The organism is Ruegeria sp. AP11 (genome assembly GCF_056535865.1).
On the sequence record NZ_JBQFJB010000001.1, the window covers coordinates 2,593,509 to 2,651,052 of the forward strand.

The 57,544-nt window shown below is 62.0% G+C and carries 50 protein-coding genes and 2 tRNA genes (2 of these 52 only partly in view); 33 read left to right on the plus strand and 19 right to left on the minus strand.

Annotated features, from left to right (window positions below; genetic code table 11):
• A protein-coding gene (locus tag ACR3E4_RS13025) for a DUF2147 domain-containing protein (RefSeq protein WP_480530060.1) crosses the window boundary here: on the plus strand, positions 1–43 show its 3' end. The gene continues 359 nt to the left of window position 1, outside the view; only the last 43 of its 402 coding nucleotides appear in the window; its start codon lies off the left edge, out of view; its stop codon occupies positions 41–43.
• A 3-nt stretch (positions 44–46) separates the two neighbouring features.
• Here the strand turns inward: ACR3E4_RS13025 and hisH are convergent, their stop codons facing one another.
• Positions 47–685 (minus strand): imidazole glycerol phosphate synthase subunit HisH, encoded by a 639-nt coding sequence (gene hisH / locus ACR3E4_RS13030; protein ID WP_480530058.1) that lies wholly within the window; start codon positions 683–685, stop codon positions 47–49.
• Positions 686–1,273 (minus strand): imidazoleglycerol-phosphate dehydratase HisB, encoded by a 588-nt coding sequence (hisB, locus tag ACR3E4_RS13035; RefSeq protein WP_480530056.1) that lies wholly within the window; start codon positions 1,271–1,273, stop codon positions 686–688.
• 154 nt (positions 1,274–1,427) lie between these two features.
• On the opposite strand from hisB, the gene ACR3E4_RS13040 reads away from it, so the two are divergent.
• Positions 1,428–1,667, plus strand: coding sequence for an Lrp/AsnC ligand binding domain-containing protein (locus ACR3E4_RS13040; protein ID WP_170615187.1), 240 nt, complete (start codon positions 1,428–1,430; stop codon positions 1,665–1,667).
• Here ACR3E4_RS13040 and ACR3E4_RS13045 read toward each other — a convergent pair.
• The 3 genes from ACR3E4_RS13045 to ACR3E4_RS13055 form a co-directional block, all read right to left on the minus strand.
• A complete protein-coding gene (locus ACR3E4_RS13045; RefSeq protein WP_480530054.1) occupies positions 1,664–2,524 on the minus strand; it encodes a GNAT family N-acetyltransferase in 861 nt (286 codons plus the stop codon). The genes ACR3E4_RS13040 and ACR3E4_RS13045 overlap by 4 nt on opposite strands.
• An 82-nt stretch (positions 2,525–2,606) precedes the next feature.
• Positions 2,607–2,681 (minus strand) — tRNA-Gly (locus tag ACR3E4_RS13050).
• Between the two features lie 34 nt (positions 2,682–2,715).
• Positions 2,716–2,790 (minus strand) — tRNA-Gly (locus tag ACR3E4_RS13055).
• A 148-nt stretch (positions 2,791–2,938) separates the two neighbouring features.
• Between ACR3E4_RS13055 and ACR3E4_RS13060 the strand changes: the two genes are divergently transcribed.
• A complete protein-coding gene (locus ACR3E4_RS13060; protein ID WP_480530052.1) occupies positions 2,939–3,091 on the plus strand; it encodes a hypothetical protein in 153 nt (50 codons plus the stop codon).
• 9 nt (positions 3,092–3,100) lie between these two features.
• Here the strand turns inward: ACR3E4_RS13060 and ACR3E4_RS13065 are convergent, their stop codons facing one another.
• The 3 genes from ACR3E4_RS13065 to ACR3E4_RS13075 form a co-directional block, all read right to left on the minus strand.
• Entirely contained in the window at positions 3,101–3,484 is a 384-nt protein-coding gene (locus ACR3E4_RS13065) for an MAPEG family protein (RefSeq protein WP_480530050.1), read from the minus strand.
• 71 nt (positions 3,485–3,555) lie between these two features.
• Positions 3,556–6,993: a pyruvate carboxylase gene (locus ACR3E4_RS13070; protein ID WP_480530048.1), complete on the minus strand. Its 3,438-nt coding sequence runs from the start codon at positions 6,991–6,993 to the stop codon at positions 3,556–3,558.
• A gap of 366 nt (positions 6,994–7,359) precedes the next feature.
• Positions 7,360–9,153 carry a sensor domain-containing diguanylate cyclase gene (locus tag ACR3E4_RS13075; RefSeq protein ID WP_480530046.1) on the minus strand — a complete coding sequence of 598 codons (1,794 nt, stop codon included), beginning with the start codon at positions 9,151–9,153 and terminating at the stop codon, positions 7,360–7,362.
• A 168-nt stretch (positions 9,154–9,321) separates the two neighbouring features.
• Between ACR3E4_RS13075 and ACR3E4_RS13080 the strand changes: the two genes are divergently transcribed.
• Positions 9,322–11,718, plus strand: coding sequence for an ATP-dependent helicase (locus ACR3E4_RS13080; RefSeq protein WP_480530044.1), 2,397 nt, complete (start codon positions 9,322–9,324; stop codon positions 11,716–11,718).
• A gap of 3 nt (positions 11,719–11,721) precedes the next feature.
• Here ACR3E4_RS13080 and ACR3E4_RS13085 read toward each other — a convergent pair whose 3' ends face one another.
• Together ACR3E4_RS13085 and ACR3E4_RS13090 are read right to left on the minus strand one after the other, a co-directional pair.
• Positions 11,722–12,012, minus strand: coding sequence for a DUF1330 domain-containing protein (locus ACR3E4_RS13085; RefSeq protein ID WP_480530042.1), 291 nt, complete (start codon positions 12,010–12,012; stop codon positions 11,722–11,724).
• Between the two features lie 375 nt (positions 12,013–12,387).
• Positions 12,388–12,606: a DUF1127 domain-containing protein gene (locus tag ACR3E4_RS13090; RefSeq protein ID WP_480530040.1), complete on the minus strand. Its 219-nt coding sequence runs from the start codon at positions 12,604–12,606 to the stop codon at positions 12,388–12,390.
• 893 nt (positions 12,607–13,499) lie between these two features.
• Between ACR3E4_RS13090 and mraZ the strand changes: the two genes are divergently transcribed.
• From mraZ to ACR3E4_RS13135, 9 genes are all read left to right on the plus strand, one after another.
• Positions 13,500–14,003 carry a division/cell wall cluster transcriptional repressor MraZ gene (gene mraZ, locus ACR3E4_RS13095; RefSeq protein ID WP_170476981.1) on the plus strand — a complete coding sequence of 168 codons (504 nt, stop codon included), beginning with the start codon at positions 13,500–13,502 and terminating at the stop codon, positions 14,001–14,003.
• Between the two features lie 4 nt (positions 14,004–14,007).
• Complete coding sequence (gene rsmH, locus ACR3E4_RS13100) at positions 14,008–15,000, plus strand: 16S rRNA (cytosine(1402)-N(4))-methyltransferase RsmH (RefSeq protein WP_480530037.1); 993 nt, start codon at positions 14,008–14,010, stop codon at positions 14,998–15,000.
• On the plus strand, positions 14,997–15,365 hold the full coding sequence (gene ftsL, locus ACR3E4_RS13105; protein ID WP_480530035.1) for a cell division protein FtsL: 369 nt from the start codon (positions 14,997–14,999) through the stop codon (positions 15,363–15,365). Before rsmH ends, ftsL begins: the two co-directional genes overlap by 4 nt.
• Entirely contained in the window at positions 15,362–17,149 is a 1,788-nt protein-coding gene (locus ACR3E4_RS13110; protein ID WP_480530033.1) for a peptidoglycan D,D-transpeptidase FtsI family protein, read from the plus strand. The genes ftsL and ACR3E4_RS13110 overlap by 4 nt, the downstream gene beginning before the upstream one ends.
• A 22-nt stretch (positions 17,150–17,171) precedes the next feature.
• On the plus strand, positions 17,172–18,653 hold the full coding sequence (locus ACR3E4_RS13115; RefSeq protein ID WP_480530031.1) for a UDP-N-acetylmuramoyl-L-alanyl-D-glutamate--2,6-diaminopimelate ligase: 1,482 nt from the start codon (positions 17,172–17,174) through the stop codon (positions 18,651–18,653).
• Positions 18,650–20,044: a UDP-N-acetylmuramoyl-tripeptide--D-alanyl-D-alanine ligase gene (locus ACR3E4_RS13120; protein WP_480530589.1), complete on the plus strand. Its 1,395-nt coding sequence runs from the start codon at positions 18,650–18,652 to the stop codon at positions 20,042–20,044. The genes ACR3E4_RS13115 and ACR3E4_RS13120 overlap by 4 nt, the downstream gene beginning before the upstream one ends.
• A gap of 34 nt (positions 20,045–20,078) precedes the next feature.
• Complete coding sequence (gene mraY, locus ACR3E4_RS13125; RefSeq protein ID WP_480530029.1) at positions 20,079–21,161, plus strand: phospho-N-acetylmuramoyl-pentapeptide-transferase; 1,083 nt, start codon at positions 20,079–20,081, stop codon at positions 21,159–21,161.
• 148 nt (positions 21,162–21,309) lie between these two features.
• Positions 21,310–22,704, plus strand: a complete 1,395-nt coding sequence (gene murD / locus ACR3E4_RS13130) for a UDP-N-acetylmuramoyl-L-alanine--D-glutamate ligase (protein WP_480530026.1) — start codon at positions 21,310–21,312, stop codon at positions 22,702–22,704.
• A gap of 111 nt (positions 22,705–22,815) precedes the next feature.
• Positions 22,816–23,190, plus strand: coding sequence for a glycine zipper family protein (locus ACR3E4_RS13135; protein WP_480530024.1), 375 nt, complete (start codon positions 22,816–22,818; stop codon positions 23,188–23,190).
• On the opposite strand, the gene ACR3E4_RS13140 is transcribed toward ACR3E4_RS13135, so the two are convergent.
• Positions 23,187–24,365 carry a BaiN/RdsA family NAD(P)/FAD-dependent oxidoreductase gene (locus ACR3E4_RS13140; RefSeq protein WP_480530022.1) on the minus strand — a complete coding sequence of 393 codons (1,179 nt, stop codon included), beginning with the start codon at positions 24,363–24,365 and terminating at the stop codon, positions 23,187–23,189. The two genes, ACR3E4_RS13135 and ACR3E4_RS13140, sit on opposite strands and share 4 nt — an antisense overlap.
• Before the next feature lie 228 nt (positions 24,366–24,593).
• Between ACR3E4_RS13140 and ACR3E4_RS13145 the strand changes: the two genes are divergently transcribed.
• The 17 genes from ACR3E4_RS13145 (at position 24,594) to ACR3E4_RS13225 (ending at position 42,642) form a co-directional block, all read left to right on the plus strand.
• Positions 24,594–25,640: a Hint domain-containing protein gene (locus ACR3E4_RS13145; RefSeq protein WP_480530020.1), complete on the plus strand. Its 1,047-nt coding sequence runs from the start codon at positions 24,594–24,596 to the stop codon at positions 25,638–25,640.
• Positions 25,641–25,914: 274 nt separating this feature from the next.
• Entirely contained in the window at positions 25,915–27,078 is a 1,164-nt protein-coding gene (gene ftsW, locus ACR3E4_RS13150) for a putative lipid II flippase FtsW (protein WP_480530018.1), read from the plus strand.
• Positions 27,078–28,175: a UDP-N-acetylglucosamine--N-acetylmuramyl-(pentapeptide) pyrophosphoryl-undecaprenol N-acetylglucosamine transferase gene (locus ACR3E4_RS13155; protein ID WP_480530016.1), complete on the plus strand. Its 1,098-nt coding sequence runs from the start codon at positions 27,078–27,080 to the stop codon at positions 28,173–28,175. Before ftsW ends, ACR3E4_RS13155 begins: the two co-directional genes overlap by 1 nt.
• Positions 28,172–29,578 carry a UDP-N-acetylmuramate--L-alanine ligase gene (murC, locus tag ACR3E4_RS13160; RefSeq protein WP_480530014.1) on the plus strand — a complete coding sequence of 469 codons (1,407 nt, stop codon included), beginning with the start codon at positions 28,172–28,174 and terminating at the stop codon, positions 29,576–29,578. Before ACR3E4_RS13155 ends, murC begins: the two co-directional genes overlap by 4 nt.
• A gap of 4 nt (positions 29,579–29,582) precedes the next feature.
• Positions 29,583–29,831, plus strand: coding sequence for a DUF2484 family protein (locus ACR3E4_RS13165; RefSeq protein ID WP_480530012.1), 249 nt, complete (start codon positions 29,583–29,585; stop codon positions 29,829–29,831).
• A complete protein-coding gene (locus tag ACR3E4_RS13170) occupies positions 29,828–30,094 on the plus strand; it encodes a DUF2484 family protein (protein WP_480530010.1) in 267 nt (88 codons plus the stop codon). The genes ACR3E4_RS13165 and ACR3E4_RS13170 overlap by 4 nt, the downstream gene beginning before the upstream one ends.
• A gap of 23 nt (positions 30,095–30,117) precedes the next feature.
• On the plus strand, positions 30,118–30,411 hold the full coding sequence (locus ACR3E4_RS13175) for a hypothetical protein (RefSeq protein ID WP_480530008.1): 294 nt from the start codon (positions 30,118–30,120) through the stop codon (positions 30,409–30,411).
• A complete protein-coding gene (gene murB, locus ACR3E4_RS13180) occupies positions 30,408–31,334 on the plus strand; it encodes a UDP-N-acetylmuramate dehydrogenase (protein WP_480530006.1) in 927 nt (308 codons plus the stop codon). Before ACR3E4_RS13175 ends, murB begins: the two co-directional genes overlap by 4 nt.
• A 108-nt stretch (positions 31,335–31,442) precedes the next feature.
• The gene (locus tag ACR3E4_RS13185; RefSeq protein ID WP_480530004.1) at positions 31,443–32,360 is read left to right on the plus strand and encodes a D-alanine--D-alanine ligase; all 918 of its coding nucleotides are present in this window, start codon (positions 31,443–31,445) and stop codon (positions 32,358–32,360) included.
• Positions 32,348–33,352, plus strand: coding sequence for a cell division protein FtsQ/DivIB (locus ACR3E4_RS13190; protein WP_480530002.1), 1,005 nt, complete (start codon positions 32,348–32,350; stop codon positions 33,350–33,352). The genes ACR3E4_RS13185 and ACR3E4_RS13190 overlap by 13 nt, the downstream gene beginning before the upstream one ends.
• An 8-nt stretch (positions 33,353–33,360) precedes the next feature.
• Positions 33,361–34,695 carry a cell division protein FtsA gene (gene ftsA, locus ACR3E4_RS13195; RefSeq protein ID WP_480530587.1) on the plus strand — a complete coding sequence of 445 codons (1,335 nt, stop codon included), beginning with the start codon at positions 33,361–33,363 and terminating at the stop codon, positions 34,693–34,695.
• Positions 34,682–35,101: a hypothetical protein gene (locus ACR3E4_RS13200; protein WP_480530000.1), complete on the plus strand. Its 420-nt coding sequence runs from the start codon at positions 34,682–34,684 to the stop codon at positions 35,099–35,101. The genes ftsA and ACR3E4_RS13200 overlap by 14 nt, the downstream gene beginning before the upstream one ends.
• Positions 35,102–35,449: 348 nt before the next feature.
• Complete coding sequence (gene ftsZ / locus ACR3E4_RS13205; RefSeq protein ID WP_480529998.1) at positions 35,450–37,057, plus strand: cell division protein FtsZ; 1,608 nt, start codon at positions 35,450–35,452, stop codon at positions 37,055–37,057.
• 213 nt (positions 37,058–37,270) lie between these two features.
• Positions 37,271–38,191, plus strand: coding sequence for a UDP-3-O-acyl-N-acetylglucosamine deacetylase (lpxC, locus tag ACR3E4_RS13210; RefSeq protein WP_480529996.1), 921 nt, complete (start codon positions 37,271–37,273; stop codon positions 38,189–38,191).
• Positions 38,192–38,318: 127 nt separating this feature from the next.
• Positions 38,319–39,179, plus strand: a complete 861-nt coding sequence (locus ACR3E4_RS13215; protein ID WP_480529994.1) for an outer membrane protein assembly factor BamD — start codon at positions 38,319–38,321, stop codon at positions 39,177–39,179.
• A 36-nt stretch (positions 39,180–39,215) separates the two neighbouring features.
• A complete protein-coding gene (gene recN, locus ACR3E4_RS13220) occupies positions 39,216–40,865 on the plus strand; it encodes a DNA repair protein RecN (protein WP_480529992.1) in 1,650 nt (549 codons plus the stop codon).
• Positions 40,866–40,956: 91 nt separating this feature from the next.
• A complete protein-coding gene (locus tag ACR3E4_RS13225; protein ID WP_480529990.1) occupies positions 40,957–42,642 on the plus strand; it encodes a chloride channel protein in 1,686 nt (561 codons plus the stop codon).
• Here ACR3E4_RS13225 and ACR3E4_RS13230 read toward each other — a convergent pair whose 3' ends face one another.
• The 7 genes from ACR3E4_RS13230 to pepN all read right to left on the minus strand — a co-directional run bounded on the left by ACR3E4_RS13230 (position 42,643) and on the right by pepN (position 51,997).
• Positions 42,643–44,013: a DUF3179 domain-containing protein gene (locus tag ACR3E4_RS13230; RefSeq protein ID WP_480529988.1), complete on the minus strand. Its 1,371-nt coding sequence runs from the start codon at positions 44,011–44,013 to the stop codon at positions 42,643–42,645.
• Positions 44,014–44,121: 108 nt separating this feature from the next.
• A complete protein-coding gene (locus tag ACR3E4_RS13235; protein ID WP_480529986.1) occupies positions 44,122–44,550 on the minus strand; it encodes a DUF4177 domain-containing protein in 429 nt (142 codons plus the stop codon).
• Positions 44,551–44,661: 111 nt separating this feature from the next.
• Positions 44,662–45,900 carry a peptidase T gene (gene pepT / locus ACR3E4_RS13240; protein WP_480529984.1) on the minus strand — a complete coding sequence of 413 codons (1,239 nt, stop codon included), beginning with the start codon at positions 45,898–45,900 and terminating at the stop codon, positions 44,662–44,664.
• Positions 45,901–46,053: 153 nt separating this feature from the next.
• Positions 46,054–47,565 (minus strand): Asp-tRNA(Asn)/Glu-tRNA(Gln) amidotransferase subunit GatB, encoded by a 1,512-nt coding sequence (gene gatB, locus ACR3E4_RS13245; protein WP_480529982.1) that lies wholly within the window; start codon positions 47,563–47,565, stop codon positions 46,054–46,056.
• Positions 47,566–47,632: 67 nt separating this feature from the next.
• Positions 47,633–48,892 (minus strand): hypothetical protein, encoded by a 1,260-nt coding sequence (locus ACR3E4_RS13250; RefSeq protein WP_480529980.1) that lies wholly within the window; start codon positions 48,890–48,892, stop codon positions 47,633–47,635.
• Positions 48,893–49,019: 127 nt separating this feature from the next.
• The gene (locus tag ACR3E4_RS13255; RefSeq protein ID WP_480529978.1) at positions 49,020–49,448 is read right to left on the minus strand and encodes a hypothetical protein; all 429 of its coding nucleotides are present in this window, start codon (positions 49,446–49,448) and stop codon (positions 49,020–49,022) included.
• Positions 49,445–51,997 carry an aminopeptidase N gene (pepN, locus tag ACR3E4_RS13260; RefSeq protein WP_480529976.1) on the minus strand — a complete coding sequence of 851 codons (2,553 nt, stop codon included), beginning with the start codon at positions 51,995–51,997 and terminating at the stop codon, positions 49,445–49,447. Before pepN ends, ACR3E4_RS13255 begins: the two co-directional genes overlap by 4 nt.
• 206 nt (positions 51,998–52,203) lie before the next feature.
• Between pepN and ACR3E4_RS13265 the strand changes: the two genes are divergently transcribed.
• From ACR3E4_RS13265 to ACR3E4_RS13275, 3 genes are all read left to right on the plus strand, one after another.
• Complete coding sequence (locus ACR3E4_RS13265) at positions 52,204–54,339, plus strand: malate synthase G (protein WP_480529974.1); 2,136 nt, start codon at positions 52,204–52,206, stop codon at positions 54,337–54,339.
• Between the two features lie 82 nt (positions 54,340–54,421).
• Positions 54,422–54,847 carry a GlcG/HbpS family heme-binding protein gene (locus tag ACR3E4_RS13270; protein WP_480529972.1) on the plus strand — a complete coding sequence of 142 codons (426 nt, stop codon included), beginning with the start codon at positions 54,422–54,424 and terminating at the stop codon, positions 54,845–54,847.
• Positions 54,848–54,969: 122 nt separating this feature from the next.
• Complete coding sequence (locus tag ACR3E4_RS13275) at positions 54,970–55,749, plus strand: gamma-glutamyl-gamma-aminobutyrate hydrolase family protein (protein ID WP_480529970.1); 780 nt, start codon at positions 54,970–54,972, stop codon at positions 55,747–55,749.
• A 21-nt stretch (positions 55,750–55,770) separates the two neighbouring features.
• Here the strand turns inward: ACR3E4_RS13275 and ACR3E4_RS13280 are convergent, their stop codons facing one another.
• Positions 55,771–57,544, minus strand: the 3' portion of a protein-coding gene (locus ACR3E4_RS13280) for a xanthine dehydrogenase family protein molybdopterin-binding subunit (protein ID WP_480529968.1). It continues 467 nt past the right edge of the window; 1,774 of the gene's 2,241 nt are visible here — the last part of the coding sequence; the start codon falls outside the window, past its right edge; it ends in the stop codon at positions 55,771–55,773.

The window sequence follows — 57,544 nt, forward strand, 5'->3', positions numbered from 1 at the left end:
TGGTCTGGTCTGTCGCGGGCAGGTCTGGACCCGCATCGAATAAGGCCTATGGCGCCCAGGTCAGGAAGTTGCCGATCATGCGCAGGCCGACATCCTGGCTTTTCTCGGGGTGGAACTGCATCCCAACCATCGTGTCGCGGCCAATAACGGCCGTGACCTCTTGCCCATACTCTACGAAAGCCAGCCGCTCTGCCGGATCAGTCACCCGGAAGTGGTAGGAATGGACGAAATAGGCGTGATCGCCCGAGCTTACCCCGTCAAAGACCGGGTGGTCGCTTTCCAGCACCAGATCGTTCCAACCCATATGTGGCACCTTCAGGGCGCTGTCCGAGGGCTCGATCCTGACAACATCTCCGGCCACCCAGCCCAGACCGTCGGTCTCGGAATACTCAAGGCCCGTGGTCGCCATCAACTGCATGCCGACGCAGATGCCCAGAAACGGGCGGCCCTTCTGCTCGACCGCCTCGACCATGGCGTCATAGATGCCCTTGTGGCCGCGCAGCTCCGCCGCACAGGCCGGGAAAGCGCCATCGCCGGGCAGTACCAGCCGGTCCGCCCGTGCCACGACATCCGCGTCCGAGGTCACGACGACCTCGCCAGCGTCCATCTCGCGCGCCATGCGTTGAAACGCCTTCTCTGCCGAGTGCAGATTGCCGCTCTCGTAGTCGATGATGGCTGTTAGCATTTACAGCGCGCCCTTGGTCGACGGAATCGCATCCGCCTTGCGCGGATCGGTCTCGACCGCGTCGCGCAGGGCGCGGGCGATGGCCTTGAAAGCAGCCTCGGTGATGTGGTGGCTGTTGAAGCCGTGCAACTGATCGATATGCAGCGTGATGCCGCCATGGGTGCTGAGTGCCTGAAAGAACTCGCGCACCAGCTCGGTGTCGAACGTGCCGATCTTCTGCGTCGGCAGATCCACATTCCAGATCAGGAACGGACGCCCCGACAGGTCGAGCGCACAGCGCACCTGCGCGTCATCCATTGGCAGATGGCACTCGCCATAGCGGCGAATACCCTTCTTGTCCCCCAGCGCCTGCGTCAACGCCTGACCCAGCGCAATCCCGGTATCCTCGACCGTGTGGTGGTCATCGATGTGATAATCGCCCTTGGCACGGATCGTCATGTCGATCAGCGAATGGCGCGCCAACTGGTCCAGCATGTGATCAAAGAACCCGACGCCGGTTTGGTTGTCATACTGGCCGGTGCCGTCCAGATTGACCTGAACCGAAATCTCGGTCTCGGCGGTCTGACGGCTGATCTGAGCGCTGCGCATGGGCGAATTCCTTTTGCTACAGGGGCGCTTATAGACGCGGAAAGGCTGCCTATCCAGACCGCTTGACACCTTCGCCGCAAACTGTTGCAGGGGATTGCACCCGGACGCAGCCCGTGCCAGCCTGCGGGCAACACGAACCAACAAGGCCCGGCCCATGTCCACCTGCGTTTTCATCCAGATCCGCTGCAAACCCGGCTCCACCTATAAAGTGGCCGAAGAGATCGCCCTGCGCGAAATCCATTCCGAGCTTTATTCCACCAGCGGCGAATATGACCTGCTGCTGAAACTCTACATCCCCGAGACCGAGGATGTGGGCCATTTCATCAACGAAAACCTGCTGGTGATTCCCAATATCGAACGCTCGCTGACCACGATGACGTTCAAGGCGTTCTAGCCCAGTTCAAACGTCGTCACGCCGAAGATTCGGCCCAGATCAATCTCGGGTTCGTGGCCGGTATACATCCGCGCGGTTTCAAAGACCTTTTCCAGCCCAAGCTCGGACGCCAAAGCGAAAGCGGCCGCGTTGGGCTGGGGCATGTCGATAAACACCTCGCGCCCGGCCTGATCGGCGGGCAGGGCGACCAGAAGGTCAGCCAGCAAGGTACGCGCGATCTCTGCGTCATCGGCGAACAAGGGGCCGACCTTGTACCCGGTCCTGCAAGGGCGAAGCGTGGCGTGTCCCTTGATATTCCCATCGCTGACGAAAACACGGGACATGTGCCCCGGAGCGTTCAGCCAATCCTGAAGGAAGGCATCGCGCGCGGCGGGGAAGAGTTGGCGGTCATAGTCTCTGAGGCCCTCGGACAGCGCCGTCAGCGGTTCGGTGCCCGTTGATGGATTCAGTGCCTTCAGCATGTCCCCGGCGATGCCGGTAAAGCGATAGTTGTTATAGGCAAATCTGAACCCCGATTTGCGATAGTTGTGTTGCTGATCGACAACCCCATCCAGCCCGATATTGCCCGCGGTACAGCGATCCAGCGCATGGCGCCAAAGTTTATATCCATGGCCACTGCCGCGATATTCGGGTCGAACGATATAGAACCCAAGGAACGCAAACGCATCGTTGTAATGAACGAGCGAGATTGACGCGATCATCTCGCCATCCAGAAACCCGCCCAGAAACCCCTCTGGGTCGGTGCTGCGAAAACATGCGGCGTCCTGATGGCCGGGGTTCCATCCCTCGTGCCCGGCCCAATCCACGGCTTTCTGCACTTCGTCTGCGGTAAGCGGGCGGATGACATAATCGGACATGAGCTGAATCCTGCATTGCGGAATACAACCAGAATGGCGCACCCGACGCGAAAGAACCAGCATGTTGGAAAGGTTTGGTATCTGGAGCGGGCGAGGCGATTCGAACGCCCGACCCTAACCTTGGCAAGGTTATGCTCTACCCCTGAGCTACGCCCGCATCAGATACATATGTTGGTCCGAAGACCTCTCAATGGAGCGGGCGAGGCGATTCGAACGCCCGACCCTAACCTTGGCAAGGTTATGCTCTACCCCTGAGCTACGCCCGCGCCGTTGAGTGAGGAGGGATGTATAAATTCCCACACGAGGCTGCAAGCGGAAAAACACAAAAAGCCGCAAAAATCTTTCGACGGAAATCCACGGCTGATGCGTTGAATGGGCATAGGGCTTAGTGAAACGAGGGATTGGATAAACAAAATGACGGATATCGCAGACATAAAAATGGCGATACTGGCTGCGCTGATCGTTCTGACCACGGTTATCTGTGGTCAAAGCGACGATGAACTGGCCGAAGTGCAGCCGATCCCGCCCCATGCGCCTTCGGCTCAGGCGCAGGTTCTGACGGGATAAGCCGCGCGCTCACAAAACCAGCACGAGATTCGCAATTGCGGCCAACAGAATCGCCGCGAATGTCAGCCCCATGCCGATCTGGCGCAGGATGATGATCTGTGGTGTCTTGCCAAAGCCGTAGGCGTGCAGCAGACGCCCCGCCAATAGCGTCAGTCCAAGCAAATTCACCAGCCACCCGCCAGCGCCCTGCAGCTCGACCATAGCGATCAGCAGCAAGGCCAAAGGGGCGTATTCGGCGCAGTTCGCCTGTGTTCGCATCGCCTTGATCATGGCCTTGTCGCCATGGTCGCCGACCGAGATCTTGCCCGCCCGGCGTTGCAATATGACGTTCACGCTGAGCGCAACAAACAGAAAGGCGATCAACGCGGCGTAGATCGGGGTGATGGTCAGCATGGCGTCTCCTGATGTTGAAAGGGCCGCCCGGTTCCCCGAACGGCCCTTATTAGCTTAGAAGGCTAAACCGGTTATTCCAGTTCGACCAGAAGGTCCTTTGCGTCAATCTGGCCGCCGGGCTGGACATGGACGGCCTTGACCACCGCGTCGCGCTCGGCGTGGATGCCGGTTTCCATCTTCATCGCCTCGATGGTCAGCAGCAGATCGCCTTCCTTGACCTCTTGCCCGGCGCTGGCGGCAACCGTGGCCACCACACCCGGCATCGGTGCGCCGATGTGGTTGGGGTTGCCAGCCTCGGCCTTGGGGCGCTGCGCAGTGGTGGCCTTGACCAGTCGGTTCGGCACCCGGATCACGCGGGGCTGGCCGTTGAGTTCGAAGAACACGCGAACCTCGCCATTCTCATCCGTCTCACCGATGGCCTGACAGCGGATTTCCAGCGTCTTGCCCGGGTCGATCTCGGCGGTGATCTCCTCTCCCGGCTCCATGCCATAGAAGAACGTCCGCGTCGGCAGCGTGCGCACCGGGCCATAGGTGCGGTGACGGCCCATATAGTCGAGGAACACCTTGGGATACATCAGGTATCCGTTCAGGTCCTCATCATCGATCTCTTTGCCCTCAAGCTGTTTGGACAGATCGGCGCGGGTGGCCTCAAGATCGACCGCTTCGACATGCTTGCCGGGGCGCTCGGTGTTTGGGGCCTCGTCCTTCAGGACCTTCTGGATGATGGTGTCGGGGAACCCGCCCGGAGGCTGGCCCAGATTGCCACGCATCATGTCGACGACCGAGTCGGGGAAGGCGACATCGGTGTTCGGGTCCTCGACCTGTTCGCGGGTCATGTTCTGGCTGACCATCATCAGCGCCATGTCACCGACCACCTTGGACGATGGCGTCACCTTGACGATATCGCCGAACATTTGGTTCACGTCGGCATACATCTGCGCCACTTCGTGCCAGCGCTCCTCCAGCCCCAATGAGCGCGCCTGCGCCTTGAGGTTGGTGAACTGGCCGCCGGGCATCTCGTGCAGATAGACCTCGGAGGCCGGGGCCTGCAGGCTGGATTCGAAGGCCGCGTATTGGCCGCGCACCGCTTCGAAGTAATCGCTGATCTCGCGGATGGCCTTGATGTCCAGCCCGGTGTCGCGCTCGGTATGGCGCAGCGCCTCGACCACGGTGCCCAACGTCGCCTGAGAGGTGTTGCCGCTGAAGCTGTCCATAGCGCAATCCACCGCGTCCACGCCCGCCTCGGACGCGGCCAGAATGGTGGCGCTGGCGATACCGGCGGTGTCGTGCGTGTGGAAGTGGATCGGCAGCCCGACCTCTTCCTTCAGCGCACGGATCAGGATCTTGGCCGAGGCCGGTTTCAGCAGACCGGCCATATCCTTCAGGCCCAGCACATGCGCGCCCGCGTCGCGCAGTTCCTTCGCCATGCCGACATAGTATTTCAGGTCATACTTGGCACGGTCCGGGTCCAGAATGTCACCGGTATAACAAACGGTGCCTTCACAGATCTTGTTGTTCTCGATCACCGCATCCATGGCGACGCGCATGTTCTCGACCCAGTTCAGCGAATCGAACACGCGGAATACGTCGATACCCTTGGCCGCCTGGCGCACGAACTCTTGCACCACGTTGTCGGGGTAGTTGGTGTAGCCAACCCCGTTGGCCCCGCGCAGCAGCATCTGGGTCATCAGGTTCGGCATCGCTTCGCGCAGGTCGCGCAGGCGCTGCCATGGGCATTCCTGCAGGAAGCGATAGGCCACATCAAACGTCGCGCCACCCCAGCATTCGACGCTGAACAGCTGCGGCAGGTTCGCGGCATAGGTCGGCGCCACTTTGATCATGTCGATCGAGCGCATCCGGGTCGCCAGCAGCGACTGGTGCCCGTCGCGCATGGTGGTGTCGGTGATCAGCAATTGCCGCTGCGCCTTCATCCAGTCGGCGACAGCCTGCGGGCCTTTTTGCTCCAGCAGGTTGCGGGTGCCCATCATCGGTTCCGCCTTGGGCGCGGGGGCTTTGGCCTCTTTCAGGTCGGCGCGCGGTTCGGGGCGGTCCTTGGTTTCAGGGTGCCCGTTCACCGTGATGTCGGCGATATAGTTCAGAACCTTGGTGCCCCGGTCGCGGCGCTTTTTGAAGGCGAACAGGTCCGGTGTCTCGTCGATGAACTTGGTGGTGTATTCATTCGACAGGAAAGTCGGGTGCTTCAGCAGGTTCTCGACAAAGGCGATGTTGGTGCTGACACCGCGCACACGGAATTCGCGCAGGGCGCGGTCCATACGGGCAATCGCCTTTTCGGGCGTCGGCGCCCATGCGGTGACCTTGGTCAGCAGCGAATCGTAATACCGCGTGATCACCCCGCCCGCATAAGCCGTGCCACCATCCAGACGGATGCCCATGCCGGTGGCCGAGCGATAGGCGGTGATGCGGCCATAATCGGGGATGAAGTTGTTCAGCGGATCCTCAGTGGTCACTCGGGTCTGCAGCGCGTGGCCGTTCAGACGGATATCATCCTGCGCGGCTTTGCCGGTGGCCTCGGCCAAAGTCTTGCCCTCGGCGATCAGAATCTGAGCCTGCACGATGTCGATGCCGGTGACTTCCTCGGTGACGGTGTGTTCCACCTGCACGCGCGGATTCACTTCGATGAAGTAGAACTTGCCGGTGTTCATATCCATCAGGAATTCGACGGTACCGGCGCATTCATAGTTCACATGGGCGCAGATGCGGCGGCCCAACTCGCAGATTTCGGCGCGCTGCTCTTCGGTCAGATACGGGGCAGGGGCGCGTTCCACCACCTTCTGGTTGCGGCGCTGGACCGAACAATCCCGTTCATAAAGGTGATAGATCTCACCATGCTTGTCGCCGAGGATCTGCACCTCAACATGGCGGGCGCGGGTGATCATCTTTTCCAGATAGCCCTCACCATTGCCAAAGGCGGCTTCGGCCTCGCGTCGACCTTCCAGAACTTTTTCTTCCAGCTCATCCTCGGACAGGATCGGGCGCATGCCGCGCCCACCGCCGCCCCAGCTGGCTTTCAGCATCAGAGGGTATCCGATCTCGGCCGCCTCGGCCTTGATCGCTGCCATGTCATCACCCAGCACTTCGGTGGCCGGGATAACGGGAACGTCGGCAGCAATGGCGACCTTCCGGGCGCTGGCCTTGTCGCCAAGGGCGCGCATGGTCTCGGCCTTGGGGCCGATGAAGGTGATGCCGTTCTGAACACAGGCATCTACGAAATCCGGGTTTTCCGACAGCAGGCCATAACCGGGATGGATCGCGTCGGCGCCGCATTCCTTGGCCACGCGAATAATCTCGTCAATCGACAGATAGGCGGCAACCGGGCCCAGGTCCTCGCCGATGCGATAGGCCTCGTCCGCCTTGAACCGGTGCAGGCCCAACTTGTCCTCTTCGGCGAAGACCGCGACGGTGCGCTTGCCCATCTCGTTGGCTGCCCGCATCACGCGGATGGCAATCTCGCCGCGGTTGGCAATCAGGATTTTCTTGAAGTCAGTCATTTCAGGTCCCGGTCTTTATAGCTGTGGCCCAGTGCATAGGCGGACAATAGGGCCACGTACATCTGTAGTTCTGGGTAGAACCGGCATGTTAACGCTCGCAAACGCCGCCCTTTGGCGCTTTTCTTTTACACGCGCTGCGCCGCAGCATCAAATGTTGTATTTGGAGTGTCTGAATGAACCGGGTTCAACCGGGCAAGCACGGGGTTATAGGCTGCATTTTCCGCTCCATGGAGCTTCGATTCCTGTTGTGCACAGGTTCTCTGGTTTTTGCTTATTGCTTGATGTCACCGATGACATCCTGAAGGCCGCAAATCCGCCCAGGCCTGCGACCCCTGCAGCACGCTCAGCGTTGCCGATCCACTGCCATCAGGCCGCCGAGTTCCTGGGCGCGGGCCGAACCGTCGGGGTTGTTTCACTGTTGTCTTCGCCACGCCCCGCAATTGCCCCGGATTGCGCCACCTGAACCTGATTGCGTCCCTTGTCCTTGGCTATATAGAGCGCGTCATCCGCCGCGCGCATCAGATCCTGCGGCATCGCGCCATGCGCCGGATAATGCGCAACGCCGACTGATATGGTGATGCGCGGCAGCGATTTCTCGCCATACCGGACAGTGATCGCCTCGACCGCCTGCCGCACCTGCTCGGCTCGTGTCATGGCGTCATCCGGGGCGTTGTCCGGCAGGATCAGCATGAATTCCTCACCGCCGATCCGACAGGCAATCTCGTCCCGGTCGCAGCCCTGTTCAAGCGCCGACCCCACCGCGCGCAGCACCATATCGCCGGCGTCATGCCCGTGGGTATCGTTGAATTTCTTGAAGTGATCCACATCCACCGCGATCAGACTTAGCGGAGCGCCGGTCTGCTGGCTGCGGCTGATGGACTTGCGCAGAGTGTCGGTCATGTGGCGGCGATTGAACAGGCCGGTCAATGGGTCGCGCACCGACTGGTCATGCAACTGATCGCGCATGCGTACATTCGCAATCGCCATGCTGATCTGTTCCGAGCATAACTGAGCCAGTTTGCGGCTTTTATTGAAACACTCATCGCGGCCCTCAATGGCGCGCAGATGCAACAGGCCGACCGTCTCGCCATGCGCGAGAATCGGAAAGCAGAAATAGGCCCGCCCGTCATGCGGCTCGGCATGTTCGCAGACGAAATCGATCTCGGACGCGCCGAATTCGTATGTCCGTCCGCGCCGCAGACCCCAACAGCCCTCGGGGTGGATATGCGCCTTGTGTGTGCCGCCATTCCAGCTGGCGCAGCCGTCCAGCACATCGCGTGAGTTGGAATAGACATACACGCTGCCTTCGGCCTCGGGCAGGATATGCGTCATGAAGCGCGAGACCATATCGAACAGCTCGTCCAGCGAACGGCTGGATTGCAGCCACTCGTTCAACTCACCCAGCAGACGGACTTCACGCGCAAGGCGCAGTTGTTCATCCATCAACTCACGTTCCTTGGCAGCGCGCACCCGCAAATCGCGCACCTGCCTGCGATTGGTTCGGTAGATCACCAGAATCACTGCCGCCAGCGCCAACAGAGCCACACCGCACAGCACCGCCAAAGACCACCGGACGCGGTTGATGAACAAATCCCGCTGCGGCGTGATGTCCGCGTAGAATTCGATGGCGCCCAGAAACTGCCCGTCTTTGAAGACGGGCGTAAAAATCTCGGCCACATGACAGCTTTCCTTGCCGGACCCTGCCATCACCTCGTGATCCAGCGCGCTGACCTCGGAGATCGGTTGTTCCTCGTGTTTGTAAAATGACCCGCCCACTGCAAGGGTTTCCTGAAAGAAGGAATCAGTATTTACGGTTCCGATGTCAGCCGCGCGGGTCGACCAGAAAACGCGCCCTTCGCTGTCAAACAGCTTGAAACGGTAGATGTCCGAAGTCTGGGGCAACAGTTCCAGAAACTCTGCATCATGCTCGTCAAGCATACCGTATCGAAACGTGGCTTCCACGTCATCCAGATGAGATGCGACCTGTTGGTTCAACTGCATCGCGCGGTGTCGCAGATCCGTTTCCAGCATCCGGTCGACCACCGGGGCCGGGATCGCGTAAATCCCCCAGCCCGCCAGCGCCGTCAGCACCACCAGCATCAGCGAGATACCCGCCATTTTCAGGCCCGATGTCCGGCCTGTTTGTTCCAACTGTTTCATAACCCGCGCTCCCACAGCAATGAGGGCAGCATCTTTGGCGAGGTTTGACAGAGGGTTAACGGCACCGGCGCGTTTGTTTAGAATTTAACGGAACGGGTGGTAAATTCCTTGCGAACAAGCCGTGAACAAACCCTTTCCCTTCGCGCCCATCCGGCGTAGTTTGGAGCCATGAGCAGTTTTGACGAAATGGACGCCTTCGAAGGCGCATCGCTGTCGGCGCGGGCGATGCCTGCGGCGTCGGCAGACTATCTGAACGACCTCAACCCGGCGCAGCGCGAAGCGGTCGAGCGGTTGGACGGTCCGGTTCTGATGCTGGCCGGGGCCGGGACAGGCAAGACCAAGGCGCTGACCGCGCGGATCACCCATCTGCTCAGAACCCACCGCGTGCGCGAGAATGAGATTCTGGCGGTGACCTTCACCAACAAGGCCGCGCGTGAGATGAAGGAACGCGTTGGCCGCATGCTGGGCCGCCCAGCCGAGGGGATGCCGTGGCTGGGCACCTTTCACGCGATCTGCGTCAAGCTGCTGCGCCGCCATGCGGAATTGGTTGATCTGAAATCGAACTTCACCATTCTGGATACCGATGATCAGAAACGGCTGCTCAAGCAACTCACACAGGCCGCCAATATCGACGACAAGCGCTGGCCCGCGCGGATGCTGGCGGGGATCATCGATGATTGGAAGAACCGCGCCCTGACGCCCGACAAGGTGCCCGCTGCGGATGCCGGGGCCTTTAATCACAAGGGCATCGAGCTTTATGCGCAGTACCAGACCCGCCTGCGTGAACTGAACGCGGTGGATTTTGGTGACTTGTTGCTGCACATGGTGACGATCTTCCAGACCCACCCGGACGTGCTGGAGCAATACCAGCGCTGGTTCCGCTACATCCTCGTGGACGAGTATCAGGATACCAACGTCGCCCAATATCTCTGGCTGCGTCTGCTGGCCGGGGGGCACAAGAACATCTGCTGCGTCGGCGACGACGACCAGTCGATCTATGGCTGGCGCGGGGCCGAGGTGGGCAACATCCTGCGGTTCGAAAAGGATTTCCCGGGCGCTTTCGTCGTGCGGCTGGAGCAGAACTACCGCTCGACCCCGCATATTCTGGCCGCCGCGTCGAATGTCATTCGTGGCAATGAAAATCGTCTGGGCAAAGAGCTTTGGACCGCCGAAGAGGACGGCCACAAGGTCCATCTGATCGGCCATTGGGACGGCGAGGAAGAGGCGCGTTGGATCGGTGAGGAGATCGACGCGCTACAGGGCGGCACGCGTGGTATCCGCCCGATGAACCTGGATGAGATGGCGATTCTCGTCCGCGCCTCGCACCAGATGCGTGCTTTTGAGGACCGGTTCCTGACCATCGGTCTGCCCTACAAGGTGATCGGTGGCCCGCGATTTTATGAGCGGATGGAGATCCGCGATGCCATGGCCTATTTCCGGCTGGTGGTCAGCCCCGAGGACGATCTGGCGTTCGAGCGGATCGTGAATACGCCCAAACGCGGCCTTGGCGACAAGGCGCAGCAAACCATTCAGGTGGTGGCGCGCGAGAACGGGGTGTCTCTGGTCGATGGCGCTCGGATTGCGGTCGACAATGGTCTGATCAAAGGCAAGGGCGGCAAGGCGCTGCGCGAGCTGATCGACGGGTTGGCGCGGTGGAATGCGATGACGCGCGGCCCGCGGATCGAGGTCGATGACGACACGGTCATCGATGATGGTGTGTCTCCGATTCGTTACGGCGAACCCGAGCACAGCCATATCGAACTGGCGCAGATCGTCTTGGACGAATCCGGCTATACGGCGCATTGGCAGAACGAAAAGACGCCCGAAGCGCCGGGGCGGCTGGAAAACCTCAAGGAACTGGTCAACCAACTGGATAATTTCGAGAACCTGCAGGGATTCCTCGAACATGTCAGTCTGGTGATGGATAACGAGCAGGATTCGGACGGGGCCAAGGTCTCGATCATGACCCTGCACGCGGCCAAGGGGCTGGAGTTTCCCGCCGTGTTCCTGCCGGGGTGGGAAGATGGCCTGTTCCCTTCGCAGCGCTCCATGGACGAATCGGGCCTCAAGGGCCTCGAAGAGGAACGGCGGCTGGCCTATGTCGGCATTACCCGCGCCGAAGAGGTCTGTACCATCTCCTTTGCCGCCAACCGGCGGGTGTTCGGGCAGTGGCAGAATTCGATGCCGTCGCGATTCATCGACGAATTGCCTGAGGACCATGTGGAGGTGCTGACGCCTCCGGGCCTTTATGGTGGTGGTCAGACAACAGCCGGGATCGAGACCCGCGCGGCCGAGGCGAATGTCTATAACTCTCCCGGCTGGAAACGCCTGCAGGCGCGGCAGGGGCAGTATGGAATGTCTCAGCCGAAAGAAAGCCGCAACACGGTGATCGATGCGACCGCTGTCGCCAGTTTCACGCTGGGCGAGCGGGTGTTTCACCAGAAATTCGGCTATGGCGCAGTGATCGGCATCGAGGGCGACAAGGTCGAGGTCGATTTCGACAAGGCGGGGGTGAAGAAAGTCGTCTCGCGCTTTCTGACCAACAAGGACGACGTGCCGTTCTGACGTTTACAGCCCCTCGACCAGCACCAGATTGGCGGTCGCCGTTTGTTGCCTGATCTTTGCCAGCTCGACATAATCCGGGTCGTCCTTCCAGGCCCGGGCTGCGGCCATGTCCGGAAACTCCATCAGGACGATGCCGTCTTCGGCCCAGCTGCCCTCGATCACTTCGACGGGTTTTGAGGAAACGGTCAGCAAACGCCCGCCATGGCGGTCAAAGATCGGCATGAAGCCTTCAAGATATTTCTGATACCCATCGGGGTCATGAATGGAAATCTGGGCGATGAAATAGGCGGCCATGGGATGCTCCTGAGAAATCGTTCACGGCCCCAGCTTACATCTTGTGCGTCAAAACGAAAAACGGCGGTTCCCAGGGAGGAGGAAGGGGAACCGCCGTTCTTTTCTACATCAGGACAGGGAGGAGGAAGCCCCGATGTATCCGAACCCGGGTCTGATCCCGGTATGAGGAAGACGCGGCGACGTCAGGGAGGAGGAAGGCGTCGCCGCGCGCTTTCAACATCGGGGCAGGGAGGAGGAAAGCCCCGATGTATCAGGTTCCGGCAGTCAGGGCCGGTATGAGGTGCGGCAACGTCAGGGAGGAGGAGAGACGTCGCCGCTGAAATACAGGTCCGAAAGGGAGGAGGACGGACCTGATCTCGGTGTTTCGTGTCGCGCTTATCGAGTGGCGCGGTCTTCGCTGGCCTGCAGCGCCAGGCGGCGGATCATCGAGCGGTGCAGCCCCAGATCGGCCAGTTCGCGGTCCGACAGTGCCGACAGTTCGTTGACGGTCTGGCGGTACAGAAAATATTGCCCAACGCGGGTTTTTACGGTTTCGACCAGCGCGGCGATCCCGAAAGCGGGGGTGCCTTTCAGAGCTGTTTGTGTGCCTGCCATTGCCATTTTCATCATCCGTTCATTCTTGCGTGCCGGTGTCGTCCGGCGTTTGCTTGAGACTGAAAATAGGTGAATGCTGCAATTGCACAATAGCTTGCGTCGTCAATGCTGCTATGCAGCAAGCGCATGGATTGTCGGGATATTCCGGCAAACCCCAAAATGGGCTTTTGCAATACATCTATATGCAGGCGGAAAGACGCCTCTGCCAGTCAGGTGCATAGAGCATAGGGGCATTCCTTACGTGCGTGCGGGTCATTTAAGTGGGCGAATATGCCGGCGCGCAAAGCAACGTGCCGATCCGGGACAATGTTGGCGGCGGCTTATGGGAAACCATGGGCTGTGCACGGGAAAGACCCGTCAGGGGGCCGTGATTCGCGGCTGACAAACGAATTTTTGCAGCAACAACGACAGTTTTTGTACTTAAATAGAGAATTCTCGGGAATTCGCGGGAAAATTTCTAAACCCAGTTTTTGTGGATATGTGGTAACAAACAGATCTGTGGTCGCAATTTGTGGTGTATGTATTTTGAAATTCGATTGTTTTAACCTCGTTCCGAGGTCTGAATCGATTCTCTTCAGGCAAATTTCCTGTTGATTTCCATGAATTCCCATGGCATCCCTTAGATACCCGATGAGGGCGAGGACAGTTAAGGGGCGCCAAACGACCCCGAACCAAAAATACAAAACAGGTTTCATACAGGCATCTCGCTTTCATCACTTAACAGATCCGGCGCGCGGGCGAGCAGACATCCCCCCAGGTGGCGCGCGCAGCTGGACATCCCGCAAAGCGGGTCAATGCGGCGGGTTGATCAGTGGCAGCAGATCAACCCGCCGTTTTTCATCCGGGGGGAACGTGAATTTTGAGGTGGGGCGCAAGCGAAAGGGACAGTCGTCTTGGCGCGCAGGTTTAGAGGTGAAAGCCACCATAAGGTGGACACGAAGGGCAGGGTCTCGATCCCGGCCTCGTTTCGCCGTGTGCTTGAGGCTTCGGATCCCAACTGGCAGCCCGGTGACAATCCTGAACTTGTGATTGTCTATGGCGATCACCGCCGCAAATACCTTGAATGCTATACGATGGAAGCGATCGACGAGGTGGACGCCAAGATCGACGCGCTGCCGCGTGGCTCGATGCAGCGGCGGATGCTGCAGCGGATGTTCCACGGTCAGTCCTTCCCGACCAACGTGGACGAAACCGGCCGTCTGGTGTTGCCTGCCAAGCTGCGTAACAAGATCGATCTTGAAAACGAAGCGTTCTTTATCGCCGCCGGTGACACCTTCCAGATCTGGAAACCCGAGACATACGAGGCCGAGGAACTGGCCACGACCGAGGAATGGCTGGACGATCTGCCCGAGGATTTCGATCCGATGCAGTATCTCGACGGCATCGGGGATGGGTGACGGCATGGCCGGCGCTCAGACCTCATCGGACAAACCTCATATCCCTGTTCTGCTGCGCCCGTTGCTGGCCACCGTGGCGCCGGTATCCGGTGTCTGGCTGGACGGAACCTTCGGCGCAGGCGGTTATACCCGTGGGTTGCTGGAGGCCGGGGCCGAGCAAGTCATCGGCGTCGATCGCGACCCGCTGGCCTTTGAAATGGCCGCCGATTGGGCCGGGGAATACGGGGGACGGCTGGTGATGCAACAGGGCGTATTCTCTCGGATGGATGATTATGCGCAGGGGCTCGACGGTGTGGTGCTGGACCTTGGCGTGTCGTCGATGCAACTGGATCAGGCCGAACGCGGATTTTCCTTCATGAAAGACGGCCCGCTGGACATGCGCATGAGCCAGGAAGGCGAAAGCGCCGCTGATCTTGTGAACGAGGCGACCGAGGCGCAACTGGCCGATATCCTGTTCCATTTCGGCGAGGAACGCGCCAGCCGTCGCATCGCAAAGGCCATCGTCAAGGCGCGGGCTGAGGAACCGATCACCACGACCCTGCGTCTGGCCGAGATCATCGAATCCTGCCTGCCGCGCCCGAAGCCCGGTCAATCGCACCCGGCGACACGCAGCTTTCAGGGGCTGCGCATCGCGGTGAATGCGGAATATGAAGAGCTGTTTCAGGGCCTCATGGCCGCCGAACGCGCGCTGAAACCGGGCGGGCAACTGGCCGTTGTCACTTTCCACTCCATCGAGGATCGGATGGTCAAACGGTTCTTCCAGTCGCGCGCGGGCAAGACCGGCCGGGCCAACCGCTATGCGCCCGAGATGCAGCAGGAACAGCCTCAATTTACCCTGAAGACCCGCAAGGCCGTGGGGCCGGACGATCAGGAATTGCAGGAAAATCCGCGTGCGCGCTCGGCCAAGCTGCGTGTCGCGGTCCGGACGGACGCTTCGGCCGGGGAAATCGAAGCCCGCGCCATCGGCATGCCGCAACTGGGGGGGAAGGCAAGATGAAGAGTATTCTGTATGTGTTGACAGCCCTTTCCGTGTTCGGTCTGGCGCTCTGGGCCTATCAGGGAAACTATCGCACCCAGCAAGTGCTGCGGGAAACGCAATCGCTGCAGGGCAAGATCGGTATGGCGCAGGCGCGGCTGGCGGTGCTGAACGCCGAATGGGCCTATCTGAACCGGCCCGACCGCCTGCGCGAACTGGCAGACCTGAATTTCGAACGTCTGGGCCTGCTGCCCCTGCGCGCCGAACAGTTTGGTCGCGCTGACCAGATTTCCTATGGCGAAGACCCGGACCTGCCCATTGTCGACCCGCTTGAGCTGGAGCAGATCACCGACGTTCAGGCTCTGATCGAGGTGCAGATTCCATGACCCGCACACCGCTCCGTCCTTTGGCCCGTATCCTCGACGCCCGCGCCAAAGGCGAAAACCCCAAAGCGATTGAGCGTGAGAATATCCGCAAGCGCCACGAAGACATGAAAGACCGCGCCCGTGCCCGCGCCGAAGGCCGTCTGCTGGTGCTGGGTCTGTTTTTCTTCTGCGCCTTCTCGGTCGTGGGCTTCCGCATGGGCGCTCTGGCGACGTCCGAGGCGCAGGAGCCGCTGGCCAGCGCGCCGGGTGCCTCTATCGCCATGCAACGCGCCAATATCGTCGATCGTGAAGGCCGCATTCTGGCAACCAATCTGGACACTTACTCGGTCTACGCCCAGCCGCCGCTGATGATCGACCCGTTTGCCGCCGCTGACCAACTGGCCGCCATCTTCCCCGATCTGGACAGGGACCGTCTGGTCAAAGACTTCACCGGCAAGCGCAAGTTCCTGTGGATCAAGAAACGCATCTCGCCCGAGCAGAAGCAAGCCGTGCATGACATCGGCGATCCGGGCATCCTGTTCGGCCCGCGCGAAATGCGGCTGTATCCGAACGGGAGACTGGCTGCGCATATTCTGGGCGGCTCGGGCTTTGGCCGTGAAGGCGTCAGCGCTGCCGAGGTGATCGGTGTCGCAGGTGTCGAGAAACAGTTCGACGACTATCTGCGCGACCCGGCCAATGGCAACAAGCCGCTGCAACTGTCGCTGGACCTGACTGTTCAGGCGGCAGTGGAACAGGTGCTTTACGGCGGCATGAAGATCATGAACGCCAAAGGGGCCTCGGCCGTTCTGATGAACGCACATACGGGCGAGGTAGTCTCGGCCGCGTCGCTGCCGTCCTTCGATCCCAACGACCGTCCACGCCCACCGACGTCGGGCTTTGATCCCTCGGACAGCCCGCTGTTCAATCGCTATGTGCAGGGCGTGTATGAACTGGGCTCGGTCTTCAAGATCTTCACCGCCGCGCAGGCGGTGCAGTTGGGGCTGGTGAATTCCAACACGATCATCGACACCTCGGGCCCGATGAAAATCGGCCGTTTCCCGATCGGGGAATTCAACGGCAAGAACTATGGTGAGATCAGCGTCGCCGATGTGATCGTCCACAGTTCGAACCGGGGCACCGGGCGGCTGGCGTTGCAGATCGGTGGTCAGCGGCAGCAGGATTTCCTGAATGCTTTGGGCATGTTCGACCCCACCCCGTTCGAGATTGTCGAAGCCAAGGGCGGCCAACCGCTCAAACCCAAGAAATGGGGCGAGCTGAGCACCGTGACCATCTCCTACGGCCATGGTCTGTCGACCAGCCCGATGCACCTTGCGGCGGGTTATGCGGCGATTGCCAATGGCGGGCATTACGTCAGCCCGACCATCCTGCGCCGCAACGGTCCGCAATACGGCCCCCGCGTGATGTCCGAAAACACCGCTAACCAGGCTCAGCAGATGCTGCGCAAGGTTGTCACCGATGGCACGGCCAGCTTCGGCGATGTGAAGGGCTATGACGTGGCGGGCAAAACCGGCACCGCCGACAAGCCCAAGCCGCGCGGCGGGTACTATGAGGACAAGGTGATCGCCACCTTCGCCACCATCTTCCCGGCCTATGACCCGAAATATGTTCTGATCGTCACGCTGGATGAGCCGTCCATCGTGGCCTATGGCGAAAAGCGCCGTACAGCGGGTTGGACCGCCGTGCCGGTTGCCGCCGAACTGATCGCGCGCATCGCACCGCTTTTGGGCCTCAGACCCCGGCTTGAGCCTGAGGCGCGCGCTGCTATAACGCTGACCTCAAATTAGGCTGTCCGACAAGAGGTGGGTCATGGGCAATCGATCAAAGAAACTCAGCGAATTGGCCCTGACCGCACGGGGCGGGGCGAATCCCGACATCACCGGACTGGCTGTCGACAGCCGTGAGGTCAAAGACGGCTTCCTGTTCGCAGCCCTTCCCGGCACCCGCGTCCACGGTGGTGAGTTCATCCAATACGCCCTGCGCATGGGCGCTGCCGCCATCCTGACCGACGCCAAGGGGGCCGAGATCGCGGCCTCCGAACTGGCCGCATCCGACGCCGCATTGATCGTGACCGAGGATCCGCGTCAAACGTTGGCCGGTGCCACGGCACTCTGGTTCGGCGCGCAACCGCAGACCATTGTGGCGGTTACCGGCACCAATGGCAAAACATCCGTGGCCAGCTTCGTGCGCCAGATCTGGACCGAGCTTGAACTGACCGCCGTCAATCTCGGCACCACCGGGGTTGAAGGCGCATGGACCGCGCCGCTGGCCCACACCACGCCCGAGCCAATCACGCTGCACCGTTGTTTGGCCGAGGCGGCCCAGAACGATGTGACCCATGCGGCGATGGAGGCATCCTCGCACGGACTCGAACAGCGCCGTCTGGACGGGGTGCATCTGACCGCCGCCGGATTCTCGAACTTCACGCAGGACCATCTGGATTATCACGACACCTTCGCGGCCTATTTCGCCGCCAAGGCGGGTCTGTTCGACCGGGTGCTGCCCGAAGACGGAATCGCGGTGATCAATCTTGGCGACCCGAAAGGCGCCGAGATGCGTAAGATTGCTGAGGCGCGGGGCCAGAATGTCATCACGGTGGGGCCTGAGGGCTCTGACCTTTGCCTGTTGAATCAAAGGTTTGACGCCACCGGACAGGACCTGCGTTTTTCCTGGAAGGGCAAGGTGTATCAGACCCGCCTGAACCTGATCGGCGGGTTTCAGGCTGAAAATGTTCTGCTCGCCTGCGGTCTGGTTATTGCGGCGGGCGAGGACCCCGAGCGCGTGTTTGAAACCCTGCCGCACCTGACCACCGTGCGGGGCCGGATGCAACTGGCCGCCACCCGCGAAAACGGCGCGGCGGTGTTTGTCGATTACGCCCATACACCCGATGCGGTGGCCACGGCGCTGAAAGCGATGCGCCCGCATGTGATGGGCCGCCTGATCGCCATTGTCGGCGCGGGCGGCGACCGCGATGCCACCAAACGCCCGCTCATGGGGCAGGCAGCGGCGGACAATGCCGATCTGGTCTTCGTCACCGACGACAACCCGCGCAGCGAAGACCCCGCCTCGATCCGCGCCGCCGTCATGCTGGGCGCGCGCGAGGCGACCGAAGTGGCCGACCGGGCCGAGGCCATTCTGCGCGGCATCGACGCGCTGCAACCCGGCGACGCCCTGCTGATCGCGGGCAAAGGCCATGAGACCGGCCAGATCGTCGGCGATCAGGTTCTGCCCTTTGACGACGTGGAACAGGCCAGCATCAGCGTGGCCGCACTGGACGGGAGGGTCGCCTGATGCTCTGGACCGCAGCCGCGGCCGCCGAGGCCACCAAGGGTCGTGCCACCACCGATTGGCAAGTGACCGGCGTATCCATCGATACCCGCACCCTGCAACCGGGCGACCTGTTTGTTGCCCTCAAGGCTGCCCGCGACGGTCATGATTTCGTGGCACAGGCGCTGGAGAACGGCGCAGGCGCGGCGCTGGTGTCGTATATCCCCGAAGGCGTGCCCGAAGATGCGCCGCTGTTGATTGTCGATGACGTGCAGACCGGGCTCGAGGCGCTGGCGCAGGCGGCCCGCGCACGGACAGGCGCGCGCGTGGTCGGGGTGACCGGCAGCGTCGGCAAGACCTCGACCAAGGAAATGCTGGCCAGCATCCTGGAAACCCAAGGGAAAACCCATGCCAGCGTGGCCAGCTACAACAATCATTGGGGCGTGCCTCTGACGCTGGCGCGGATGCCGCGCGATACCGAGTTTGCGGTGATCGAGATCGGCATGAACCACCCGGGCGAAATCGCTCCGCTGGCGCGTCAGGCGCAACCGCATGTGGGGTTGGTGACCACCGTGGCCGCCGTCCACCTTGAAGCCTTCGAGTCGGTCGCAGGCATTGCCCACGAAAAAGCCGCGATCTTTGACGGGCTGCTGCCGGGCGGCACCGCCATCGTCAATGCCGATATCGAACATGCGGGCATCCTGCGCGACTGCGCCGCTGCACATGGTGCTAAGATCGTCGAGTTCGGTCGCAAAGCGCGGGATTATGCCCTGACCGACGTGCTTCAAGGTCCCGACTCGGTGCAGGGGCATGGCCGCGTTGGCGGCACGGACGTTACCTTCGAAGTTCAATCTGCGGGAACCCATTTTGCCATGAACGCGCTGGGCGCGCTGGCTGCCTGTGTCGCGCTGGGGGTTGATCTGGATCAGGCGGTTGCCGGTCTGCGCGGCTGGTCCCCGGTCAAGGGGCGCGGCGTTCGCGAAGTGATTGCGCTGACGGATGGGGCTCGGATCGAGTTGCTGGATGACAGTTACAACGCCAATCCAACCTCGATGGAGGCGGCTTTGGACGTGCTGGCCGCATCGCAGGGCAAACGCAAGATCGCGTTTCTGGGCGATATGAAAGAACTGGGCGCGCAGGAACAGGCGATGCACGCGGCCATGGCCGAGGTGACCGCGATGGCGCAGGTCGATCAGGTGCATTGCATCGGCCCGCTGATGCAATCGCTGCATCAGGCGTTGCCCGAGGGCAAACGCGGGCTGTGGACCGAGACCAGCGATGAGATGGCCGCCCGTCTGTCCCAGCTGATCCGGGATGGCGATGCGGTGTTGGCAAAAGGTTCGCTCAGCATGGCATTGGCGCAGATTGTTGACGGTCTGCGGAAAATGGGGCAAGGGGGCGCGCTTGAGCCGTAAGCGCCGTTGATGCCCGTGTGAGAAAGGTATTGGTATGTTCTATTGGTTGACCGCCTTGTCGGACGGAGGGGATTTCTGGAACCTCTTCCGCTATATCACGTTCCGGGCAGGGGGCGCCTTTCTGACCGCGCTGATCTTTGGGTTTCTGTTTGGCAAGCCGCTGATCAACGTGCTGCGCCGCAAGCAGGGCAAGGGTCAGCCGATCCGCGATGACGGCCCCGAGGCGCATCTGTCCAAAGCCGGAACCCCCACCATGGGCGGGCTGCTGATCGTGGGCGCGCTGGTGACCTCGACCCTGATCTGGGCGCGCTGGGACAACCCGTATGTCTGGATGGTGCTGTTCGTGACGCTGGCCTATGCGGCGATCGGCTTTGCGGATGACTATGCCAAAGTGTCGAAACAGAACACCAAGGGCGTTTCCAGCAAAATGCGGCTGGCGCTGGGGATTATCATCGCCGTGTTGGCCTCGCTCTGGGCGGGATTGCATCACCCCGCCGATTTGCAGAACCAACTTGCCCTGCCGGTATTCAAGGATACGCTGATCAATCTGGGGCTGTTCTATATCCCGTTTGCCGTGATCGTCATCGTCGGCGCCGCCAATGCGGTGAACCTGACAGACGGTCTGGATGGTCTGGCCATCATGCCCGCGATGATCGCGGCCTCGACCCTGGGCGTGATTGCCTATGCGGTGGGGCGGGTCGACTTTACCGAATATCTGGACGTGCATTACGTGCCCGGCACCGGAGAGATTTTTATCTTCACCTCAGCACTGTTTGGCGCGGGTCTTGGGTTTCTGTGGTATAACGCCCCTCCGGCGGCGGTGTTCATGGGTGATACCGGATCACTGGCCCTGGGCGGCGCGCTGGGTGCGATTGCCGTGGCCACCAAGCATGAGCTGGTGCTGGCCATTGTGGGCGGCCTGTTCGTGGTCGAGGCGCTGAGCGTGATCATTCAGGTGCTTTATTTCAAACGCACCGGACGTCGGGTGTTTCTGATGGCGCCGATCCATCACCACTATGAGAAAAAGGGCTGGGCGGAACCCACCATCGTGATCCGGTTTTGGATCATCTCGCTGATTCTGGCGATGATCGGGCTGGCGACGCTGAAAGTCCGGTAACGCTCCCGCCGGGTTCGGAGGGCCTGTGGCCCCCCTGCCACCCGTTGGGCCCGGCTCGCGCTGGCGCGCGAGCCTGAACGTGCCCTTGCCTTTGGGAAATCCTTCGGTGCAGTGTGGCGCAAATTTCTAATCGACGAAGGTGGGCGGCATGATCCCGGTCAAAGGGTTTTCAGGACAGAAGGTTGCGGTTCTGGGGCTGGGCCGGTCGGGCCTGACCACGGCGCGCGCGCTGCGGGCGGGCGGGGCCGAACCTGTCTGCTGGGACGACAACCCCGCCGCACGTGAGGCTGCCGAGGGCGAAGGTTTCGCCTGCGCCGACCTGCGCCGTCACGGGGCGTTTGATGACATAGCCTCGCTGATCGTCTCGCCGGGCATTCCGCATCTCTACCCCACGCCTAACCCGGTCGTGGCCGCTGCTTTGGACGCGGGTGTGCCCGTCGACAATGATATCGGCCTGTTCTTCCGCTCTTTCGCCGGGCCGGAATGGAACAACTACGACACGCCGCCGCGTGTCATTGCGGTGACCGGGTCGAACGGCAAATCGACCACCGCTGCGCTGATCCATCACATCCTGACCGAGGCGGGGCGCGACTCGCAACTGGCGGGCAATATCGGGCGCGGGGTGCTGGATATCGATCCGGGCGGCGATGGGTCGGTGGTGGTGCTGGAGCTGTCCAGCTATCAGACCGAACTGGCCCGCGCGCTGACTCCGGATGTGGCGGTGTTCACCAATCTCTCACCCGATCATCTGGACCGGCATGGCGGCATGGGCGGTTACTTCGCCGCCAAGCGTCGGCTCTTTGCCGAAGGAGGCCCGGATCGCGCCGTGATCGGCATCGACGAGGCCGAGGGCGCGTTTCTGGCCGGACAACTGGCCGAGGGGCCGTCGGATGACCGGGTGATCCGTGTCTCGGTGGCGCGCAAGCTGACCGGGCCCGGCTGGCAGGTCTTTGCCCGCAAGGGGTTCCTGTCGGAATACCGCAAGGGCCGCCAGGCGGGTTCGATCGACCTGCGCGGCATCAGGGGCCTGCCCGGTGCGCATAATCACCAGAACGCCTGCGCCGCCTATGCCGCCTGCCGTTCGCTGGGCCTTGCCCCGCGTGTGATCCAAGACGCTCTGCACAGCTTCCCCGGCCTGCCGCATCGCAGCCAGATCATCGCCGATGCGGATGGCGTGACCTATGTGAACGACTCGAAAGCCACCAATGTGGACAGCGCCGCCAAAGCGCTGAGCGCCTTCAAGAAGATCCGCTGGATCTGCGGCGGGCTTGAGAAAGAGGGCGGGCTGGACGCCCTGAACACCGCGGCCGAGCAGGTGATCAAGGCCTATGTCATCGGACGCGAGGCAGCTGGGTTCGCCATGCAGCTGACTGCCGAGGCGCAGGTCTGCACCACCATGGCCGCCGCCGTCGAACAGGCCATGGCCGACGCGCAGCCGGGCGAGGTGGTTCTGCTGGCCCCCGCAGCCGCCAGTTTCGACCAGTATGACAACTTCGAACAGCGCGGCGATGACTTCGTGGATGAGGTAAAAAAACGTCTCTGAAAGCAATACGTTTGCAATAGACCGCCGGTTTGGCGAAGCTGTGGCCTATCTGCTTGACGCGCCCTGCGCATTGGTTTTTGCCTTCAGGATATGAAACACGAGGTCATGAATATGCCAAACCGTAAACTTCTTCTGATCGTTCCCGCCCTGCTGGCTGTCGCAGCCTGCACCAATACCGGCGCCAGCTATCAGCCCGTGATCGACGGCCCGGTGGGGCCGAACTACAATTCGGATCTGGCACAGTGCCAGCAACTGGCGGCCTCGCAGGCCAGCGTTGATGGCTCGACCGCAGGTAACGCCGCAATCGGTGCGGCGGGTGCAGCAGCCGTCACCGGTATCGTACAGGACAGCAGCGACAATCTGGGTCGCGCCGCCGTTGCCGGTGCGCTGGTCGGGGCCGGTGCCGACGTGATCAACAAGAACCAGAACAAGGAAGTCATCGTGCGCAACTGCATGCGCGGACGTGGCTACAACGTTGTCGGCTAACGACCTGCGATGGCGCTTCCCGCGGCGTGGCCCGAGGACCACGCCCACTGGAAGTTGTAGCCACCCAGCCAGCCGGTGACATCCACCGCTTCACCAATCGCATAGAGGCCGGGGACATCCCTGGCCTCCATCGTTTTCGATGACAGGCCCTCGGTGTCGATTCCGCCCAGAGTCACCTCGGCCGTGCGATAGCCCTCGGTGCCCGAAGGCGTAAGCTGCCAGTCGGACAGCGCAGCGATCAGATCGGACAGCGCCGCGTCGGACTGATCCGCAAGATTGCCCTTCATCGGTATATGATGCTTGAGATGGTCCACCAGCCGCGCGGGCAGGTGGCGCGACAGCTCGGTGGTCAGCGCCTTGCGGCCTGCGGCCTGCCGTTGTTCGCGCAGCAGGTCAAACAGCGGCAGATCGGGGATCAGGTTGACCCGGATTGCCTCGCCCTCGCGCCAATAAGAGGACAATTGCAGCACTGACGGACCGCTGAGGCCCCGGTGGGTGAACAGCAGCGCCTCGTCGAAACTGGTGCGGTCGTTTGACAGACGCGCGGGCAGGGCGACGCCGGACAGGTCCTTGAACTTGCCGTCCGAGAAGGTGAACGGCACCAGCGCCGCGCGCGTGTCGGTCACTTGCAGCCCGAATTGCCGCGCAATGTCATAGGCCAGCCCGGTCGCGCCCATCTTGGGGATCGACTTGCCACCCGTCGCCAACACCAGATTGCGGCAGGTCAGGTTCAAGCGCTGACCCTCGCGCTCCACCTCCAGCGCAAACCCGCTCTCGGTCTTGCGCAGATCGCGCAGCGCGGTCTGCACCCACAGCGCGGCCCCGACGCGCGCCATTTCGTCCAGCAGCATCTGGATGATCTGTTTCGACGATCCGTCGCAGAACAGCTGCCCCAATGTTTTCTCATGCCAGGCGATGCCGTGACGATCCACCAGATCGACGAAATCCCACTGCGTATACCGGGCCAGCGCCGATTTGCAGAAATGCGGGTTCTGCGACAGGAAATTGCCCGGCCCCGCATACATGTTGGTAAAATTGCACCGCCCGCCGCCCGAGATGCGAATCTTCTCGCCCGGCGCTTTGGCGTGATCGATCACCAGAACCCGCCCGCCGCAATGGGCAGCGCACATCATGCCGGCGGCCCCGGCACCAAGGATTATCGTGTCATAGGTCATCTGCCGCCATTGGCCTGTTCCGGGCACAATGGCAAGAGGCTCATGCCCGAGACTGCCGCTGATCTCTGATCCTGGGGGCGCCAGATGGCTCAGGACCGTGCGCGTGGGCCACAGAGGTCAGCGAACCGGACAGGTCGACTTGACCAGAGGGAACCCAGCCCTTAGCAAATCGCTAACGCTTATTGGTGAATAAGTGCGTGTTTATTGGTTTGGTGGAGTTAACCCAAAATGCCGACAACAATTTACGGAGCTTTTCGCAGCGACTCTACTTTGTCAGACGCCGGAGCCTCTTCCAGTGTCGAGGGCTCCACCTTTCAGATTTCCGCCTACAGCCAGATCACCATCGAAGATGGCGCAGACGGCACCATCTTTGATGGCGACAGCGTCTCGAACGAAACTGCGAATGACCCGACTCAAACACTCGATGGTGACATCATCTTCTGGGATTTCACGGTCTCAGTCACGGATGGAACCAATACCTACCAGATCGGCTTTTTCGATTATGACATCAATGGCGATGGCGACTCGATCGGGGTCGACAGCGAAGATGCCTATTTCATGGCCTTTATCGGCGGGACTATTCCGCCACTCAATACAACGCTGACGATCGTCGATATTATCGATAATGGCCCCGACATCGATATCGATACGGTCGTGCCATGTTTTACGGCCGGAACCCTGATCGACACCCCGAACGGCCCGAGGGCGATCGAAACGCTCAGGGCAGGGGATGCGGTGCTGACCCTCGATCACGGGCCGCAGATCATTCGCTGGATCGGGTCGCGTGATCTGGAAAGCATCGATCTTCGCACCAAGCCCAAGTTGCGCGCAATCCGAATTTCCCAAGGTGCGCTTGGCGATGGACTGCCCTTGAGGGATCTGCGTGTGTCACCGCAGCATCGGATGCTGGTACGCTCGCCCATCGCGGTGCGTATGTTCGATACCGATGAAATCCTCGTGGCGGCACGCAAGTTGCTGGACCTTCCGGGCATCTGCGTGGATGCAGACGCGCCCGAGATCACCTATTTCCACATGCTGTTCGACCGGCATGAAGTGGTCTTCGCCGAAGGTGCCCCGTCCGAGAGCCTCTTTACTGGTCCCGAGGCCCTGAAAAGCGTTGGCGCAGCTGCGCTGGCCGAGATCAAAGCGCTGTTCCCCGAGATCACGTCAGAGGTCTATGCGCCGCAGCTTGCGCGTCTGACACCGAACCGGGGTGCACAGGTCCGCTCGCTGATCCGGCGGCACGTCAAGAACGGGAAACCGCTTCTGACCTGAAGGCGGTGTGTGTGCCCAGCCACCGCAGCGCGCATTTCTTAGCGAAAATAGATCACTACGATTTGAAGTTAACCTGCCCGTGAACTTGGTTTCTGACGGGCTGGCGAATGCACGAATTATTCCGGCCATACGGCGGTTGTCGAAAATTGGAACAACCCCGCTCAGAAATGTCTCAAACCCTTTCATTCCACTGGCCTGAAAGCAAAATTCCCTGTAGACTCTCAATCAGATCCCGAAAACGGGACGTTAACGAGGCAGATAGTGGCGGTATCTCATGACTGAGATGGTGTATGGCGCGGTCCAGGACCAGCGCGGTGAACCGATTCTTCCAAAGTGGTGGCGGACGACTGACCGCTGGACGATGTCCTGCGTGCTGATCCTGTTCGTCATCGGGCTGTTGCTGGGGCTGGCCTCGTCGCCGCCTCTGGCCGGGCGCAACGGGTTTGATCCGTTCTATTACGTCGAACGTCAGGCGCTGTTTGGCGGTATGGCGCTGGTTGCGATGCTGCTGACTTCGATGATGTCGCCGACGCTGGTGCGGCGGCTGGCGGTTCTGGGCTTTCTGGCCTCATTCGTGGCGCTGGCCTTCCTGCCCGTCTTCGGCACCGATTTCGGCAAGGGCGCGGTGCGCTGGTATGCGCTGGGCTTCGCCTCGATGCAGCCTTCGGAGTTTCTCAAACCCGGTTTTGTCGTGGTGGCCGCCTGGTTGCTGGCCGCCTCGCAGGAAATCAACGGCCCGCCGGGGCGGCTGTGGTCCTTTGCGCTGTGCATGGCGATCGTGGCGATGCTGGTGATGCAGCCCGATTTCGGTCAGGCCTGCCTGATCCTGTTCGGCTGGGGCGTGATGTATTTCGTCGCCGGAGCACCGATGCTGCTGCTGCTTGGCATGGCCGGGGCGGTGGTACTGGGCGGCATGTTCGCCTATTCCAATTCCGAACACTTTGCCCGCCGCATTGACGGGTTCCTGAACCAAGAAGTCGATCCGACCACCCAGCTGGGCTATGCCACCAACGCCATCCGCGAAGGCGGCCTGTTCGGTGTCGGCGTGGGCGAGGGGCAGGTGAAATGGTCGCTGCCCGATGCCCATACCGATTTCATCATCGCCGTCGCGGCCGAAGAATACGGCCTGATTCTGGTGCTGATCATCATCGCGCTTTATTCGCTGATCGTCGTGCGCTCGCTGCTGCGGCTGATGCGCGAACGCGACATGTTCATCCGTCTGGCCGGGACCGGTCTGGCCTGCATGTTCGGTGTTCAGGCGATGATCAACATGGGCGTCGCGGTGCGCCTGCTGCCCGCCAAGGGCATGACACTGCCGTTCGTCAGCTATGGCGGCTCGTCCCTGATCGCGGGCGGCATTGCGGTCGGCATGTTGCTGGCCTTCACCCGAACCCGCCCACAAGGCGAGCTTGGCGACATTCTGCGCGGACGAGGCTGATGGGCACACCTTACCTTCTGATCGCGGCGGGCGGCACCGGGGGGCACATGTTCCCGGCGCAGGCACTGGCCGAGGCGATGTTGAAAAAGGGCTGGCGCGTGCGCCTGTCCACCGACCCGCGCGGCGCGCGCTATACCGGCGCATTCCCCGAGGGCGTCGAGATTGTCGAGGCCTCCTCGGCCACTTTTGCCCGCGGCGGTCTGGCCGCCAAGGCGCTGGTCGGTCCGAAGATCGCCGCAGGCGTGACGGGCATGGCAGCCCAGATGCTGCGCGACAGGCCGGACGTGGTGGTCGGCTTCGGCGGCTATCCGTCGATCCCGGCGCTGGGGGCGGCGACGCTGCTGAAAATCCCGCGTATGATCCACGAACAGAACGGCGTGTTGGGCCGCGTGAATCAGGTCTTTGCAACCCGCGTGGCGCAGGTGGCCTGCGGTGTCTGGCCCACCGACCTGCCCGACGGGGCGCAGGGTATCCACACCGGCAACCCGGTCCGTGCCGCCGTGCTGGAGCGCGCCGCCGCGCCCTATATCCCGCCGGGCGATTACCCGATGTCGGTGCTGGTCATGGGCGGCTCTCAGGGCGCGCGCATCCTCAGCGATGTGGTGCCCGACGCGATTGCGGCGCTGCCCGAATATCTGCGCGGCTTTGTCCGTGTTTCACATCAGGCCCGCGCGGAGGATCAGGCTCGGGTGGCCGCGTTCTATGCCGAACACGGTATCCTTGCCGATGTGCAGCCCTTCTTCGAAGACGTCCCCCGGCGGATGTCCGAAGCGCAACTGGTCATCTCGCGCTCGGGCGCGTCCAGCGTTGCCGATATCTCGATCATCGGGCGGCCCTCGATCCTGATCCCGCTTGCCACGGCCGCAGGCGATCACCAGACCGCCAACGCGCGCGGACTGGTGCAGGCGGGCGGGGCGATACTGATCCCTGAAAATGCGCTTGACGTTGCCGCGCTGACGCAGCAAATGACCACGGTTCTGACCAACCCCGAAGCCGCACAGAAAATGGCCCATGCCGCGCTGTCGACCGGCGCACCCGACGCAACCGATCGTCTGGTGGCCCAGGTTGAACATCTGGCGCAGAAGGAGACCGCATGACCCCAGCAACCAAACTGCCGCAGGACGTAGGGCCGATCCACTTCGTGGGCATCGGCGGGATCGGGATGTCGGGCATCGCCGAGGTGCTTCTGAACCTTGGCTACCGGGTACAGGGGTCGGACCTAAAAACCTCGAAGATCACGGACCGGCTGGCCGTGCTGGGGGCCGAGATTTTCGAAGGCCAGCGCGCCGAAAACCTTGAAAACGCCGCCGTCGTCGTGGTCTCGACCGCGATCAAGCCGGGCAACCCGGAACTGGATCAGGCGCGCGCGCAGGGTCTGCCCGTGGTGCGCCGCGCCGATATGCTGGCCGAGCTGATGCGCCTGAAATCCAACATCGCCATCGCCGGAACCCACGGCAAGACCACCACGACCACAATGATGGCCGAGCTGATGGTCGCGGGCGATTTCGATCCCACCGTGATCAATGGCGGCATCATCCACGCCTATGGCTCGAATGCGCGTATGGGGCAGGGCGAATGGATGGTGGTCGAAGCGGATGAGAGCGATGGTTCCTTCAACCGCCTGCCCGCAACCATCGCCATCGTCACCAATATCGACCCCGAGCATATGGAGCATTGGGGCGATTTCGACCTGCTGCGTGCGGGTTTTCATGAATTCGTCTCGAACCTGCCGTTCTATGGCCTCGCCGTCTGCTGCACCGATCATGCCGAGGTTCAGGCGCTGGTCGGTCGTGTCACCGACCGCCGCGTACGCACCTACGGCTTCAACGCGCAGGCCGATGTGCGGGCCGAGAATCTGACCTATAAGGGCGGCGTCGCCCATTTCGACATACACCTGCAATATGAAGACAAGGTGATTGAGGGCTGCACCCTGCCGATGCCCGGCGACCACAACGTCTCGAACGCTTTGTCTGCTGTGGCCGTGGCCCGTCATCTGGGCATGAAGGCCAGTGAAATTCGCGAGGCTTTAGCCAATTTCGGCGGCGTCAACCGCCGCTTCACCAAGGTCGGAGAGGTCGATGGCGTCACCATCATCGACGATTATGGCCACCACCCGGTGGAGATTGCCGCCGTCCTCAAGGCCGCCCGTCAGGCCACCGAGGGCCGCGTCATCGCCGTCCACCAACCGCACCGCTATTCGCGCCTGTCCAACCTGTTCGACGATTTCTGCACCTGCTTCAATGACGCCGATGTGGTCGCCATCGCCGAAGTGTTCGCCGCCGGAGAAGACCCGATCGAGGGTGCGTCCCGCGACGATCTGGTGCAGGGCCTGATCCGCCACGGCCACCGCCATGCACGCGCCTTGCTGGACGAAAGCGATCTTGAACGGCTTGTACGCGAACAGGCCCGCCCCGGCGACATGGTCGTCTGCCTCGGCGCCGGCACCATCAGCGCCTGGGCCAACGGGCTGCCCGACCGGCTGATCGCCAAAGCGAGCTGATCTCGTGGCGTGGTCGCTCATAACCGCTTGCGGCTGGGTCCTCGCCTCAACCATCGTGGCGATGCTTCCCATGCGCCTGCAATTCCCGCCGGGCGTGGTGCTGTTTGCCAGCGCGCCCGCTCTGATCCTGTGGCTGAGTATCGACTATGGCTGGTTCATCGGGGTGCCGGCCATTGCCGGTTTCGCCTCGATGTACCGCAACCCGATCCGCTTCTATTGGCGCAAATGGACGGGCAGAGAGGTGTCGGAATGAACTGGTCGATTGCGCTTGCCGGTCTTTGGGGGCTGACCGCCAATGTTCTGGCCATGCTGCCCAGCAAGGACAACCACTGGCGGCGCGCTTATTTCCTGATCGCCGTGGGCGTTCCCATTCTGGGCTATGTCACCTATGAAAACGGCCCGTGGGTCGGGCTGCTCGTTCTTGCCGCAGGCATGTCGGTGCTGCGCTGGCCGGTGATTTATCTGACCCGTTGGACAAAGGCCAAAATGCAGGGCATGAAGGCAACCAACAAGTAACCGACCGTCTCAAGGAGGCCCCCATGGTCGACATCGCCACATTCGCTTATCTGCCACTGATTTTCTTCGTCCTCGGCGCCGCAGCGGGCTTTGTTGCCGGGCGCTGGATCGGCACCAAGGGGTTGCTGTGGCTGATCGGGCTGGCCTCGGTCGTGGCGGTGGTGCTGATCGTGATGCTGGCCGGGATCGGCACCGGCGAAGAAGAACAGGCCTTTGGCCCCTTCGTCTGGCTGACTGGCGGTGTTCTGCCCTTCCTGTTCGCGACCATCATGGGCGGCGTCGGAGGGCGCAGCCTGGCGTCACGGGCGGACGCATGATCGAACTGCCCGAGGTTCGGGGGCGTCTGACGCAGGCCCGTCCTCTGAACGACCTCACCTGGCTGCGGGTCGGCGGCCCGGCGGACTATCTGTTCCAGCCCGCCGATACCGATGACTTGCAGGCCTTTCTACGCGACTTGCCCGCCGATGTGCCTGTCTTTCCCATGGGCGTCGGCTCGAACCTCATCGTCCGCGATGGCGGCCTGCGCGCCGTGGTGATCCGCCTGGGGCGTGGGTTCAATGGCATTTCCATCGATGGCAACACGGTGACCGCAGGCGCCGCGGCGCTGGACGCACATGTGGCGCGCAAGGCGGCGGATGCGGGCGTTGACCTGACGTTCCTGCGCACCATCCCCGGTTCCATCGGCGGCGCGGTGCGCATGAACGCAGGCTGCTATGGCAGCTACACGGCGGATGTGCTGCAAACGGCCACCGTCGTCACCCGGTCCGGTGACCTTATCGATTTGACCCCGCAAGACCTCAACTTCCGCTACCGCCAATCCGAACTGCCCGCAGGCGCGGTGCTGGTCTCGGCCACATTCCAGGGCCCCTCGGGCGATCCGGCAGAGCTGCACGCCCGCATGGAAGCGCAATTGCAAAAGCGCGACGAGACCCAGCCCACCAAGGACCGCAGCGCCGGGTCGACCTTCCGCAATCCGGCCGGGTTCTCTTCGACCGGGCGCGCCGACGATGTGCATGATCTCAAGGCATGGAAGGTGATCGACGACGCGGGCATGCGCGGTGCCACGCGCGGCGGCGCGCAGATGAGTCCCAAGCACTCGAATTTCCTGATCAATACCGGCACCGCCACCGCCGCCGACCTCGAAGGTCTGGGCGAAGAGGTGCGAAAAAAGGTTTACGAAACAAGCGGCATCACGCTAGAGTGGGAAATCATGCGGGTCGGTGATCCGCTGAAGGAATAAAGCCCCAACCGTCAGACCAAAACAGGCAATTAACGGCGACGGATCAAAGGCATAAACGCAGTACGGACCACCACATAAGGTCCGGGGACATTGAGGCGCACATTGGGTATGTCGAGCAGGACAAACCCCAAAGTGGCGGTATTGATGGGCGGCCCCTCGGCGGAACGCGAGGTGTCTCTCAGCTCTGGGCGCGAATGCGCGGCCGCCCTTGTGGGAGAAGGCTTTGAAGTGGTCGAACTGGACGCGGGTCCCGACCTTTACGCGCGCCTTTTGGACATCAAGCCGGATGTGGTTTTTAATGCCCTGCATGGCCGCTGGGGCGAAGACGGCTGCGTGCAGGGCCTGCTGGAATGGATGCGCATTCCCTATACGCATTCCGGGGTGCTGGCCTCGGCCCTTGCGATGGACAAGCAGCGCAGCAAAGAGGTCTACGCCGCCGAAGGCCTGCCTGTTGTCCCCAGCATGATCGTACCCAAACCCGAAGTGATCGCAGCCCATGTGATGGAACCCCCCTACGTGGCCAAGCCCAACAATGAAGGCTCCAGTGTCGGCATCTATATCGTGCATGAAAACGCCAACGGCCCGCCGCAACTGGACGCGGCGATGCCCGATCAGGTTATGGTCGAGAAATATGTCGCAGGCCGGGAACTGACGGTGACCGTAATGGGCGACCGCGCCCTGACGGTGACCGAGATCATGACCGATGGCGGCTGGTACGACTATGACGCCAAGTATAAACCGGGCGGCTCGTGGCACGTGCTGCCCGCCGATATTCCGCAGGACATCTTCGACCGCTGCATGGATTACGCGCTGAAAGCCCATGCCGCACTGGGCTGCCGCGGCGTGTCCCGCACCGATTTCCGCTGGGATGACAGCATGGGCGCTGATGGCCTGTTCCTGCTGGAAACCAACACCCAGCCCGGCATGACACCGACCTCTCTGGCCCCCGAGCAGGCCGCGCATATCGGCATGACATTCGGCCAGCTCTGCGCCTGGATGGTGGAGGACGCCTCATGCGACCGCTGAGAGCCACCCGGGCACCGGTGATCCACCGGACCAAGGCTCTAGCCGGGCCGGATGCGGATTTTGAAGCGGCCCCAAGGCCCGAACCCAAATCCAAACCCAAGCTGCGCCTGCGCGGGACCCGGTTCCTTAGCCGTACCCGGCTGTCCGATCCTGCGCCGTCGCGCCTCAGCTACCGCTTTCAGCGCTGGATGCTCACCCCCGGCATCCGGCGCGGGCTGAAGATCGGCCTGCCGGTTCTGGCCGTTCTCGGCCTGATCGGCGGCTTCTTTGCCTCCGAAGACCGGCGCGAGGCGGTCAATACCTATATCGCCGACATAAAGACCTCGATTCAGGAACGCCCTGAATTCATGGTCAACCTGATGGCCATCGACGGGGCAGGGACCACGCTGTCCGAAGATATCCGCGAGATCGTGCCGCTCGATTTCCCGCTCAGTTCCTGGGATCTGGATGTCGAGCAGATCCGCGACACCATCACCGGGCTCGATCCGGTGAAATCGGCCACCGTGCGCATTCGCCCAGGCGGCATCCTGCAGGTGGATGTGGTGGAGCGTCAGCCGGCCATCGTCTGGCGCACCCGCGACGGGATCGAGCTGCTGGACGAAACCGGTGCCCATGTGGACATGATCGCGGCGCGGGCCGATCACGCCACCCTGCCGCTGATCGCGGGGAAGGGGGCGGACAAACACGTCCCCGAGGCGCTGCAGATTCTGACCACCGCCCGCAGTCTGGGCGAGCGGGTCCGGGGCCTCGTCCGCGTCGGCGAACGGCGCTGGGATCTGGTGCTGGATCGCAACCAGCGCATCATGCTGCCGACCGAACGTCCGGCCCGCGCGCTGGAACGTGTGCTGGCGGTGAATGAGGTGCAGGACCTTCTGGAACGCGACGTGGCTGCGGTCGATATGCGGCTGGGCCAGCGGCCAACCATCCGAATGAACGAAACGGCCAGCGCAGACTGGTGGAACACAAAAACAGATGTGAGTAGCGGGCAGTAACGACCATGATGACCGATCTTTATCAGTCCCAACGCGCCATGCGGCAGATGCGCCGGCAGGCGATGCAACGCGGCGTCGTCGCCATTCTGGATGTGGGCAGTTCGAAAATCGCCTGCCTTGTCCTGCGCTTCGATGGCACCGGGCGGTTGTCCGAGGATAATTCGATCGGTTCCATGGCCGGTCAAACCGGGTTCCGGGTGATCGGGGCTGCGACCACCCGTTCGCGTGGGGTCCAGTTCGGCGAGGTTACCGCGATGCAGGAAACCGAACGCGCCATCCGCACCGCACTGCAGGCGGCGCAGAAGATGGCCGATATCCGCGTCGATCACGTCATCGCGTCGTTTTCGGGGGCAAACCCGCGCTCTTACGGGCTGGACGCGCAGGTCGATCTGGAAGGTCAGCTTGTCACCGAGGCCGAGGTCGGCCGTGTTCTGAACGCCTGCGACGTGCCCGACTACGGCGAAGGGCGCGAGGTGCTGCATGCCCAGCCGGTGAATTTCGCGCTCGACAACCGCTCGGGCCTGATCGATCCGCGCGGGCAGATGGGGCAGAGCCTTGCCGTCGACATGCACATGCTGACCGTCGATGCGATTGCGATCCAGAACATCGTCCGCTGCATCAAGCGCTGCGATCTGGAGCTGGCGGGGATTGCGAACTCGGCCTATGTCTCGGGCATCTCGGCGCTGGTCGAGGATGAACAGGAACTGGGCGCGGCCTGTATCGACATGGGCGGCGGCACCACCAGCGTATCGATCTTCATGAAGAAACACATGATCTATGCGGACTGCGTGCGCATGGGTGGCGATCATGTGACCAGCGATATCTCGATGGGCCTCGGCGTGCCTGCTGCGGTGGCCGAACGGATCAAGACCTTCAACGGAGGCGTCCACGCCACCGGGGCCGATGACCGCGACCTGATCGATATCGGTGGCGATACCGGTGATTGGGAACATGACCGCCGCACCGTTAGCCGCGCCGAGCTGATCGGCATCATGCGTCCGCGCGTTGAGGAAATCCTCGAAGAGGTGCGCACCCGTCTGGACGCTGCCGGGTTCGATCACTTGCCCAGCCAGCAGATCGTGCTGACCGGCGGCGGCAGCCAGATCATGGGGCTCGACGGGCTGGCCAGCCGCATTCTGGGTCAGCGCGTGCGCCTGGGTCGTCCGCTGCGCGTCCACGGTCTGCCGCAGTCGGCAACCGGGCCCGGGTTCTCCTCGGCGGTGGGTCTCAGCCTGTTCGCGGCGCATCCGCAGGACGAATGGTGGGATTTCGAAATCCCCGTTGACACCTATGCTACGCGCCCGTTCAAACGCGCCGTGCGCTGGTTCCGTGACAATTGGTAAAGCCCTGCGCCGGGCAGTTCTCGGTGCGGCGCTGTGGCCCGCTGCGGTCCCGGCTCAGACCTTGATCACACCCGAGGCATTCCTGAACGCCGTTGTCGGCAAAACCGTCACCTTCCACGAAATCCGCAGCGATATGCTGGTCGGGACCGAGGAATTCCTCAGCCCGACTCTCTCAGTCTGGCGGATGGAGGGGCGGGGCTGTGTCTATGGTCAGATCACCACGCCGAACGGCCAGATCTGCTTTCTTTATGATGATGCGCCCGATGGGCTGCCGGTTTGCTGGTGGCCCTTCCTGCATGATGACCGGCTGATGGTCCGGCTGGCCCGTTTCGTCGGCAGCGAAACGCAAGAGATCCGCAGTGTCACCGAGGACAGCCTGAACTGCCCAAGTATACCGATAGGCTGAAGAAATCGGTTGCGGCGCGGTCCGAATTCCCGCAAGATAACCTCAAGGCCCGGCAGAGGCCCAGCGGCAGGACATTGAGCAGTTTTCCGCGACCCGAACAAGTAATCCCCGGTTTTCGCACCCTCTTCAGGTGGGTGGGGTCTTTTGTTGTGTAGTGCCGCATGAGGCTCGCGTCGCAACATGTGGCGCTAACAGCGAAATGCCGCTGTTTGCTGCCTTATTTCCTCCATATTTTGTGGATTCTGGCGATTTTTCTGGTGACGTTTCCGAAATGACACAGTAAAATCATCTGTGGATAGGTCAGAAAAAACCGCATTTTGCGGCAACATAAAAACAGGCGGACAGAGCATGACTTTAAATCTTTCGATGCCCGGGCACGACGAACTGAAGCCTCGGATTACCGTATTTGGCGTTGGCGGCGCTGGGGGCAACGCTGTCGACAACATGATTGAAAAGCAGTTGGACGGCGTTGAATTTGTCGTCGCCAACACCGACGCGCAGGCGCTGCAGCAAAGCCGCTCGTCGGCGCGGGTGCAACTGGGTGTCAAGGTCACCGAAGGGCTGGGCGCGGGCGCACGCCCGACCGTGGGCGCTGCGGCGGCCGAAGAAAGCATTGAACAGATCGTCGATCATCTGGCGGGCGCGCATATGTGCTTCATCACCGCCGGTATGGGCGGCGGCACCGGCACCGGCGCGGCCCCGATTATCGCGCAAGCGGCGCGTGAGCTGGGTGTCCTGACTGTCGGCGTTGTCACCAAACCCTTCCAATTCGAAGGCGCCAAGCGCATGCGTCAGGCCGAAGACGGCGTTGATGCCCTGCAAAAGGTCGTCGACACGCTGATCATCATCCCGAACCAGAACCTGTTCCGTCTCGCCAATGAAAAGACCACGTTCACTGAGGCATTCTCGATGGCCGACGACGTTCTGTATCAGGGCGTCAAAGGCGTAACCGACCTGATGGTGCGTCCGGGCCTGATCAACCTTGATTTCGCAGACGTTCGTGCCGTGATGGATGAGATGGGCAAGGCGATGATGGGTACCGGCGAAGCAACCGGCGAAGACCGCGCCATTCAGGCGGCCGAGAAGGCCATCGCCAACCCGCTGCTGGACGAAATCAGCCTCAAGGGCGCCAAGGGTGTGCTGATCAACATCACCGGCAGCCACGACCTGACCCTGTTCGAACTGGACGAGGCCGCCAACCGCATCCGCGAGGAAGTGGACCCCGAGGCCAATATCATCGTCGGTTCGACCCTCGACACCGAGATGGAAGGCGGAATGCGCGTGTCGGTCGTTGCCACCGGTATCGATGCCAGCGAGAAAACCGACGATGTGCCGGTCGCGCGCCGCTCGATGTCGGCGCCGCTGACCCGCACGGTTTCGGCAGAAGAAACCGCCCAGGAACACGTCGCCGCGGATGAGGCCCCCGCCGCGGAAGACGATGCGAACATCGCCCCCACGCTGTTCGAATCCATCGAAGATGTCGAACTGAACGAAGGCTGGCACGAAGAACAGCCCGCCGCGCAACAGGATGACGGCCTGCCGCCACCCGCCTATCAGCCGCAGGTGGCGCAGTTCGAACCCCAGCCCGAACCGGAAGAGGTTGACGCTTCCTATGCCGCTCAGCGTGCCCAGACCCCCGGCACACCGTCGCCCGAGGCGATGCAACGGCTGCAGGCTGCAGTGCAGAAAGTACCGCAAAGCCGGATGCGTCCAACCCCCACGGCACAGCGCGAACCGGCCCCTGAACCGCAGCATTCGGCCGAGGATCGTCCGCGTTTCGGCTTCAATCGCCTGATCGATCGGATGACCGGCCATGCGGGCGATACCCCGGCCCAACCGGCGCGTCAGCAGCCCGCAATGCGGTCGACTGAAGCCACGGCACCGGCCCGGGAAGAGGCCGATCCCGAACAGGATCGCATCGAAATTCCGGCCTTCCTGCGCCGTCAGGCCAACTGATCACGGTAACAAAATCGCTAACAAGGGTCGCCATCTGGCGGCCCTTTTATTTTGAATTACAGGGCCTTGGCAGGGGCTAAGCAGGGTTTTGCCGATCTGTCACAAACATGTTTCAATCGGTTGCAAAGAGTGAGTTGAGCCTTTGAGCCCCCTTCCTTAGTTGGGGTGCAACACAGCCGACACGAGGCTGGACACCACGCGCTGAGGCTCACTTTGCAACATACGCTCAAATCTTCGGTTACGTTTACAGGCACCGGACTTCACGGCGGACAGCCTGTGACGATGGTCCTGAAGCCGGCGGCAGCCGGTCATGGCATCTGGTTCAAGCGTACCGATATCGAATTGGGCAATGCACTGATCCCGGCGATCTATGACGTGGTCGAGCGGACCCCGCTCTGCACCCGTCTGGTGAATGAAGCAGGCACGTCCGTTTCCACCGTTGAGCATATCATGGCCGCCCTGGCCGGGTGTGGTATCCACAACGCCCTGATCGAGATCGACGGCCCCGAGGTTCCGATCATGGACGGCTCGTCCGTTGAATTCGTGCAGGGCATCATGGCGAAGGGCGTGCGCCGCCAGGCCAGCCCGGTTCTGGCCTTTGAAGTACTCAAGCCGATCACTGTGTCGCGCGAAGGCGCAAGCGCTTCGATCGTTCCCGCCGACGGGCTTGAAATCGAATTCCACATCGATTTCGAAGACGACGCCATCGGCAGCCAGACCAAGGTTCTGGACATGCGCAACGGCTCTTTCGCCCGCGAATTGTGTGACAGCCGCACCTTCTGCCGCCGCACCGATGTCGAGGCGATGCGCGAAAACGGTCTGGCGCTGGGTGGCACACTGGAAAACGCCGTCGTCGTACAGGGCGACGAAGTTCTGACCCCGGGCGGCTTCCGCCACGCGGACGAAGCGGTGCGTCACAAGATGCTGGACGCGCTGGGTGATCTGTATCTGGCGGGCGGCCCGATTCTGGGACGCTTCACCGGCGAGAAGTCGGGCCATTCCATGACCAACACCCTGCTGCGCAAGCTGTTCGAGACACCCGGCGCGGTGCGTCCGATCCTGTGCACCCCGGAACAGGCGGCGCATCTGCCCGGTCAGGGCCTTGTGCGCAGCGAAATCCCTCAGGTGGCGTAAGCTGATCAACTCTGGCGACATTTGCGTCACGAGGGTGCATAAGGCGTTTTGCCCCGGAAATTTATGTGCTAGACCAAGGTCCGATCCGGGGTAAATCCGGCCAGGTAAGTTAACAAGGATGGGCGGAATGGTTGGCACCAAAGCGGCAGTCAGATTCGCAGGGGCGATTCTTCTGGCAGCAGTTTTGACCGCTTGCGGTAACGGGGGACTGTTCAGCAGCAAAGGCGCGGATCGCAACCAGAGCCTCGAAGGGTTCACCCCTGAACAGATCTATACCCGTGGCGAATACGAACTGTCGCAGAATCGCTCGGATGACGCGGCCTGGTATTTTTCCGAGGTTGAACGGCTCTATCCCTATTCCGACTGGGCCAAGCGCGCGCTGATCATGCAGGCGTTTTCGTTCCACAACGACAAGAATTATGCCGAAAGCCGCGCCGCCGCACAGCGCTATATCGATTTCTATCCGACCGATGAAGATGCGGCCTACGCCCAGTACCTGCTGGCGCTCAGCTATTATGACCAGATCGACGAAGTGGGCCGCGACCAGGGCCTGACCTTCCAGGCGCTGCAGGCGCTGCGCACCGTGATCGAGGTCTATCCCGACAGCGAATATGCCACTTCGGCGATCCTGAAATTCGATCTGGCCTTTGATCATCTGGCCGGCAAGGAGATGGAGATCGGGCGCTACTATCTGCGTCAGGATCACTTTACCGCCGCCATCAACCGTTTCCGCGTCGTGGTCGAAGATTTCCAGACCACCTCGCACACCGCCGAAGCGCTCTATCGTCTGATCGAGGCGTATCTGGCGCTGGGTCTGGTGGATGAGGCACAGTCCGCCGGTGCGATTTTGGGCTATAACTACCAATCCTCGGAATGGTACGAGGCGGGCTATACGCTGCTGACCTCGCGCGGGCTTGATCTGAAGAGCCGCGGCAACAACTGGCTCAGCACGATCTATCGCCAGACCGTCAAGGGTGAGTGGTTGTAACCGCCATGGCTGAAGGCTTGGGACGCTAAAGACCCGATGCTGCGCGCCCTCGATATCCGCGACATGCTGATCATCGACCGGCTGGACCTGACCTTCCAGCCGGGCCTGAACGCGTTGACCGGCGAAACCGGGGCGGGCAAATCCATCCTGCTGGATTCGCTGGGCTTCGTACTGGGTTGGCGCGGTCGGGCTGAACTGGTCCGTCAGGGTGCCGCTCAGGGCGAGGTTGTCGCCGAATTCGAACTGCCCGACGGCCACCCCGCCCATGACATATTGGCAGAGGCCGGTCTGCCCGGCGGCGAGGAGCTGATCCTGCGCCGCGTCAACACGGCTGAGGGGCGCAAGACCGCATGGGTCAACGACCGGCGGTGTTCCGGCGAGGTGCTGCGGACCTTGTCCGAGACCCTGATCGAATTGCACGGCCAGCATGATGACCGGGGCCTGCTGAACCCGCGCGGACACCGGGCGATGCTGGACGCCTATGCCGGTGCAGGCGATCAACTGGCCGCCGTGCGCGCCGCATGGGGCCAGATGTCCCGCGTCCGCAAGGCGCTGGCCGAAACCGAAGCCGCACTTGAGGCGATGCGCGCGGAAGAGGAGTTCCTGCGCCATGCCGTCGCCGAACTGGATCAGCTTGATCCGCAACCGGGCGAGGATGCCGATCTCGACGCCCGCCGCCGCATGATGCAGGGGGCTGAGCGCATCCGCGATGACGTGGCCCGCGCCTTTGCTCTGCTGGGCGGTGACGGGGCCGAGGGCGCGATGGCCGATGCGGTCCGCTGGCTCGAAGGCGTGTCGGACCATGCGGGCGGTCAATTGGAAGATCCCATCGCCGCGCTCGGCCGCGCCCTGATCGAACTGGGTGAGGCGCAGGACGGCGTGAATACCTGCCTGCAAGCGCTCGATTTCAACCCGGCGGAACTGGAACAGACCGAAGAGCGTCTGTTTGCCATCCGCGCGCTGGCCCGCAAACATGATGTGGCCCCGGACGATCTGGACACCTTTGCCGACACGCTGCGCGACCGACTGAACCGGCTTGATGCGGGTGACGCCGACCTCAGCGACAAGCGCGCCGCTGTCGCCGAGGCGCAGGCCGACTATGACGCCGCCGCCGCCACGCTCAGCGATGCGCGCCACAAGGCGGCCCAGGCGCTGGATAGCGCCGTCATGGCCGAACTCGCGCCGCTGAAAATGGAACGCGCCGTGTTCCGAACCGAGATCACCGCGTCCGATCCCGGCCCCGAAGGCACCGATGCTGTCGCCTTCACCGTGGCCACCAACCCCGGCGCGCCGTCTGGCCCGCTGAACAAGATCGCCTCGGGCGGTGAACTCAGCCGCTTTCTGCTGGCCCTCAAGGTCTGCCTGACCGGCGACGACAGCGCCCGCACCATGATCTTTGACGAGATCGACCGTGGCGTCGGCGGTGCCACGGCGGACGCGGTGGGTCGCCGTTTGGCGGCGCTGGCGCAGGGCGGGCAGGTGCTGGTCGTCACCCACTCACCACAGGTCGCCGCCCGTGCGGCGCATCACTGGCGGGTGCAGAAACAGGTCACGGGCGATCAGACCCTGTCCACCGTGATCCCGCTGGCCGACCCCGACCGCGTCGATGAAATCGCCCGCATGGTGGCGGGCGACACCATCACGGACGAGGCCCGCGCCGCTGCCCGTGCCCTGTTGGATGCATAACGCGCATTCTGTCAGCATCTTGTCGTGAACCGACTTTTCTCAGGCGCAAGCGTGGCTTACTAAGGGTCAGCGACCACCTCAACGAGGGCCAATGACCCAGTCCACCCGCACCGTGCTGCGCAATCAGCTCAATCAGGCCCTCTCGGCACTTCGGGACGCCTGGCGGGTGATGCTTCATCGTGGCCCCAGCCAGATCCAGTTCTGGTTCATCGCCCTGATCATCGGTATCGCAGCGGGCTTCATGGCGCTGGGGTTCCGCATGGCTATCGCGGCCTTGCAGGCCTATCTCTACAGCACCGATGACATCCTCTATCTTCACAGCCACGCCGAGAAACTGCACTGGCTGTGGATTTTCCTGACGCCCGTGTTTGGCGGGCTGGTCGTCGGGGTTATCCTGACCAGATTCACCGATGATGGCCGCGTGCGCTCGGTCGCGGATGTGATCGAAGGCTCTGCCCTCACCGATGGCCGGGTCGAGAAAAAGGCCGGGGTCGCCTCGTTCCTGGCCTCGCTCATCACGCTCAGTTCCGGCGGCTCGACAGGGCGCGAGGGGCCGGTCGTGCATATGGCCGGGGTCATCGCGACATGGGTCAGCGACCGTATCCATGCCGACGGCATCACCGGGCGCGATCTGCTGGGCTGCGCCGTGGCCGCTGCCGTTTCAGCCAGCTTCAACGCCCCCATCGCCGGGGCCCTGTTCGCGCTCGAGGTGGTGCTGCGCCACTTCGCGGTACACGCCTTTGCGCCCATCGTCATCGCCTCGGTCGCGGGGACCGTGATCAACCGGCTGGCCTATGGCGACGTGACCGAGTTCACGCTGGACACCCCCGGCTCGCTGCAATTCTACGTGGAACTGCCCGCCTTCCTGATCCTCGGTCTGGTCTGCGGGCTGGTGTCGCTGCTGCTGATGCGCTCGATCTTCTTTGCCGAGGATATCGGCACCCATATCCAGAACCGCCTGTCGCTGCCGGGCTGGCTGCGTCCCGGCGTATCCGGCGCCATGCTCGGCCTGCTCGCAGTCTGGTTCCCGCATATCATCGGCGTCGGGTATGAGACCACGATCCGCGCCCTGACCGGAGACCTCGTGCTGACGACAGCGATCCTGTTTGCGGTGATGAAAACCGTCGCGCTGGCGATCACCATGGGCGGGCGCATGGGCGGCGGTGTGTTCTCGCCCTCGCTGATGATCGGGGCGCTGACCGGGCTGGCCTTTGGCCTCATTGCCACCGGGTTGCTGCCGGATGTGTCGGGCACCCATACGCTCTATGCCTTTGCCGGAATGGGCGCGGTGGCGGCGGCGGTGCTGGGCGCGCCGATCTCGACCACGCTGATCGTGTTCGAACTGACCGGAGACTGGCAGATCGGCCTCGCCGTGATGGTCTCGGTCTCGATGTCCACCGCGCTGGCCTCGCGCCTTGTGGACCGGTCCTTTTTCCTGACCCAACTGGAACGCCGCAACGTGCATCTGGCCGCCGGGCCACAGGCCTACCTGCTGGCGATGCTGCGCGCCGGGACGGTGATGCGCCCGTTGGGCGACGCGCGTTCGATCACCAAGGACGAGGCGCAGGCGCTGATCGAACAGGGTCTCTGCGTCAAGGCCAGCGCCACGCTTGAGGCCGCGATGCCCTATTTCGACCGCGACGACATCCCCTGTATTCCGGTGGTGATCATCGACAAGGATGGCTGCGAAAATCCGGTCGGCGCGCTCTATCACATCGACGCGCTGAAAGCGTACAACCGCGCGCTGGCCGCCACAGCGGCCGAGGAACATTCCTGATCAGCGCCCATAAACGCTGGCCGCGTCGCCCAGATAATTGTCCCAGGCAAACCAGTACGAGATATGTCCGGCCACCCGTGGCAATTCTGCGCCATCCGGGGCAATCAGCGCCTCTTCGGTGACGCGCCATGTATTGCCTGCCTCATCCAGCAATCCGCCATCGGTGGTCGCGCGGAACTGGTGCGATCCGCGCTCATAGGCGCGCACGCTGCGCTTGTCCGGGTCGCCCATCAGCATCAGCGCCCGCCCGCCAATGGCATCGTTGATCACCGGCTTGCCCTTGAATGCCTCCAGCGGCCACGCCCGCGCCGCCCCGAACTGGCGCACGGCGAACACGTAATCCTTCTGCCGGTGTTGCCTCTGATCCACCAGCGCCGGGAACATCAGATCGGGTGAGGCGAAATATTCGCGATACACAACGCCCGAGCCATAATTCCGCCGATGCCCGGTGCTGAGCGACAGCACCTGCGTATCCGGATGTGACGCCTTCCAACTGTCCCAACGGGTGATCACCACCGGACGCTGCTTCAACTCGATCCCGCTGTCCACCAACGGTCCGACTACCGGCTTGCCGGTATATTGGTTCCACAGCGAATGCGTCTCACGGTCGAACATCAGTTTGTTCGACCGATACAAGAACCCGGATGACCCAAAGACAAATGGCTTCCGCCGCCCTTCGACCTGTGTTTCGAACAAAATCCCCGACCCGCACAGCGTGCAATAGGCCAAAGCAACCGGAACCCCTCCGATCACCTCGTTGAACATCTCGTGCCAGCCCATGATCCGCAACGGATAGGCGCGCACATCGCCTTTGATCGAGACGCCAAAGACCAGATCATCGTCTTTCAGGTAATCCGCTCGCGCTGCCGGGATCAGCTTGGGATTGTCCAGCGACGGGATGCCATCCTTGAACACACCGCCCCAGGTGATTTCCTCCAACCGGATCTTCATCCTGTCGCGCCGCAGATATTCCGGTCGCAGGAACAGGTCGAAATTCGGATCGATCCCCAGCAGCACCTCACGCTTGAACGGCGCAAGCGAGGGGTGCGGCACGATCTGAGCGTTCTTTTCCTGCCACAACATCCACCCGAACCAATCGGTGCCCAGCGTCTCGCCGGTCAACGCCTCCATCACCTCGGCGATGTCAGGCTCGCGCCGCTGCCCATAGCGCATCGCGGTCAGCAGGGCAGGCACCACATCCGGGTTGCCGCGCTGTTTCAGAAACGCCATTCCGGCCTCGAACTCGGTCCGCCCACCATAGAGCGTGGATCGAAGCGCCTCATACACCGGGTCTTCCTGCGCCCAAAGTACACCGGGCGCGGCAACTCCGGCCCCCAGCAATGCGGTGAAACTGCGGCGCGTGATCGACATGGCAACCTCCGGGTTGGGTCCATCCCCAATCTGCCCGAAATCGCGCTCACACACACGAAACACCCGCGTGAACGGGGTGAAACATCAAATTGGGGGGATTGCCCGGCGTCAGGCCTTGTCTTTGACCTCATCCGAAGCAGGTTCGGCCTCTTCCGCCTCTTTCAGCGTCAATGGCGGGTCCTGTGGCGCTTCCGAGATCGGGGCAGGGGCGGCAGGCGGGGTGGTCAGCACCTCATCGGGGCCGGGCACCGGGCGCGGCGTGGCGGTGCCGTCCTCTTCCGCCACCTCCGGCGCTTCATCTGCAGCAATCGCCCTGCGAAACACCAGCACATTGCGCCAGTTGGTGGTCGATCCGGTCAGCCCCGAACGCTCTTCGCTGGGCAGCAGTTCGGCACGCTGGTATTCCCAGCCATCCTGTCCCATCTGGTTCAGCAATTGCTCAATCGACGTGGCAAACCGGCCCTCGGGCGTCTTCACGCCCTTCGCCTTGGTGCCTTTTTGCGGAGCGGGGACAACTTTGTATTCGTAGCGCTGCATCAATTGGTCCTGTTTGCCTGACTTGGGCAAATTAACATTTTGACCGGCGGGCGAAAGCCAAGATCACACCCGGTTGAAATTTATGGGCGAATTTCGGCTCGCACCGTGGTTTTAACCCCGCACCGCCTTGCCGACCAGTGACAGGCACAGCTCGGTCGCCACGGCCATGTCCTGCACCGAGATCCACTCCAGCGGGCCATGAATGCACTGCATGCCGGTAAAAATGTTCGGAGTGGGCGTGCCAAATTCGGTCAGGCGCGAGCCATCGGTGCCGCCCCGGATCGGCACCGAGACCGGCTCGATCCCCTGTTCGCGGCAGGCTTCGCGCGCCAGATCGACCGGGGTCATGTCCTTTTCCAGCCAATAGCGCATGTTGCGGTACTGGTGGCTGATATCGCAGGTGATGGTCGCACGCGGTTCGGTCGCCTGCACGGCGGCACAGACCTGCCGCACAATCTCGCGCTGCGCCTCCAGCGCGTCCATCTCGAAATCACGCAGGATCAGCTTGATCTCCATCTCGGACGAGCCGCCATTCATATCGGTGACATGGATGAACCCCTGACGCCCGTCCGTCACCTCGGGTGTCATCGTCGCCTGCGGCAGGGTCTGCACGATCTTCGCCGCCAGATGCGCGGCATTCACCATCTTGTCCTTCGCCAGACCGGGATGGATCGAAACGCCGGTAATTTTGATCACCGCGCGATCAGCCGAGAAACTCTCGTATTCGATCTCCCCCACTTCCTGCCCGTCCAGCGTATAGGCAAAATCCACGTCCATGTCCTTGGGCAGCTGCTCGGTAACGCCGCGCCCGATCTCTTCATCCGGGGTAAAGGCGATGCGAATCGGGCCGTGCGGGACGTCCTTGTTCTCCAGCAGATGCCTCGCCAGCGTCATCAGGATCGAGACACCCGCCTTGTCATCCGCCCCCAGAAGGGTGGTGCCCGACGCGGTGATCAGATCATGCCCGATCTTTTCGGCCAGATAGGGGTGTTCTTCGGGCGACAACACCAGATCAGGATCATCGGGAAAGGTAATCTCGCCGCCATTATACCCTTTGATCACCCGCGGCTTGACCCCGGTCGCGTTGAACTGAGGCGCCGTGTCCACATGTGCCAGAAACCCGATGGTCGGCCCCTCGGCGGTGCCGGGGATCGTCGCCATCACCACACTGTCGCCGGTCATCTTCACATCCTGCGCGCCGATCTCGGTCAGCTCCTGCTGCAGCAGGTTCAGCATGTCGAACTGAATGTCGGTGCTGGGGGTCGAGGGCGAGGTCTCATCGCTCTGACTGTCGATGGCGGCATAGCGAACCAGCCGGGTTTCCAGTTCCTGATCAAACCGATTTTTCATCACTGCTCACCTCTCTGACTTGGCGAGATGAGAATGCGCAATCGGACAGGGAGTCAAGCCGATGGTCAGCCCCTTTTCAGGGGCCTGAAATTAACTTTTCGTTATGTACAAGTCGAACAAACCCCTGTCAGGGGTCTGTACAACTCGGAAGATTTACGAACCCAGCTTTTTGCTGACCAATTCGTTAACGGCCTTCGGATTGGCCTTGCCGCCGGTCGCCTTCATCACCTGACCGACGAACCATCCGGCCAGTTTCGGGTTCACCTTGGCCTTTTCAACCTGTGCCGGATTGGCGGCGATGATCTCGTCCAAAGCGGCTTCGATGGCGCCGGTGTCGGTCACCTGTTTCATGCCGCGATCTTCGACGATCTGCGCCGGATCACCGCCTTCGGTATAGACGATTTCGAACAAGTCCTTGGCGATCTTGCCCGAGATCGCATCCGACGAAATCAGGTCGATGATGCCACCCAGTTGCGCCGGAGAAACCGGAGACTCGGTGATGTCGTGATCTTCCTTTTTCAGGCGGCCGAACAGCTCGTTGATCACCCAGTTCGCGGCCAGCTTGCCGCTGCGGCCTTTGGCGACCTCTTCGAAGTAGGCCGCCGATTCCACTTCGGCGGTCAATACGGAAGCGTCATAGTCGGTCAGGCCGAACTCACTGATAAAACGTGCCTTTTTGCCATCCGGAAGTTCCGGCAGCTTGGCGGCGATGTCATCCACCCATGCCTGCTCGATCTCCAGCGGCAGCAGATCGGGGTCGGGGAAATAGCGATAGTCATGCGCTTCTTCCTTGGACCGCATCGAACGTGTCTCGCCCTTGTCCGGGTCATACAGGCGCGTTTCCTGCTCGACCTCGCCGCCACCTTCGACGATGGCGATCTGGCGGCGGGCCTCGACCTCAATCGCCTGCTGGATGAACCGCATCGAGTTCATGTTCTTGATCTCGCAGCGCGTGCCCAGATGCGAAAAGTCCTGTGTTTCCTGATACTTCTCATACGCACCCGGCAAACAGATCGAAACGTTCACGTCTGCCCGCAGATTGCCGTTCTGCATGTTGCCGTCACAGGTGCCCAGATAACGCATGATCTGACGCAGCTTGGCGATATAGGCCGCGGCCTCTTCCGGCCCGCGAATATCGGGGCGGCTAACGATCTCCATCAGGCAGACGCCGGTCCGGTTCAGATCGACAAATGACATATGCGGGTCCATGTCATGGATCGATTTGCCCGCATCCTGCTCCATGTGGATGCGCTCGATCCGAACCATGCGCGCGGTGCCGTCGCCCATCTCGACCAGCACTTCCCCTTCGCCCACAATGGGCTGATAAAGCTGGGAAATCTGGTAGCCTTGCGGCAGGTCAGGGTAGAAATAATTCTTGCGGTCAAAGGCCGATTTCAGGTTGATATCCGCCTTCAGACCCAGCCCGGTGCGCACCGCCTGCTCGACGCAATACTCGTTGATCACCGGCAGCATCCCCGGCATTGCCGCATCCACGAAGGCCACATTCGCGTTCGGCTCGGCCCCGAATTGGGTCGACGCGCCCGAGAACAGCTTCGCATTGGACGAGACCTGAGCGTGCACCTCCATCCCGATCACCAGTTCCCAATCGTGCTTGGCCCCGGCAATGGTTTTGGGTTTGGGCATTTCGTATGTCAGGTCGAGCATGGCGCGCCTCATATCCGCAGAAGTCTAAGCCTGCGTATTAGGCCCGGCGCGCCAAAGGAGCAAGGGGTTAGTTCCCCGAGACTTGCAGCCCAGATGGGGTGAACGTCACACGCTGGCCGCTGCGCAACTCGTCCCGCAGCAGATTGGCGATGGCCTTCAGCGCATCGCGGCGGCCACGGGCGGCAAACCGCTCGGCCGAGTTGATGCGCAGGCTGTTGTTGAACCCGTTCGCCGCGTGCGCCCAGATCAGCGGGTGCAGCTCGGTCAGATGATCGCGGATCAGCCAATTCGCAGCGGCACAAATCTGTTTGCGCGCAACATCCGCGCGTGGGTTCTGGCCCATTCGGTTCTGCAGCGTGACCGAGCAATATGCCGCCAGCAGGTTGATCGTCTGTTGATCCGGGCGGCGCGCAACGATATCACGCAGGCCTTCCAAAAAATACTCGACATCCACCCGCGCGCACGCTTCGTCATCCAATGCAATGGCGTCGAACTGCACCCAGGTATAGCCCCCTGCTCCCCAGATGCTTTGCGTGCGCGCGGCGTTGCGCAGTGCCTGAACTTCAAGCTGCTGATAGCTGCCGAACCAACGCGGCAGCAGGTGACTGCCCATGGCGCGCATATGGCGATGGTTCTGCGGGTCCAGCGTGATGAGCGCCTCGTATTTGTCCGTCACACGGGTGCGCGGATCGATATGACCCGCCAGCAAGGCGCAATCCGCAGCCGCAATGGCCGGGCTGTCCGGCAGCGCGGTGCGGCATCCCGGCAGCAGAGCAGCGGCGCGGTCGAAATGCGCGGCGCAGCGAGACTGATGCAGTTGCGGCAAGGCCTCGGGATGTGCGTTGCCGCGCCAGGCCCAGGCCAGATCTATATGAGCAAGTGCCACGATCAGCGCGATCATCGGATCGTCAGGGTGGTTCTGAATTTCGCCTTCCAGCTCGGATACCCCACCCAGCAGATCATAGTCCGACAGTGCCTTGCCGTCCGACAGTGCATGTTCCGCCGCCAACACGACGTCCGAACGGGCACCAAAGGCCAACAGTTCGGTGATTGGCTGTCCGCAGGGCGTAGTTTTGCGCGCGGCATCCGCAGCGCACATTTCCTGCGACAGCTCAGCCCACATATCCTGCCGCGCAAGATATCGGCCGCGCTCGATCACCTGATGTTCAAGCGCGTCGTTTGCATCCGGTTCCGCGATGGGAATGTTCAACTGCCCAGACGCGACAAGCCATGCGGTGGCATCGGCGACCGACGCAGGCAGAGGCGTAGGAGTGGGATTGGAAGAACCAAAAATACGGGCGGAAACTGCCCTTGCAAACCAAAACATGGCGAAACTCGAACTTGAACAAAAGTTTAACTTCCTCAGTTTTGCGAATAATTAAGTGCAAATCAAGGAAACATAACCTTGGGATAGGAATTCAGGGATCAATGTGGCCCAGAACCCCCGGATCGTTTCAAAATACTCTAAAATGATGTCGTTCGACGATATATCCTGCCTGTTGCAGGACCTCTTCGAGCTCTTTGTGCGGGGGCAGTGATTCATCCGGCAGTCGCAGGCGTTTGTCGGATTTCAGCACCGCCGATACGCGCACCGAGAAATCCCAGCGGGTGTCAAAGCGGAATCGGGTGACCTCGGCCAGCTTCAGTTCGCCTTTTCGCTGGCCGGTGTACCAGCGCAGTGTGTCGTCGCTCAGCTCCATGCCAGCGCTGGTGTCTTTGACGACATCCCACAGCGCGGGCAGGGTGGTCAGGGCCAGAAGGGCCATCAGCCACCAGACCGCGTCAAACAGGATCATCAGGGCGATCAGCACCGCGTAGATGCCGATCAGGATCAGCACCGTGCGCGGGTTGCGGTTTTGCCGGGTGAACGTGAACGCGGTCATGCGCCGAGGATACGTGAGACCATTTCGGTCGTGTCCCGCGACAGGTCCGGCGACTCGGCAATGCGGCTCAGCTGTGTGCGCATCAGGGCCTGACGCTCGGAGTCATAACGCTTCCATGTCTGGAAGGCACTGCACATCCGGGCGGTGGTTTGGGGGTTCACCGGGTCAAGCCGGATCAGCCAGTCGGCCAGCAGCGCATAGCCCGCGCCGTCCGCCTGATGGAAACCCGCATGATTGCCCGCAAAAGACCCCATCAGCGCGCGGAAACGGTTAGGGTTTTTCCAATTGAAATCAGCGTGCTCGGTCAGTCGACGCGCGGTCTCCACTGTCTTTTCGGGACCAGTCATCGAGACCTGCAGCGCGAACCATTTATCCATCACCAACCGGTCATGCTGCCACTGATCATAGAAACCCGCCAACTCCGCTTCGCCCTTGCCCGCGCGCAGCAGGCAGGACAGGGCGGTCAGTTGCAAGGTCATGTTGTCAGCACGCGCATAGTCTTCGGCGGCCTTGACGCCCCCATCCAGACGCGAGGTCAGGGCCAGCGCCGCACCACCCAGAGCCCGTTTGCCGGATTGCTCGGCGTCCGGTTGGTAGGGCGCATCGACCAGCGTTTCACTGTGCAGGCGGGGCAAGAGGTCCTGAACATGCTGCGCCGTGGCTTGACGCAGGGTTTCAACCGCCCTCCAGATCGCCATCGGGTCGGGGGTGATGCCCTTGTCATGCAGCGCGGCGGCCAGTTCCGATTGCGTCGGCAGGCCCAGCATCAGCGCCCGATAGGCCGGGTCCAGCGCCTGATCCCGCAGCACCGCCAGCAAACCGTCAAGGTAATCGGCATCCGGCGTCGCTTCATCGGTAATCATGCGCAGCAGGGTGTCCTCGGCCAGCGACCGCCCGGCCTGCCAACGGTTGAACGGGTCGCTGTCATGAGCCAGCAGGAAGGCCCGTTCGGTATTGCTGATCTCATGTTCAAGGATCACCGGGGCCGAGAAATCCCGCAGGATCGAGGGCACGGGCTTGGCGGCGAGACCGGTAAAGGCAAAGCTCTGCTCGGCTTCGGTCAACTCCAGCACTTCGATCGCGCGCACTTCATCGCCGTTCGGACCAAGCAGACCGACAGCGACGGGAATGACCTGAGGCAGCTTGTCATCCTGTCCCGGCGTTGGCTCGGTGCGCTGACTGAGTGTCAGGGTGTAGGTGCCATCAGCCCAGTCCTCAGCGACCGAGACACGCGGGGTGCCCGACTGACTGTACCAGCGTTTGAACTGGCTCAGATCGCGGCCCGTGGTGTCTTCGAACACTTTCAGCCAGTCTTCAATGGTGCAGGCCTGCCCGTCATGGCGTTCGAAATAGAGGTCTAGCGCTTTGCTGTAAGCCTCCTCCCCGACCAGCCGTTTCAGCATGCCGATCACCTCGGCCCCTTTTTCGTATACGGTCGAAGTGTAGAAGTTGTTGATTTCCTGAAAGCTTTCCGGTCGAACCGGGTGCGACAAGGGCCCGTTATCCTCGGGGAATTGCCGCGCGCGCAGGTCGATGGCGTCGTGGATGCGTTTGACCGGGGCCGAGCGCATGTCGGATGTGAACTGCGCATCGCGGAACACGGTCAGACCCTCTTTCAGGCACAGCTGGAACCAGTCGCGGCAGGTGATGCGGTTTCCGGTCCAGTTGTGGAAATACTCATGCGCGATGATCGCCTCGATCCGTTCGAAATTCATATCGGTCGAGGTTTCGGGGCTGGCCAGAACAGCAGAGGAGTTGAAGATGTTCAGCCCCTTGTTCTCCATCGCGCCCATGTTGAAGTCATCGACGGCGACGATGTTGAACACGTCCAGATCATATTCACGGCCATAGACGTCCTCGTCCCATTTCATCGACTTCTTCAGGGCTTCCATGCCAAAGGCGCATTTGCCTTCGTCGCCGGGGCGAACCCAGAGGTTCAGTTCGACGTCACGGCCCGACTTGGTGGTGAATTGACCGGGATGCGCGATCAGATCGCCAGCGACCAGCGCGAATAGATAGGCGGGTTTGGGCCAGGGATCGACCCATTCGGCCCAACCGTCGCCCTTGCCAGACGGATTTCCGTTGGACAGCAGCACCGGAAGGTCGCCGTTGATGCGCACGGTGAAGGTGGACATCACATCGGGGCGGTCAGGGTAGTAGGTGATTTTGCGAAAACCCTCGGCCTCGCACTGGGTGCAGTACATGCCGTTCGACATATAAAGCCCCTCAAGCGCGGTGTTGTTGCCGGGATCGATCTCGACCTCAGCCTCCCATATGAACGGCGCGTCGGGGACTGATGCGGTGAGGCCTTCGGGGGTCACATCGGGTGTGATCTCGGCACCGTCAATCGCGGCGCGGATCAGCTTAAGCTCTTCCCCATGCAAGAAGAACGTGCGGTCTGTGGCCTCAGGGTTGGGGCGGAACGCGATGCGAGAGGTGGCGCGTGTCGTATGCGGGGCCAGATCGAAAGTCAGATGCACACTGTCCACCAGATAGCCGAACGGGGTGTAGTCCTTCAGGTAGATCGTGGTGGGGGCGGCATCGCGCATCTTGGGCCTCATCGACTGGGATTGTGGCGCGACGTTAGGGTCTTCATCGCCCGGCTGCAACCGGCTGGCAATCTTCTTCCATGCTTTGGAATCGCAGCGCCAGCACCCGATTACCTTCAAGGTCGAAGCTAGAAGTTGCCTATCGGAAACGAACACCCTAATTGGGGAGTGCATACAACGGCACACATTGGCAGGGGATTCGGAAAATGAGCAGCAGAGAGACCCGCAGCGGACTGCAGATCGACCCGATATTGGTGGGCTTCGTCGAACAGAAGGCACTGCCGGGCACGCAGGTGTCGGCGGATCGGTTCTGGTCGGGTCTGGAGCGTCTGGTGAGCGAGTTGGGGCCGAAGAACCGCGCGCTGCTGGAAAAACGTGCCGATCTTCAGGGGCGGATCGACGGCTGGCACGCGGCGCGGCGGGGTTTGCCCATCGATTCAGGCGAGTATCAGTCCTTCCTGCGTGAGATCGGGTATCTGGTCGAAGAGGGCGATGATTTCGAAGTCGAGACCGCCAATGTCGACCCCGAAATCGCGCTGACCCCCGGCCCGCAATTGGTTGTGCCGATCACCAATGCACGCTTTGCGCTGAACGCGGCGAATGCGCGTTGGGGCAGCTTGTATGATGCGCTTTATGGCACCGATGCGATGGGCGATCTGCCTGATGCCGGTGGCTATGACGCGGCGCGCGGTGCGCGGGTCATTGCTTGGGCCAAAGCGTTTCTGGATGATGCTGCCCCGCTGGCGAATGGCTCCTGGGCGGATGTGTCCGAGCTGCGTGTCGAGGGCGGTGCGCTGGTACCTGCCTTGGCCGATGCGGGGCAGTTCGCGGGTTTCAGCGGCACGCCCGAGCGCCCCGATTTCGTGCTGTTGAAGAACAATGGTCTGCATATCCAGATCATGATCGACCCCGCCAGCACCATCGGCGCAACTGACCCGGTGGGCATCGCCGATGTCCGTCTGGAATCGGCGCTGTCCACGATCATGGATTGTGAGGATTCGGTTGCCTGTGTGGATGCCGCCGACAAGGTCGGTGCCTACAGCAACTGGCTGGGTCTGATGCAGGGCAACCTGACAGAAGAGGTCACCAAGGGCGGCAAAACCTTCACCCGCAAGCTCGCGGGGGATATCGAATATACGTCTGCCGAGGGCGATTCCGCCACGCTGAAGGGCCGTTCGCTGATGCTGATCCGCAATGTGGGTCACCTGATGACCAACCCCGCCGTGCTGGATGCCGAAGGGCGTGAGATCGGCGAGGGGCTGATGGATGCGCTCTTCACCACTCTGATCGCCATGCATGATCTGCAGCGCGGGGGCGGCAACTCGGTCGAAGGGTCGGTCTATGTGGTCAAGCCCAAGATGCACGGGCCGGAAGAGGTCGCCTTTGCTGTCGAGATTTTTGATATGGTCGAAGATATCCTCGGCTTGCCGCGCAACACCGTGAAACTGGGCATCATGGATGAAGAGCGCCGCACTTCGGCCAACCTGCGCGAATGTATCCGCGCCGCGAAATCGCGTGTGGCCTTCATCAACACCGGGTTTCTGGATCGCACAGGGGATGAAATCCATACCTCGATGGAGGCCGGTCCGATGCTGCCGAAAGGCGACATCAAGGATACTTCGTGGATCGCATCCTACGAGGATCGCAACGTCGATATCGGTCTGGCCTGCGGGCTGAAGGGCAAGGCGCAGATCGGCAAGGGGATGTGGGCGATGCCCGACCGCATGGGCGACATGCTGGCCGCGAAAATCGGCCACCCTCAGTCTGGCGCGACCTGCGCCTGGGTCCCGTCGCCCACCGCAGCCACTCTGCACGCGACGCATTATCACAAGGTCGATGTGCTGGCGCGTCAGGACGAGCTGGCCGCTGGTGGTGCGCGCGGCACGCTGGACGATCTGCTGACCGTACCGCTGCTGGGAGGCCGCAATCTCAGCGCCGAGGAAATCACCCGCGAGATCGAAAACAACGCGCAGGGCATTCTGGGTTATGTGGTGCGCTGGATCGATCAGGGCGTGGGCTGTTCAAAAGTGCCGGATATCAACGATATCGGCCTGATGGAGGATCGCGCGACCTGCCGGATCTCGTCTCAGGCGCTGGCCAACTGGCTGCATCATGATCTGATCAGTCAGCAACAGGTGATGGCGGCACTGCAAAAGATGGCTGCTGTTGTGGATCGTCAGAACGACGGTGATCCTGCCTATAAGCCGATGGCACCGGGCTTTGACGGGGTTGCGTTTCAGGCTGCCTGCGATCTGGTGTTCCGCGGACGGGTGCAGCCCTCGGGCTATACCGAACCGGTCCTGCATGCGCGGCGGCTGGAACTGAAAGCCAGTCAGAGTTAGGCGTTGGCAGAGGGAGCGAGGGGGCTGTCTGCCCCCTCGCGCTCCCCCGAGGATATTTGTGGCCAGATGAAAGGGATCTGAGATGGTTATTACCTTGCGCAAGGCGCGCACCATTATTCGGAAAGCTCTGGAAAAAGGGCGCGCGATGGAGCTGAAACCCCTTTCGGTCGTGGTTTTGGATGCGGGTGGCCACGTCATCGCATTCGAGCGTGAGGATAGCGCAGCACCCGGACGTTTCGCTATCGCCCATGGCAAGGCCTATGGCGCGGTGATGCTGGGTATGGCGGGCACCGCGCAGATGGCGCGGGCCGAGGGTCAGGCCTATTTCATGGCGGCTGTGAACGGGGTTTATGGCGGGCAGGTGATCCCGGTGCCCGGCGGGGTATTGCTGCGCGGCCGCAAAGGCGAGGTGATTGGCGCTGTGGGCGTGACGGGCGACACCTCGGACAATGATGCGAAGGCGGCGCTGGCCGGTATCGAAGCGGCGGGATTGACCGGCGAGATTTGACCGGTTGCCGTTTTGTGCATGGTTGAACACGCGCTTGCGCTGACATGCAGGCCCTGTGCGGTTGCGCGGGGCCGAACCTGCCGATAGGTTTTCCCGAAGACCACTGAAAAAAAGGAAAACTCATGGCGCGTCCGGTCGTCGGTATTATCGGCAATTCCTATCTGATGAATGATCAGTATCCGACCCATGCGGGTGGGACGATGAATTCGGATGCCGTGTCCAACGTGTCAGATTGCCTTCCGCTGCTGATCCCCGCCGATCCGCGCTATGTCAGGGTCGAGGAGCTGCTTGAAGTCTGCGACGGGTTCCTGCTGACCGGGGGCCGCCCCAACGTCCACCCAGAGGAATATGGCGAGCCCGCGACCGATGCGCATGGCGAATTCGACCGCGCGCGCGATGCGATCACGCTGCCTCTGGTCCGGGCCTGTGCCGAACGCGGCCAGCCGTTCTTTGGGATTTGCAGGGGGTTTCAAGAGGTCAACGTGGCCATGGGAGGCACGCTGTATCCCGAAATCCGCGACCTGCCGGGGCGTCTGAACCACCGGATGCCGCCCGACGGCACACTTGAGGAAAAGTTCGCCCTGCGCCATGTGGTGACGCTGACTGAAGGCGGTGTGTTCCATCGGCTGCTGGGGGCGGCTGAGGTGATGACCAACACGTTGCACGGGCAGGGGATCAAGACGCTGGGCGAGAATGTGGTGATCGACGGCCACGCCCCCGATGGCACACCCGAGGCGATCTATGTAAAGGATGCGCCCGGATTTACCTTGTCGGTGCAATGGCACCCGGAATGGGATGCGGCCAACGATCCGGTATCGCGGCCCCTGTTCGAAGAGTTCGGTCGCGCCGTTCACGGCTGGGCCGCAGGCAAAGACGCTGCGCGGTTGCAGCGCACTGCCTGACAGACCCGATCTGATGAGGGCTTAGACCAGCAGATCGAACTGCTTGTTCAACGGCAGGCTGCGCGCCCGTTCCCCCGTCAGATCAAACAATGCGTTGCCCAAGGCGGGCATGGAGGGCGGCGTTCCGGGTTCGCCCACCCCGCCCAGATGCTTGTTGGTTTCCAGCACGCGGACCTCGGTCACCGGGGTCGTGTGCATTCGCAGCGCGTCATAGTCGGGGAAATTGTATTGCTCGACCTCGCCGTCCGAGAAAGTGATCTCGCCATGGGCTGCGGCCGAAAGGCCATAGATCATGCCTCCGATCATCTGTGCCTCGACTGTGGCCGGGTCCAGCGCCAGACCGACATCGCAGGCGATCCAGGCCTTGCTGATACGGATGGTGCCGTCTTCGTCGACCACCTCGATCACCTGCGCGACCGGGGTGCCGAAGCTGTAGGTCAGCGCCACGCCACGCCCAACGCCGTCGGGGGTCTTGCCGGTCCAGCCGGACATCGCTTTGACGGCTTCCAGACACCCGGCAGAGGGTGCGTGTTCTGATTGGGCCAGTTCCAGCCGGAACGCCAGCGGGTCGCGGCCAGCAGCATGGGCCATCTCATCCATGAAGGTTTCATGGAAGAAGCCGTTATGGCTGTTGCCGACTGAACGCCAAAAGCCCACCGGGACAGACAGATCGGCGATGTGTCCGCTCATGCGATAGTTCGGCACGGCATAGGGTTGGTTGAAGAAACCTTCGACCAGCACCTTGTCGGGTCCACCGCCGGGAAAGCCGGTGTAGCGTTCGACCGCCTGCTGCGTCGGCGATTGCGAGGCGACCTTGCCGTCGATCAGAACGGCCCTGCCGTCCTTCACCGCGCCGCGCATCCGGGCCATCGCGCCGGGGCGATAATAATCGTGGCGCATGTCCTCTTCGCGGCTCCATGTGGTCTGGATCGGCGTGCCGGGCATGGCCATGGCCACCTTCGTTGCGATCTCACCGAAATCCAGCTCACCCCTGCGACCAAAGCCGCCACCAAGATAGGTCGTGTGAATCTCCACCGCTTCGGTCTCCAGACCTGCGGTATTGGCCGCGCGCATCTGGATCAGGGTCGGGGCCTGATTGCCGCACCACAGGTCCAGCTTACTGCCGGTGTAAAGCGCGGTGGCGTTCATCGGCTCCATGGTGGCATGGGCCAGATAGGGCACGGCGTAGTCAGCCGTGATCTCGGTTGCACCATCGGGCAGGGTATCGACATCGCCGTCATCGCGCATGGTCGAGTTCGGTGCTTCATCGAATGCCTTGGCGATCTGGTCGAACAAGGCGTCGGTCTCGGGCGGGTATGGGGCCTCGCCCCAGTCCACATCGATGGCTTCGACCGCTTGCATGGCGAGCCAAGTGTTGTTGGCGATCACCGCGACGCCGGTGCCCAGATCGACGATCCTTTCGACGCCGGGCATGGTTTCAGCCGCGCTGGCGTCAAATCCGTTCATCGCGCCGCCCAGCTTGGGGTTCATGCGAATCGAGGCGAATTTCAGGCCCTCGGGACGCACATCGATGCCGAAGGTTGCCGTGCCGGTGGACTTGCCCGGAACATCGACGCGGGGCATGGACTTGCCGATCAAACGCCACTCGGACGGGTCGCGCAGGGCGACCTCAGGCGGCTCGATCTGACCTGCGGCCTCGGCCAGTTCGGTATAGGGCAGGCGGGTTCCATCGGGGGCAATCACTGCGCCCTTCTCGGTCTTGAGCTGGTCGCGATCTACGCCCAGCTGATCCGCTGCCGCCTGTTTCAACGTCTCGCGCGCGGTGGCGCCGGCC

What these genes read in the sequence shown, in the direction of transcription:
- ACR3E4_RS13250 (WP_480529980.1), bottom strand. Translation starts at nt 48,892, where the DNA reads ATGTTTTGGTTTGCAAGGGCAGTTTCCGCCCGTATTTTTGGTTCTTCC.
- ACR3E4_RS13115 (WP_480530031.1), top strand. Translation starts at nt 17,172, where the DNA reads ATGGGCAATCGATCAAAGAAACTCAGCGAATTGGCCCTGACCGCACGG.
- ACR3E4_RS13170 (WP_480530010.1), top strand. Translation starts at nt 29,828, where the DNA reads ATGAACTGGTCGATTGCGCTTGCCGGTCTTTGGGGGCTGACCGCCAAT.
- ACR3E4_RS13085 (WP_480530042.1), bottom strand. Translation starts at nt 12,012, where the DNA reads ATGGCCGCCTATTTCATCGCCCAGATTTCCATTCATGACCCCGATGGG.
- ftsZ (WP_480529998.1), top strand. Translation starts at nt 35,450, where the DNA reads ATGACTTTAAATCTTTCGATGCCCGGGCACGACGAACTGAAGCCTCGG.
- ACR3E4_RS13080 (WP_480530044.1), top strand. Translation starts at nt 9,322, where the DNA reads ATGAGCAGTTTTGACGAAATGGACGCCTTCGAAGGCGCATCGCTGTCG.
- ftsA (WP_480530587.1), top strand. Translation starts at nt 33,361, where the DNA reads ATGACCGATCTTTATCAGTCCCAACGCGCCATGCGGCAGATGCGCCGG.
- murB (WP_480530006.1), top strand. Translation starts at nt 30,408, where the DNA reads ATGATCGAACTGCCCGAGGTTCGGGGGCGTCTGACGCAGGCCCGTCCT.
- ACR3E4_RS13275 (WP_480529970.1), top strand. Translation starts at nt 54,970, where the DNA reads ATGGCGCGTCCGGTCGTCGGTATTATCGGCAATTCCTATCTGATGAAT.
- ACR3E4_RS13270 (WP_480529972.1), top strand. Translation starts at nt 54,422, where the DNA reads ATGGTTATTACCTTGCGCAAGGCGCGCACCATTATTCGGAAAGCTCTG.
- ACR3E4_RS13065 (WP_480530050.1), bottom strand. Translation starts at nt 3,484, where the DNA reads ATGCTGACCATCACCCCGATCTACGCCGCGTTGATCGCCTTTCTGTTT.
- ftsW (WP_480530018.1), top strand. Translation starts at nt 25,915, where the DNA reads ATGACTGAGATGGTGTATGGCGCGGTCCAGGACCAGCGCGGTGAACCG.
- murD (WP_480530026.1), top strand. Translation starts at nt 21,310, where the DNA reads ATGATCCCGGTCAAAGGGTTTTCAGGACAGAAGGTTGCGGTTCTGGGG.
- ACR3E4_RS13230 (WP_480529988.1), bottom strand. Translation starts at nt 44,013, where the DNA reads ATGTCGATCACGCGCCGCAGTTTCACCGCATTGCTGGGGGCCGGAGTT.
- ACR3E4_RS13140 (WP_480530022.1), bottom strand. Translation starts at nt 24,365, where the DNA reads ATGACCTATGACACGATAATCCTTGGTGCCGGGGCCGCCGGCATGATG.
- ACR3E4_RS13190 (WP_480530002.1), top strand. Translation starts at nt 32,348, where the DNA reads ATGCGACCGCTGAGAGCCACCCGGGCACCGGTGATCCACCGGACCAAG.
- ACR3E4_RS13110 (WP_480530033.1), top strand. Translation starts at nt 15,362, where the DNA reads ATGACCCGCACACCGCTCCGTCCTTTGGCCCGTATCCTCGACGCCCGC.
- mraY (WP_480530029.1), top strand. Translation starts at nt 20,079, where the DNA reads ATGTTCTATTGGTTGACCGCCTTGTCGGACGGAGGGGATTTCTGGAAC.
- ACR3E4_RS13075 (WP_480530046.1), bottom strand. Translation starts at nt 9,153, where the DNA reads ATGAAACAGTTGGAACAAACAGGCCGGACATCGGGCCTGAAAATGGCG.
- ACR3E4_RS13060 (WP_480530052.1), top strand. Translation starts at nt 2,939, where the DNA reads ATGACGGATATCGCAGACATAAAAATGGCGATACTGGCTGCGCTGATC.
- ACR3E4_RS13145 (WP_480530020.1), top strand. Translation starts at nt 24,594, where the DNA reads ATGCCGACAACAATTTACGGAGCTTTTCGCAGCGACTCTACTTTGTCA.
- rsmH (WP_480530037.1), top strand. Translation starts at nt 14,008, where the DNA reads ATGGCCGGCGCTCAGACCTCATCGGACAAACCTCATATCCCTGTTCTG.
- recN (WP_480529992.1), top strand. Translation starts at nt 39,216, where the DNA reads ATGCTGCGCGCCCTCGATATCCGCGACATGCTGATCATCGACCGGCTG.
- murC (WP_480530014.1), top strand. Translation starts at nt 28,172, where the DNA reads ATGACCCCAGCAACCAAACTGCCGCAGGACGTAGGGCCGATCCACTTC.
- ACR3E4_RS13215 (WP_480529994.1), top strand. Translation starts at nt 38,319, where the DNA reads ATGGTTGGCACCAAAGCGGCAGTCAGATTCGCAGGGGCGATTCTTCTG.
- hisB (WP_480530056.1), bottom strand. Translation starts at nt 1,273, where the DNA reads ATGCGCAGCGCTCAGATCAGCCGTCAGACCGCCGAGACCGAGATTTCG.
- gatB (WP_480529982.1), bottom strand. Translation starts at nt 47,565, where the DNA reads ATGCTCGACCTGACATACGAAATGCCCAAACCCAAAACCATTGCCGGG.
- pepN (WP_480529976.1), bottom strand. Translation starts at nt 51,997, where the DNA reads ATGCGCGATGCCGCCCCCACCACGATCTACCTGAAGGACTACACCCCG.
- ACR3E4_RS13070 (WP_480530048.1), bottom strand. Translation starts at nt 6,993, where the DNA reads ATGACTGACTTCAAGAAAATCCTGATTGCCAACCGCGGCGAGATTGCC.
- ACR3E4_RS13135 (WP_480530024.1), top strand. Translation starts at nt 22,816, where the DNA reads ATGCCAAACCGTAAACTTCTTCTGATCGTTCCCGCCCTGCTGGCTGTC.
- ACR3E4_RS13040 (WP_170615187.1), top strand. Translation starts at nt 1,428, where the DNA reads ATGTCCACCTGCGTTTTCATCCAGATCCGCTGCAAACCCGGCTCCACC.
- ACR3E4_RS13185 (WP_480530004.1), top strand. Translation starts at nt 31,443, where the DNA reads ATGTCGAGCAGGACAAACCCCAAAGTGGCGGTATTGATGGGCGGCCCC.
- ACR3E4_RS13175 (WP_480530008.1), top strand. Translation starts at nt 30,118, where the DNA reads ATGGTCGACATCGCCACATTCGCTTATCTGCCACTGATTTTCTTCGTC.
- ACR3E4_RS13225 (WP_480529990.1), top strand. Translation starts at nt 40,957, where the DNA reads ATGACCCAGTCCACCCGCACCGTGCTGCGCAATCAGCTCAATCAGGCC.
- ACR3E4_RS13155 (WP_480530016.1), top strand. Translation starts at nt 27,078, where the DNA reads ATGGGCACACCTTACCTTCTGATCGCGGCGGGCGGCACCGGGGGGCAC.
- ACR3E4_RS13045 (WP_480530054.1), bottom strand. Translation starts at nt 2,524, where the DNA reads ATGTCCGATTATGTCATCCGCCCGCTTACCGCAGACGAAGTGCAGAAA.
- ACR3E4_RS13255 (WP_480529978.1), bottom strand. Translation starts at nt 49,448, where the DNA reads ATGACCGCGTTCACGTTCACCCGGCAAAACCGCAACCCGCGCACGGTG.
- ftsL (WP_480530035.1), top strand. Translation starts at nt 14,997, where the DNA reads ATGAAGAGTATTCTGTATGTGTTGACAGCCCTTTCCGTGTTCGGTCTG.
- hisH (WP_480530058.1), bottom strand. Translation starts at nt 685, where the DNA reads ATGCTAACAGCCATCATCGACTACGAGAGCGGCAATCTGCACTCGGCA.
- ACR3E4_RS13265 (WP_480529974.1), top strand. Translation starts at nt 52,204, where the DNA reads ATGAGCAGCAGAGAGACCCGCAGCGGACTGCAGATCGACCCGATATTG.
- ACR3E4_RS13235 (WP_480529986.1), bottom strand. Translation starts at nt 44,550, where the DNA reads ATGCAGCGCTACGAATACAAAGTTGTCCCCGCTCCGCAAAAAGGCACC.
- pepT (WP_480529984.1), bottom strand. Translation starts at nt 45,900, where the DNA reads ATGAAAAATCGGTTTGATCAGGAACTGGAAACCCGGCTGGTTCGCTAT.
- ACR3E4_RS13090 (WP_480530040.1), bottom strand. Translation starts at nt 12,606, where the DNA reads ATGGCAGGCACACAAACAGCTCTGAAAGGCACCCCCGCTTTCGGGATC.